Origin of the sequence: Actinoplanes sp. TFC3 (assembly GCF_001553785.1) — a bacterium.
In the GTDB taxonomy this organism is placed as follows: Bacteria; Actinomycetota; Actinomycetes; order Mycobacteriales; family Micromonosporaceae; genus Actinoplanes.
This window is the reverse complement of sequence record NZ_LOJP01000002.1, coordinates 135,171-190,166: the sequence shown is the minus strand read 5'-3', so window position 1 is coordinate 190,166 and position 54,996 is coordinate 135,171. Positions and strand designations below refer to the sequence as shown.

Annotated in this window: 55 protein-coding genes; 29 read left to right on the top strand and 26 right to left on the bottom strand. The window is 70.3% G+C overall.

Features of this window, described 5'->3' with window-relative positions; genetic code table 11:
* Positions 1–161 precede the first annotated feature (161 nt).
* Together TFC3_RS27880 and TFC3_RS27875 are read right to left on the bottom strand one after the other, a co-directional pair.
* Positions 162–1,190, bottom strand: coding sequence for a carbohydrate-binding protein (locus TFC3_RS27880; protein WP_067508065.1), 1,029 nt, complete (start codon positions 1,188–1,190; stop codon positions 162–164).
* Positions 1,191–1,319: 129 nt separating this feature from the next.
* Positions 1,320–1,697, bottom strand: a complete 378-nt coding sequence (locus TFC3_RS27875) for an ATP-binding protein (protein ID WP_236718488.1) — start codon at positions 1,695–1,697, stop codon at positions 1,320–1,322.
* Between the two features lie 80 nt (positions 1,698–1,777).
* On the opposite strand from TFC3_RS27875, the gene macS reads away from it, so the two are divergent.
* Both macS and TFC3_RS27865 read left to right on the top strand, forming a co-directional pair.
* Positions 1,778–2,875 carry a MacS family sensor histidine kinase gene (gene macS, locus TFC3_RS27870; protein WP_067508061.1) on the top strand — a complete coding sequence of 366 codons (1,098 nt, stop codon included), beginning with the start codon at positions 1,778–1,780 and terminating at the stop codon, positions 2,873–2,875.
* A gap of 23 nt (positions 2,876–2,898) precedes the next feature.
* Positions 2,899–3,531, top strand: a complete 633-nt coding sequence (locus TFC3_RS27865) for a response regulator transcription factor (protein ID WP_173745423.1) — start codon at positions 2,899–2,901, stop codon at positions 3,529–3,531.
* A 4-nt stretch (positions 3,532–3,535) separates the two neighbouring features.
* Here TFC3_RS27865 and TFC3_RS27860 read toward each other — a convergent pair whose 3' ends face one another.
* The 5 genes from TFC3_RS27860 to aroA all read right to left on the bottom strand — a co-directional run bounded on the left by TFC3_RS27860 (position 3,536) and on the right by aroA (position 8,305).
* Positions 3,536–4,093 carry a DUF5709 domain-containing protein gene (locus TFC3_RS27860; protein WP_067508057.1) on the bottom strand — a complete coding sequence of 186 codons (558 nt, stop codon included), beginning with the start codon at positions 4,091–4,093 and terminating at the stop codon, positions 3,536–3,538.
* Between the two features lie 10 nt (positions 4,094–4,103).
* Positions 4,104–4,877: an anti-anti-sigma factor gene (locus TFC3_RS27855; RefSeq protein ID WP_067508055.1), complete on the bottom strand. Its 774-nt coding sequence runs from the start codon at positions 4,875–4,877 to the stop codon at positions 4,104–4,106.
* Positions 4,878–5,090: 213 nt separating this feature from the next.
* A complete protein-coding gene (hisN, locus tag TFC3_RS27850; RefSeq protein ID WP_067508053.1) occupies positions 5,091–5,912 on the bottom strand; it encodes a histidinol-phosphatase in 822 nt (273 codons plus the stop codon).
* Between the two features lie 9 nt (positions 5,913–5,921).
* On the bottom strand, positions 5,922–6,977 hold the full coding sequence (rsgA, locus tag TFC3_RS27845; RefSeq protein ID WP_173745422.1) for a ribosome small subunit-dependent GTPase A: 1,056 nt from the start codon (positions 6,975–6,977) through the stop codon (positions 5,922–5,924).
* A 2-nt stretch (positions 6,978–6,979) separates the two neighbouring features.
* Positions 6,980–8,305 carry a 3-phosphoshikimate 1-carboxyvinyltransferase gene (gene aroA / locus TFC3_RS27840; protein ID WP_067508051.1) on the bottom strand — a complete coding sequence of 442 codons (1,326 nt, stop codon included), beginning with the start codon at positions 8,303–8,305 and terminating at the stop codon, positions 6,980–6,982.
* 92 nt (positions 8,306–8,397) lie between these two features.
* On the opposite strand from aroA, the gene TFC3_RS27835 reads away from it, so the two are divergent.
* From TFC3_RS27835 to rsrA, 5 genes are all read left to right on the top strand, one after another.
* Positions 8,398–9,141, top strand: a complete 744-nt coding sequence (locus TFC3_RS27835) for an SOS response-associated peptidase (protein ID WP_082772555.1) — start codon at positions 8,398–8,400, stop codon at positions 9,139–9,141.
* A gap of 275 nt (positions 9,142–9,416) precedes the next feature.
* Entirely contained in the window at positions 9,417–9,812 is a 396-nt protein-coding gene (locus TFC3_RS27830) for a WhiB family transcriptional regulator (protein ID WP_067508049.1), read from the top strand.
* Positions 9,813–9,881: 69 nt separating this feature from the next.
* Positions 9,882–10,502 (top strand): alpha/beta family hydrolase, encoded by a 621-nt coding sequence (locus TFC3_RS27825; RefSeq protein WP_067508046.1) that lies wholly within the window; start codon positions 9,882–9,884, stop codon positions 10,500–10,502.
* Between the two features lie 43 nt (positions 10,503–10,545).
* Positions 10,546–11,382, top strand: coding sequence for a sigma-70 family RNA polymerase sigma factor (locus tag TFC3_RS27820; protein ID WP_067509738.1), 837 nt, complete (start codon positions 10,546–10,548; stop codon positions 11,380–11,382).
* A 5-nt stretch (positions 11,383–11,387) separates the two neighbouring features.
* Positions 11,388–11,666 (top strand): mycothiol system anti-sigma-R factor, encoded by a 279-nt coding sequence (gene rsrA / locus TFC3_RS27815; RefSeq protein ID WP_067509737.1) that lies wholly within the window; start codon positions 11,388–11,390, stop codon positions 11,664–11,666.
* 46 nt (positions 11,667–11,712) lie between these two features.
* Here rsrA and TFC3_RS40565 read toward each other — a convergent pair whose 3' ends face one another.
* A complete protein-coding gene (locus TFC3_RS40565) occupies positions 11,713–11,787 on the bottom strand; it encodes a 50S ribosomal protein bL37 (RefSeq protein WP_369700219.1) in 75 nt (24 codons plus the stop codon).
* Positions 11,788–11,888: 101 nt separating this feature from the next.
* Between TFC3_RS40565 and TFC3_RS27810 the strand changes: the two genes are divergently transcribed.
* Positions 11,889–12,104, top strand: coding sequence for a biotin/lipoyl-binding carrier protein (locus tag TFC3_RS27810; RefSeq protein ID WP_067508044.1), 216 nt, complete (start codon positions 11,889–11,891; stop codon positions 12,102–12,104).
* A 4-nt stretch (positions 12,105–12,108) separates the two neighbouring features.
* On the opposite strand, the gene TFC3_RS27805 is transcribed toward TFC3_RS27810, so the two are convergent.
* Positions 12,109–13,731, bottom strand: a complete 1,623-nt coding sequence (locus tag TFC3_RS27805) for a tetratricopeptide repeat protein (protein ID WP_067508042.1) — start codon at positions 13,729–13,731, stop codon at positions 12,109–12,111.
* 245 nt (positions 13,732–13,976) lie between these two features.
* Between TFC3_RS27805 and TFC3_RS27800 the strand changes: the two genes are divergently transcribed.
* Entirely contained in the window at positions 13,977–15,011 is a 1,035-nt protein-coding gene (locus tag TFC3_RS27800; RefSeq protein ID WP_067508040.1) for an SIS domain-containing protein, read from the top strand.
* A 23-nt stretch (positions 15,012–15,034) separates the two neighbouring features.
* Positions 15,035–16,585, top strand: a complete 1,551-nt coding sequence (locus tag TFC3_RS27795) for a sensor histidine kinase (protein WP_067508039.1) — start codon at positions 15,035–15,037, stop codon at positions 16,583–16,585.
* Here the strand turns inward: TFC3_RS27795 and TFC3_RS27790 are convergent, their stop codons facing one another.
* The 3 genes from TFC3_RS27790 to TFC3_RS27780 form a co-directional block, all read right to left on the bottom strand.
* On the bottom strand, positions 16,586–17,221 hold the full coding sequence (locus TFC3_RS27790) for a class F sortase (protein WP_153040511.1): 636 nt from the start codon (positions 17,219–17,221) through the stop codon (positions 16,586–16,588).
* Positions 17,218–17,871, bottom strand: a complete 654-nt coding sequence (locus TFC3_RS27785; protein ID WP_067508034.1) for a DUF4142 domain-containing protein — start codon at positions 17,869–17,871, stop codon at positions 17,218–17,220. Before TFC3_RS27785 ends, TFC3_RS27790 begins: the two co-directional genes overlap by 4 nt.
* A gap of 68 nt (positions 17,872–17,939) precedes the next feature.
* Entirely contained in the window at positions 17,940–19,430 is a 1,491-nt protein-coding gene (locus tag TFC3_RS27780; RefSeq protein WP_067508031.1) for a glycosyltransferase family 39 protein, read from the bottom strand.
* A 368-nt stretch (positions 19,431–19,798) separates the two neighbouring features.
* Between TFC3_RS27780 and TFC3_RS27775 the strand changes: the two genes are divergently transcribed.
* The 4 genes from TFC3_RS27775 to TFC3_RS27765 are packed head-to-tail and all read left to right on the top strand — an operon-like array spanning position 19,799 to position 23,137.
* Positions 19,799–21,490 (top strand): nitrite/sulfite reductase, encoded by a 1,692-nt coding sequence (locus TFC3_RS27775; protein WP_067508030.1) that lies wholly within the window; start codon positions 19,799–19,801, stop codon positions 21,488–21,490.
* The gene (locus tag TFC3_RS38245; RefSeq protein WP_161952687.1) at positions 21,487–21,645 is read left to right on the top strand and encodes an IS1 family transposase; all 159 of its coding nucleotides are present in this window, start codon (positions 21,487–21,489) and stop codon (positions 21,643–21,645) included. The genes TFC3_RS27775 and TFC3_RS38245 overlap by 4 nt, the downstream gene beginning before the upstream one ends.
* Positions 21,642–22,403 carry a phosphoadenylyl-sulfate reductase gene (locus TFC3_RS27770; protein ID WP_067508028.1) on the top strand — a complete coding sequence of 254 codons (762 nt, stop codon included), beginning with the start codon at positions 21,642–21,644 and terminating at the stop codon, positions 22,401–22,403. Before TFC3_RS38245 ends, TFC3_RS27770 begins: the two co-directional genes overlap by 4 nt.
* Complete coding sequence (locus TFC3_RS27765; RefSeq protein WP_067508026.1) at positions 22,385–23,137, top strand: sirohydrochlorin chelatase; 753 nt, start codon at positions 22,385–22,387, stop codon at positions 23,135–23,137. Before TFC3_RS27770 ends, TFC3_RS27765 begins: the two co-directional genes overlap by 19 nt.
* Positions 23,138–23,697: 560 nt before the next feature.
* On the opposite strand, the gene TFC3_RS27760 is transcribed toward TFC3_RS27765, so the two are convergent.
* Both TFC3_RS27760 and TFC3_RS27755 read right to left on the bottom strand, forming a co-directional pair.
* Positions 23,698–23,952, bottom strand: coding sequence for a WhiB family transcriptional regulator (locus tag TFC3_RS27760; protein ID WP_067508024.1), 255 nt, complete (start codon positions 23,950–23,952; stop codon positions 23,698–23,700).
* A 447-nt stretch (positions 23,953–24,399) separates the two neighbouring features.
* On the bottom strand, positions 24,400–25,353 hold the full coding sequence (locus tag TFC3_RS27755; protein WP_067508022.1) for a diacylglycerol kinase family protein: 954 nt from the start codon (positions 25,351–25,353) through the stop codon (positions 24,400–24,402).
* Positions 25,354–25,406: 53 nt separating this feature from the next.
* Here TFC3_RS27755 and TFC3_RS27750 point away from each other — a divergent pair, with 53 nt between their 5' ends.
* Positions 25,407–25,817, top strand: coding sequence for a hypothetical protein (locus tag TFC3_RS27750; protein WP_067508020.1), 411 nt, complete (start codon positions 25,407–25,409; stop codon positions 25,815–25,817).
* Between the two features lie 41 nt (positions 25,818–25,858).
* Entirely contained in the window at positions 25,859–26,554 is a 696-nt protein-coding gene (locus TFC3_RS27745) for a FadR/GntR family transcriptional regulator (RefSeq protein WP_067508018.1), read from the top strand.
* Between the two features lie 5 nt (positions 26,555–26,559).
* Here the strand turns inward: TFC3_RS27745 and TFC3_RS27740 are convergent, their stop codons facing one another.
* Together TFC3_RS27740 and sodN are read right to left on the bottom strand one after the other, a co-directional pair.
* Positions 26,560–26,973 (bottom strand): ATP-binding protein, encoded by a 414-nt coding sequence (locus TFC3_RS27740; RefSeq protein WP_067508016.1) that lies wholly within the window; start codon positions 26,971–26,973, stop codon positions 26,560–26,562.
* Between the two features lie 219 nt (positions 26,974–27,192).
* Complete coding sequence (gene sodN / locus TFC3_RS27735) at positions 27,193–27,597, bottom strand: superoxide dismutase, Ni (RefSeq protein ID WP_067508014.1); 405 nt, start codon at positions 27,595–27,597, stop codon at positions 27,193–27,195.
* A gap of 83 nt (positions 27,598–27,680) precedes the next feature.
* Between sodN and TFC3_RS27730 the strand changes: the two genes are divergently transcribed.
* The 3 genes from TFC3_RS27730 (at position 27,681) to TFC3_RS27720 (ending at position 30,331) form a co-directional block, all read left to right on the top strand.
* Positions 27,681–27,989, top strand: coding sequence for a S26 family signal peptidase (locus TFC3_RS27730; RefSeq protein ID WP_067508012.1), 309 nt, complete (start codon positions 27,681–27,683; stop codon positions 27,987–27,989).
* 216 nt (positions 27,990–28,205) lie between these two features.
* The gene (locus tag TFC3_RS27725) at positions 28,206–29,366 is read left to right on the top strand and encodes an NADP-dependent malic enzyme (protein WP_236718593.1); all 1,161 of its coding nucleotides are present in this window, start codon (positions 28,206–28,208) and stop codon (positions 29,364–29,366) included.
* Positions 29,367–29,380: 14 nt separating this feature from the next.
* Positions 29,381–30,331 (top strand): zinc-binding dehydrogenase, encoded by a 951-nt coding sequence (locus TFC3_RS27720; RefSeq protein WP_067508008.1) that lies wholly within the window; start codon positions 29,381–29,383, stop codon positions 30,329–30,331.
* Here TFC3_RS27720 and TFC3_RS27715 read toward each other — a convergent pair.
* Complete coding sequence (locus TFC3_RS27715) at positions 30,282–30,887, bottom strand: nucleotidyltransferase domain-containing protein (RefSeq protein ID WP_067508006.1); 606 nt, start codon at positions 30,885–30,887, stop codon at positions 30,282–30,284. The two genes, TFC3_RS27720 and TFC3_RS27715, sit on opposite strands and share 50 nt — an antisense overlap.
* On the opposite strand from TFC3_RS27715, the gene TFC3_RS38590 reads away from it, so the two are divergent.
* The gene (locus TFC3_RS38590) at positions 30,873–31,040 is read left to right on the top strand and encodes a hypothetical protein (RefSeq protein ID WP_173745406.1); all 168 of its coding nucleotides are present in this window, start codon (positions 30,873–30,875) and stop codon (positions 31,038–31,040) included. The two genes, TFC3_RS27715 and TFC3_RS38590, sit on opposite strands and share 15 nt — an antisense overlap.
* Here the strand turns inward: TFC3_RS38590 and TFC3_RS27710 are convergent.
* The 9 genes from TFC3_RS27710 to TFC3_RS27670 form a co-directional block, all read right to left on the bottom strand.
* Entirely contained in the window at positions 31,015–32,136 is a 1,122-nt protein-coding gene (locus TFC3_RS27710; RefSeq protein ID WP_067508004.1) for an acetate/propionate family kinase, read from the bottom strand. The genes TFC3_RS38590 and TFC3_RS27710 overlap by 26 nt on opposite strands.
* Positions 32,133–34,196 carry a phosphate acetyltransferase gene (gene pta / locus TFC3_RS27705; protein WP_067508002.1) on the bottom strand — a complete coding sequence of 688 codons (2,064 nt, stop codon included), beginning with the start codon at positions 34,194–34,196 and terminating at the stop codon, positions 32,133–32,135. The genes TFC3_RS27710 and pta overlap by 4 nt, the downstream gene beginning before the upstream one ends.
* Positions 34,197–34,224: 28 nt before the next feature.
* A complete protein-coding gene (locus TFC3_RS40225; protein WP_067507999.1) occupies positions 34,225–36,015 on the bottom strand; it encodes an ABC transporter ATP-binding protein in 1,791 nt (596 codons plus the stop codon).
* Positions 36,008–37,921 (bottom strand): ABC transporter ATP-binding protein, encoded by a 1,914-nt coding sequence (locus TFC3_RS27695; protein WP_082772552.1) that lies wholly within the window; start codon positions 37,919–37,921, stop codon positions 36,008–36,010. The genes TFC3_RS40225 and TFC3_RS27695 overlap by 8 nt, the downstream gene beginning before the upstream one ends.
* A gap of 56 nt (positions 37,922–37,977) precedes the next feature.
* A complete protein-coding gene (locus tag TFC3_RS27690) occupies positions 37,978–38,475 on the bottom strand; it encodes a hypothetical protein (RefSeq protein ID WP_153040510.1) in 498 nt (165 codons plus the stop codon).
* Between the two features lie 25 nt (positions 38,476–38,500).
* The gene (locus TFC3_RS27685) at positions 38,501–38,680 is read right to left on the bottom strand and encodes a DUF6104 family protein (protein ID WP_067507995.1); all 180 of its coding nucleotides are present in this window, start codon (positions 38,678–38,680) and stop codon (positions 38,501–38,503) included.
* A gap of 60 nt (positions 38,681–38,740) precedes the next feature.
* Positions 38,741–42,481, bottom strand: a complete 3,741-nt coding sequence (locus TFC3_RS27680; RefSeq protein WP_067509731.1) for a multifunctional oxoglutarate decarboxylase/oxoglutarate dehydrogenase thiamine pyrophosphate-binding subunit/dihydrolipoyllysine-residue succinyltransferase subunit — start codon at positions 42,479–42,481, stop codon at positions 38,741–38,743.
* Positions 42,482–42,623: 142 nt separating this feature from the next.
* Positions 42,624–43,442, bottom strand: a complete 819-nt coding sequence (locus TFC3_RS27675; protein ID WP_067507993.1) for an ABC transporter permease — start codon at positions 43,440–43,442, stop codon at positions 42,624–42,626.
* The gene (locus tag TFC3_RS27670; protein WP_153040509.1) at positions 43,439–44,347 is read right to left on the bottom strand and encodes an ABC transporter ATP-binding protein; all 909 of its coding nucleotides are present in this window, start codon (positions 44,345–44,347) and stop codon (positions 43,439–43,441) included. The genes TFC3_RS27675 and TFC3_RS27670 overlap by 4 nt, the downstream gene beginning before the upstream one ends.
* Positions 44,348–44,492: 145 nt before the next feature.
* On the opposite strand from TFC3_RS27670, the gene TFC3_RS27665 reads away from it, so the two are divergent.
* From TFC3_RS27665 to TFC3_RS27625, 9 genes are all read left to right on the top strand, one after another.
* The gene (locus tag TFC3_RS27665; protein ID WP_067507989.1) at positions 44,493–45,257 is read left to right on the top strand and encodes a GNAT family N-acetyltransferase; all 765 of its coding nucleotides are present in this window, start codon (positions 44,493–44,495) and stop codon (positions 45,255–45,257) included.
* Positions 45,254–46,033, top strand: coding sequence for a 1-acyl-sn-glycerol-3-phosphate acyltransferase (locus TFC3_RS27660; protein ID WP_067507987.1), 780 nt, complete (start codon positions 45,254–45,256; stop codon positions 46,031–46,033). Before TFC3_RS27665 ends, TFC3_RS27660 begins: the two co-directional genes overlap by 4 nt.
* A 67-nt stretch (positions 46,034–46,100) precedes the next feature.
* Positions 46,101–46,814, top strand: coding sequence for a response regulator transcription factor (locus tag TFC3_RS27655; RefSeq protein WP_067507985.1), 714 nt, complete (start codon positions 46,101–46,103; stop codon positions 46,812–46,814).
* 7 nt (positions 46,815–46,821) lie between these two features.
* Entirely contained in the window at positions 46,822–48,384 is a 1,563-nt protein-coding gene (locus TFC3_RS27650) for a cell wall metabolism sensor histidine kinase WalK (protein WP_067507982.1), read from the top strand.
* An 82-nt stretch (positions 48,385–48,466) separates the two neighbouring features.
* On the top strand, positions 48,467–50,143 hold the full coding sequence (locus TFC3_RS27645) for a S1C family serine protease (RefSeq protein ID WP_067507980.1): 1,677 nt from the start codon (positions 48,467–48,469) through the stop codon (positions 50,141–50,143).
* A 211-nt stretch (positions 50,144–50,354) separates the two neighbouring features.
* Entirely contained in the window at positions 50,355–53,504 is a 3,150-nt protein-coding gene (locus TFC3_RS27640; protein ID WP_067507978.1) for a cyclic nucleotide-binding protein, read from the top strand.
* 38 nt (positions 53,505–53,542) lie between these two features.
* Complete coding sequence (locus TFC3_RS27635) at positions 53,543–54,418, top strand: ABC transporter ATP-binding protein (RefSeq protein WP_067507976.1); 876 nt, start codon at positions 53,543–53,545, stop codon at positions 54,416–54,418.
* Between the two features lie 13 nt (positions 54,419–54,431).
* Entirely contained in the window at positions 54,432–54,662 is a 231-nt protein-coding gene (locus tag TFC3_RS27630; protein WP_067507973.1) for a TOBE domain-containing protein, read from the top strand.
* Positions 54,663–54,715: 53 nt separating this feature from the next.
* Positions 54,716–54,996, top strand: a 281-nt coding sequence (locus tag TFC3_RS27625; protein WP_369819701.1) for a carbohydrate-binding protein, incomplete at its 3' end; no start/stop codon positions are given.

Sequence of the window (54,996 nt, the reverse complement as noted above, 5' to 3'; positions counted from 1 at the left end):
GGGCTTGGTGGGGAAGCGCTTCCGGCTGCAAGCGATTTTCAGGGGGCCTTCGAAGTCGTGCGACCCCGGAGCCGGGCGGCATTGAGGCCGTTACCCGGGCCCGCTTGACTCTTGAGCCGCCCTGGCAGCCGCGCGGCCTTGAGGCCGCGCGGCTGGTGCGATCAGAGCTTCTTGAACAGCGAGGGCAGAGCGGTCGGCTCCCAGCCCGGCAGCGAGGTGTGGGCCTCCAGCACCTCGTACTTCGCGCCCTGGAAGCTGACCACATCGCCAGCCTTGTAGTCGGTGAACGCCGCCCAGGCCGCTACCGCCGGCGTGGTGGGCGTAGCCGACGGGGTCGGCGAAGCCGAAGCGGGGGCTGAAGGCGAAGGCGACGAGGGCGCGGCCGGCGGCTCGGTCGTCGCGCTCGGTGCCGGCTCCGGGGAAGCGGTCTCCGAGGGCGCCGGGGCCGGGTTCTCGTCGTCGCCGGCCGCCGTGACGCGGATGAAGTCGACGACCATGCGGGCCGGCAGGTCGGCTCGGTCGCTCGCACCCAGGCTCAGGGCCATCCCGAACGGCTGGTCGGTTTCCACGCCCGAGGCCGGGAACTGCTGGCGGTCCTCGCCGTCCACCGAGAAGGTGATGGTCTCGGGCGTCCAGGTCACCGCGTACGTGTGGAAGTCACCCGGCTCTGCGCGCTTCAGCAGGTTGATCGTGCCCAGGTCGGGACGGCCGCCGCCGGTCAGCTCCAGGGCCGGCTCCAAGCCCTCGCCCTCGGGCACCTGCACGCGGGCCTCGATGCGGCCCGATTCGCGCTGGAAGATGTCCTTGGTGGTCAGGCGGGCCGAGGTGCGGCCGCGGCCGTCGCGCGCCGTGACCAGCAGGTTGCCGTCGCCGTCGAGGCGGGCGTTGCGGGTGCTCATGGTGAACTCGAGACCCTCGTCCGTGCGGCTGGTGCTGAACGCCCACTTCGCCGGGTCGACCGTGCTGCCCGCGCCGCCGTCGAACTGGTCCTCGAAGGCATCGTTCGGCGTGCGTTCGCGGCCGCGCTGGAAGTCGGCAGCCTCGTTGCGGCGGCGCTCCGAGGCGTCCGCGGTGGCGTTGCGCATCGGCAGCCAGACTGCGGCGCCCAGCCCGGTGAGCGCGACGGCCAGCGTGACGACTAGCCGGGGTCGTACGCGGGACGGCCGTTGCGGGGTGCTGTGTCGGGGCACGGGAAAACCTCCGGGGGCGGTGAGGCCATCGAGTGCGAAGCACTGGTGAGTTGGCGCTGATGCGTCAGGGAAGACCTAAGAAGATCGAGGCACAAACGTCAAGGGGAACCGGTCAACTTAAAAAAAGATTCAGGTTTCCCCGGAGGGGCCGGTGGTGGTCCGGCTCGAAATGCGTACCGATGTGCCTTCCGGCCCGGTGGTGATGTCGAGCGTGTCGGTGAGCTTGCCGACCAGGTAGAGACCCCAGCCGCCGGGCTGGTCGGGGGCCGGGCGCTGCGGCTGGAGCGTGCCCAGCCCGGCGCCGTGATCGCTGACCTCGCACACCACTGCCTCGCCGGCGCTCCACACCGCCACCCGGCCGTTGCCGCCGCCGTGGCGTACCGCATTGGTCAGCAGCTCGTTCACGGCCACCACGAAGTCGTCCAGGCGGTCCCCGCCCAGACCGGAGGCACCGGCGGAGGCAGCCACGGCGTGCCGCAGCGCCGTCACCTGGCCGGCGTCGAACACCTCGGAGATGAGAAGTTGCGTACTGATCCTTCGACGTTAAGCCACGATCGATCAGAGCGCCCTCTGAGTATGGTCAGCTCATGGCGGAATCACTGTGGCGAGCCATCGCCGTCTACCGCATCGCCGCTCTGATCTACGTGGCGATCCTGGTGATCCGCAACGTCGGCGACTACGCCCACCCCGCGCTGGCCTGGCCGGTGCTCGCGCTCACCGCGGGCTGGACCGCCATCACCACCTATGCGTACGCCGAGCCGGCCCGCCGCCGTCCGCCGCTGCTGGCTGCCGACCTGCTGATCACCATGGCGGTGATGGCCTCCAGCGCCTTCATCGTGGGGGCGCACGCGCTCAAGAACGGCAGCCCGACGCTCGCCGTGGCCTGGCACGTGGCGCCGGTCATCGCATGGGCGGTCGCGGGCGGGCGCCGGGGCGGCATCACCGCCGCGCTGGCCATGGGCATCACCGACCTGGTCACTCGCAACCACTACGACCAGGCCGCGTACACCGGGACCGTGCTGATGCTGCTGGCCGCCCTGGCGGTCGGTTACCTGGTGGGCGTGGCCGAGCAGGCCCAGCAGCGCCTCGAACGGGCGATTCAGCTCGAGGCGGCGACCCGCGAGCGCGAACGGCTGGCCCGCGACATCCACGACTCCGTGCTGCAGGTGCTGGCGTTGGTCAAGCGGCGTGGCAGCGGGCTGGATGGGGAGGCCGGCGAGCTGGCCCGGCTCGCGGGGGAACAGGAGGCGGCGTTGCGCACCCTGATGACCGGGCGCTCGGCCGAGCCGGTGGACGATGCCGAAACGGACCTGATGACGCTGCTGGATCCGTACGCGTCGGAATCTGTTTCGGTGGCTGCCCCGGCCGCAGCGGTCCGACTGCCCGCAACCACCGCCCGTGAAATCGCGGCCGCGGTGGCCGCCGCCCTGGACAACGTCAACCGGCACTGCGCGCCCGGCACGAAGGTATGGGTGCTGGTCGAGGATGAGCCCGCGGCCGTCACGATCAGCGTGCGCGACGACGGCTGCGGCATTGCCCCGGACCGGCTCGCCGAGGCCGAGACGCAGGGCCGGCTGGGCGTCGCGCAGTCCATCCGGGGGCGGATCGCCGACCTGAACGGCACCGTGCGCATCACCTCCACACCCGGAGACGGCACCGAGGTCGAGATGTCAGTGCCTCGATAGGGTGGGGCGTGGCAATCAGGGTGATGGTGGTCGACGACCACCCGATGTGGCGCGACGGGGTGGCGCGGGATCTGACCGCTGCCGGCTATGACGTCGTGGCGACCACGGGCGAGGGACAGCAGGCGGTACGCATCGCCGGCGCGGCCCGGCCCGACGTCGTGGTGCTCGACCTCCAGCTACCGGACGTCTCCGGGGTGGAGGTCATCACCGGGCTGCTGGGAGCGTTGCCGGATGTGCGGGTGCTGATGCTCTCGGCCAGCGGCGAGCAGCAGAGCGTGCTGGACGCGGTGAAGGCGGGCGCGTCGGGCTATCTGCTCAAGTCGGCCGGTCAGGCGGAATTCCTGGACGCGGTCGGGCGCACGGCGGCCGGCGACACCGTGTTCACCCCCGGTCTGGCCGGGCTGGTGCTCGGCGAATACCGGCGGCTCGCGGTGGAGCCGGCCGGTGGTGACGAGGACGCCGCGCCGAAGCTGACCGAGCGGGAGACCGAGGTGCTGCGTCTGGTGGCCAAGGGCTTGTCGTACCGCCAGATCGCGGAACGCCTGGTCCTCAGCCACCGGACGGTGCAGAACCACGTACAGAACACGCTCGGCAAGCTTCAGCTGCACAACCGCGTCGAGCTGACCCGCTACGCGATCGAGAAGGGGCTCGACTGAGCCGTCAGCGGTAGCGCGGGGCGTTGGTCTCGTGCATGGCGGCCTCCTCGGCGCTGGCCCCACCACCGGCCGCACCGGCGTCGTAGGCCACGCTGTCGGGCTCGTCGTCGTAGCCGTAGCCCTCATCCGTCTCGACCAAGCGGCCGACCGGCTGCGGGGCGGCATCATCGAGCTGGCCGTCGTCGTACATCGACACCGCGGAGTTCGGGTCCGAGGTCGGGCTCTCGCCCCAGACATCCGCGTCCAGTTGGCGCTGCTCGGGGCTGTCGACGGTCTCGTCGTACGGGTCGCGGCGCGGCGGCAGCGGGTCCTCGGCGCCGACGTCGGGCTCCTCCTGGCTGAGCCGGTAGTCCAGGGACTCGCCCTCGCGCTGCTCCTCCGCGGTGTCGCCGAAGCGGTTGGAACCGCCGGGGCCCACGCCGGGCAGTGCTGCGGGGTCCGGCCCGTCGGCCTGACGACCGCTGTTCACCTCGTCGTACGCGGTCGAGTCGTCGTCGGCCGTGCCGGGCAGGCCGGACGCCTCCGGGTCGGAGACCTCGGTCGGGTAGTCGTCGTCTCGCATGGTGTCGTGTCTACCCAACCGTGGGGTGGGCCATGCCTGCTTCGCGCGTATTGCCAGCCACCTCGGGTTCACCTTCCAGTGCGGCCCACACGATCTTGCCGCCGGGAAGCGGCATGCTGCCCCAGCGCCGGGCGACAGAATCGATCAAGAGCAGACCGCGGCCGCCGTACGACGTGACGGGCACCGGACTGCCGGTGAACACCGGAATGGTGGTCGAGAGATCGCGCACCGCCACCGTCATGGCCTCGCCGTGCAGCCCGAGCAGCACCGTCATCTCGGTGCGGGCGTGCGCCACCACGTTGTTGACCATCTCGGTGATCACGATGCAGGCAGGCCCGGCCAACTCGGCCAGCTCCCACCGGGCGCAGGCCTCGGTGACCAGCTCCCGGGAGCGCCGGGCAGCCCCGATCACCGGGTCTAGCATCTCGCTCATGAAGTGCCCAGGGCGGGGCCGGCCGAGCGCGGCGAAGGCGTCCTGCGGGGTCGGCCAGATCGCCAGGCCGGGCAGCCGCCAGTCCTGGGCGTCACCGGTGGCGCACAGGGCCAGCCGGGCGCAGGGCCACTCGGCGGCCTCCCCGGCGAGATCGGCGAGCACCTCGGCCGCCTTGGGCTCCTCGGAGATCAGCTCGCGCACGTCCACCACGACCGCCTCGGGCTGGTCGGCGAGCACGCCGCGCACCGCCGAGCGCACCAGGGGGGCTGAGGCGGCGTCGAGCACCCCGGCGAACCGGACGACCGGATAGGCCTGCCCGCGGTCGACCACGTGCCGGACGCCGCTCACCATGATCGCTCCATTGTGCCTAACGTGGAAGGTTTTCGCATTCCCGGGGAACGCGGACCGTAGGAGAAAAGTACTATTCACGACATTTGCGAGTCAGACCTACGGGCCAGGAAGTACCCCATCGGCCGCGACGTATGCATGAACCCCGGTGCGCGGGCTCAACGGACAGCAGGCGGCAGGCGGTCCGGCTCGATCCTGCGGTGCAGCCCGCGGACATCACCCGGCGAGGATGGACCAGTTCTTCCCGCCGCTGAGCCGTTCCAAGATCTCCTCGTGCAGGTGACCGTTGGTAGCGATGGCGCTGCCGTCCCCGGGGGCACGGTGCCCGGCCAGGTCGGTGAACTTGCCCCCGGCCTCGGTGATGATCGGGATCAGCGCGGCCACGTCCCACAGCGACAGTTCGGGCTCGACCATGACCTCCAGCGCGCCCTCGGCGAGCAGCATGTAGCCGTAGAAGTCGCCGAACGCCCGGCTGCGCCACGCGTCGCGCATGATGCCCAGCATCGGCTGCAGCCGGCCCGCGTCCTCCCAGCCGGTGAGGCTGGAGTAGCAGAAGCTGGCGTCGCCGATCTTGCGGACCGCTGACACGGTGAGCTTGGTCGCGGCCCGCTGGTGCTTGCCCGCGTACGCCCCGAGCCCGCGGGCACCCCACCAGCGGCGGCCCAGGGCGGGCGCGGACACCAGCCCGGCGACCGGCTGCTCACCTTCCATGAGCGCGATGAGCGTGCCCCACACCGGCACGCCGCGGATGAAGTTCTTGGTGCCGTCGATCGGGTCGATCACCCAGTGCCGGTTGCCCTGCCCGGCCGGAGCGGTGGAGTTGCCGAACTCCTCGCCGATCACCCCGTCGCGCGGCCGGGCCCGGGCCAGCGTCGCGCGGATCGCCTGCTCGACAGCGGTGTCGGCGTCCGAGACCGGGGTCAGGTCGGGCTTGGACTCCACGCGCAGGTCGAGCGCGCGGAACCGGGCCATCGAGATCGAGTCCGCGGTGTCGGCGAGCAGGTGGGCCAGGGCGAGGTCGTCGGCGTACGAAGACATGGGCGGAGGTTACTCGGTCTCCGGTTCGCGCACGTCCAGCTCACCGGCCCGGCTGCTCAGCAGCCTGCGGTACGAGGCCAGCCGGCGCGCGTCAGCCTTGCCCGAAGCCACCCACGCGTCCAGCGTGCAGTCGACGTCGGCTGCGGTGTGACCACAGTTCGGCGGGCAGTCGGCAGTGCCCTCGACCAGGTCGGGGAACCCGTGCAGCAGGCTGTCGGCGCTGACATGGGCCAGCCCGAAGCTGCGGATGCCCGGCGTGTCGATGATCCAGCCCGGGTCACCCTTCCTCTTGACCCGGGGCAGACGCAATGCCACCGCGCTGGTCGAGGTGTGCCGGCCCTTGCCCACCGCGCTGACCACCCCGACGGCTCGCAGCGCGTCCGGAACCAGCCGGTTGACCAGCGTGGACTTGCCGACGCCGGAGTGCCCGACCAGCACCGAGATGCGGTCGGCCAGGTGCTCGCGCAGCTCGGCGAGGTCGCTGTCCGGCTGGACCAGCACGTACGGCAGGTCCAGCTCGGCGTAGTAGTCGAGCACCTCGGCCGGCCCGGCCAGGTCGGCCTTGGTCAGGCACAGCAGCGGGTCGATGCCGGCGTCGTACGCGGCGACCAGGCAGCGGTCGATGAACCCGGTGCGCGGCTGCGGGTCGGCCAGCGCGCTGACGATGACCAACTGGTCAGCGTTGGCCACGACCACGCGTTCCAGCCGGCCCTCGGGGGTGGTGTCGTCGTCGTCCGCGGTGCGCCGCAGCACCGAGGTGCGCTCGGCGATGCGGACGATCCGGGCCAGCGCGCCGGGCTCGCCGGACACGTCACCGACCAGGGCCACCCGGTCACCCACCACCACGGACTTGCGGCCCAGCTCGCGGGCCCGCATGGCGGTGACGATGTCGGCCTCGGGGTCCGCGTCCTCGCGCACACAGCCGTAGCGGCCGCGGTCGACGGTAATGACCAGCGCGTCGACCGCGTCCTCATGCTTGGGCCGGGACTTGGTACGCGGCCGCGACGATCGGCCCGGGCGGACCCGGACGTCGTCCTCGTCGTACTCCCGTTTACGCGCCGGCAGAGTCAGCTCCCTGTCACGAGTCCGGCCCAGAGCTCGGGGAACTCGGGCAGGGTCTTCGACGTACACGCTACGTCGCTCAGCTCGACGCCCGGCACGGCCAGGCCGATCACGGCCGCCGCGTGCGCCATCCGGTGGTCGGCGTAGGTCTCGAAGGTCGCCGCCTTGAGCGGTCCCGGGGTGATCTCCAGGCCGTCGGGGTGCTCGACGATGCCCGCGCCGACCTTGCTCAGCTCGGTGGCGAGCGCGGCGATCCGGTCGGTCTCGTGCCCGCGGATGTGCGCGACGCCGGTCAGGGTCGACGGCGAGCCGGCCAGCGCGGCCAGCGCGGAGATCACCGGGGTGAGCTCGCTGACCTCGGACAGGTCGGCGTCGATCCCGTGCAGCTCGCCGGTGCCGCGCACGGTCAGCCCGGCGTCGTCCTGGGTCACCTCGGCGCCCATCCGGGTCAGCAACTCGATCACGGTCGCCACCGGCTGCCAGCTCTCCCTGGGCCAGCCGGCCAGCGTGACGGAACCGCCGGTGACCATCGCGGCCGCGAAGAAGGGCACCGCGCCGGACAGATCAGGTTCGATTTTCCAGGTACGTCCACGCAGCGCCCCCGGCTCGACGCTCCACACGTCCGGCACGCTCTCGTCGACGACCGCCCCGGCCGCGCGCAGCATGTGCGTGGTCATCCGCAGGTGCGGCGCCGACGGGACGGGCGGCCCCTCGTGGCGCAGCACCAGCCCCTTGGTGAAGCGGGGAGCGGAGAGCAGCAGGCCGGACACGAACTGGCTGGATCCCGAGGCGTCGATCACGGACTCACCGCCCGCGACCATGCCGGTGCCGCGCACCACCAGCGGCAGGCCGCCCTCGGGGGAGGAATCGAGCACCACCCCGAGCGAACGCAGCGCCTCCACGATCGGGCGCAGCGGGCGGTTGCGGGCGTGCGGGTCGCCGTCGAAGGTGACTGTGCCCTCGGCCAGCGCGGCCACCGGCGGCGCGAAGCGCATGATCGTGCCGGCCAGCCCGACGTCCACGGTGGCCGGCCCGCGCAGCGGCCCCGGCTCGACGGTCCAGATGGCTGCGGTGCCGGCGTTGCCGGGCACGTCGCCCGCTGCCCCGCCGGCGCTGCCGGTGTCGATCGCCGCGCCCAGCGATCGCAGGGCGGCGGCCATCAGCGTGGTGTCGCGGGCCCGCAGCGGGCGCTCGATGCGCGACGGACCCTCGGCCAGCGCACTGAGCACCAGCGCCCGGGCGGTCATCGACTTGGAGCCGGGCAGGCTGACGGAAGACGCGACGGGTCCGGTCGCAAGGGGGGCGGTCCAGGGCCGCGCTGCTGCAGTCACCCCTTCATTCTGCCGGGCGCATGTGACAGGAATTCGACCGGTCTGGCTCGGCGGGTCAGCAAGCAGGCGGTGCGCGGCGTACTGTCTGCCGCATGTGCGGGAGGTATGCGACGACGAGGAGCGAGGCCGACCTGAGCCGGCTCTTCGACGCTGCTCCCGTGGCCGAGTCGCTGGCCCCGAGCTGGAACGTTGCGCCCACCGAACCGGTGCCGCTGATCCGGGTTTCCGAACGCCATGCGGGCTTGGTCGTCGACACCGCCCGTTGGGGGCTGCTGCCGCCGTGGGCCAAGGATCTGCGCGCCGGCTCCCGCATGATCAACGCCCGCGCGGAGACGGTCGCCGGGAGCCCGGCCTTCGCCTCCTCCTTCGAGAAGCGCCGCTGTCTGATCCCCGCCGACGGCTGGTACGAGTGGGTGCGCACCGGCAAGCAACGCCAGGCCTATTACATGACCCCGCTCGACGGCTCGGTGCTGGCATTTGCCGGGATCTGGACGATGTGGCGTGGCGAGACGATGAGTTGCAGCGTGCTGACCACTGCCGCGCTGGGTGGGCTGGCCGCGGTGCACGACCGGATGCCGCTGGTCCTCCCGCAGCAGCGCTGGGCCGGCTGGTTGGCCGGTGGCGGGGTCGCCGAGGAGTTGCTGCAGCCGATGTCCCCGGCCGAGCTGTCGGTGATCGAGGTGCGGGCCGTGGGCGCCGCCGTCGGAAACGTGCGCAACAACGGTCCCGAGCTGACCGCGCCCCTGGCTGGCTCGACGGCTTCCGGGGCCACTTCGACCGCGACCCCGGCGGCTTCGGCCGCTCCCGTTCAGGTTCGGGAAGGGACGCTCTTCTGAATTCAGCAGTCGGCAGCACCCATCGCTGATCTCGTTCCCAGCACCGGCGACGAGATCACCTTCTGCATGTCTGAATTGCCGGATCAACAAGCTCCGTGCGGCGATTGATGGGTATATGCGGGTATTCAAAATAGCCAAGTTTGTTGCGAGATAGATAAGCCCCTTGTTCTGATCTCCCTTCGTGCGATAGAAACCAGCGCCGGTTGTGATGCGGGGGCGCACGGTGCGCACCCCGTGGTCATGGCTGTACCGGCACCCACGGGGGAGGTGGGCTGATGACACGCGCACGAATGCCGCGTCCACATGAAGTTGCCATCGCACGGCGTGACCCGAGGCTGCTCGCAGCGATCGAGGAGCGCCGCTCGGACGAAGCCTGGCGCACCCGCGGCGCCTGCCGCAGCGTCGATCCGGAGACGTTCTTCCCGGCACCCAACGAGCCGACCGAGAGCGCTGTGGCGCTCTGCGGGTCGTGCGACGTGCAGGGGCCGTGCCTGGCCTGGGCTTTGCAGGTCGGGGACTGCCACGGGGTCTGGGGCGGCACCACGCCGCGCGAACGCCGGGCCATGCTGATCGCATGGCGCGAACGGGTCGACCCGAACGGTGAGCCGGTGGACGACGGTCCCGATGAGGCCGATCGCCAGTTGCTCACGCTGGAGCCGGCCGCGAGCTGACGCATGATCTTCGCAGGCGGGCGGCCCGGCGCGGGCCGGACCGCCCGGTCCTGCCGGTAGACATGATTCGTGCAGAGCTTTGAGATCACCACGCCGCGCGGGCCGGCCGGGGTGCGCGTCACCGAACCGGCCGGGCGGCCGGTCTCGCTGCTGGTCCTCGGTCACGGTGCGGGCGGCGGCGTCGATGCCCCCGACCTGCAGGCCGTGCAGGATGCCGCGGTGGGCGCCGGGGTGCGGGTAGCCCTGGTCACCCAGCCCTACCGGATGGCCGGGCGCCGGGCTCCGGCTCCGGCTGGGCATCTCGACGAGGCGTGGACGGTGGTGGTGGAGCGGTTGCGCGAGACGGGACTGCCGCTGATCGTGGGCGGTCGCTCCAGCGGGGCCAGGGTTGCCTGCCGTACGGCCACGGCGCTGTCGGCCACCGCGGTGCTGGCCCTCGCCTTCCCGATGCACCCACCGGGCAAACCGGACAGGAGTCGGACCGGTGAGCTACCCGGCTCCCTGCCGACCCTGGTCATCAACGGCGACCGGGATCCGTTCGGCGTGCCCGTGGCCACCGGCAATGTCGAGGTCGCGGTGCGCGCTGGGGCCGTACACGATCTTCGCAAGGACCTGGCCGGAACCGCCTCGATCGCCATCGGCTGGCTGGTCCGCAACGGGTGGGCGCAAGCCGGAATGCGCGGGGCCTGACCGCGGTTGCACCACCTGCGAAGGCTGTACGTCGGAAGGGGTAATTGAGGTGCATGCCACAAGCGACGGCCTGCAGGCCCGCAGAGTGCAGGAGTTGTTGCAATCCCCGGAGTGGCCGGCTGTTTCTCCCGCTCCTGTCACGCCATTGGTGAGTGTCAGCACACCGTCGGTTTTCGAACCGGTAGGTGGGGCACTACCCGTATCCTCGGCGGGGCAGTCGAGGGGAGAGGTGCGGGTGCCGACAGAGCGGACCAGTAAGACCGAACGCAGCGAGCGTTCCAGCAGGGTGCGGACCGAGCAGGCCCGGGCCCGGTTCGAGCGTGACGCGCTGCCCTTCGTGGACCAGCTGTATGCCGCTGGCCTGCGGATGACGCGTAACCCGGCCGATGCCGAGGACCTGGTGCAGGAGACGTTCCTGAAGGCGTTCTCCGCGTTCCACCAGTTCGAAGAGGGCACCAACCTCAAGGCGTGGCTGTACCGGATCCTTACCAACACCTACATCAACTCCTACCGGCGCAAGCAGCGCCAGCCCGTGCAGGCGCCCACCGAGGAGATCTCGGACTGGCAGCTTGCCTCCAGCGAGTCGCACACCTCAAGCGGTCTGCGCTCGGCCGAGACTGAGGCGCTGGACCGGCTGCCGGACAGCGACATCAAGGATGCGCTGCAGTCGCTGCCCGAGGAGTTCCGGCTGGCCGTCTACCTCGCCGATGTCGAGGGTTTCTCGTACAAGGAGATCGCCGACATCATGGGCACGCCCATCGGAACGGTCATGTCCCGCCTGCACCGCGGCCGGCGCAACCTGCGCAAGCTGCTGGAGCAGTATGCGACGGACCGCGGCATCACCCGTAGCTCCGGCGCGACCGCCGCTCAGGAGGCGTGAGCGACGTGAGCGACGACGATAAGAAGACCGATTGCAGCGTCGTGATCAGCGAGGTTTATCTCTACCTCGATCTGGAGTGCAGCGACGAGCGCCGCAGCCTGATTCAGACGCACCTGGACGAGTGCTCGAGCTGCCTGCGCGAATATGGCATCGAGCATGAGGTGAAGGCGCTGGTCGCCCGCTGCTGCGGCGACGAGACGGCGCCCAAGGAGCTGCGCGAGCGGCTCAAGGTCAAGCTCAGCGAGTACGTCATCGAGACCGAGACCCGCGAGTTCCTGCCCTGACCCCGGCCTGAAGAAGGCCCGCAGCGTCACGCTGCGGGCCTTGCTTTCAGCTGTTGGGACGCTTGCCGTGGTTCGCGCCGCTCTTCTTACGGGCCTTCTTCTTGCGAGCCTTCTTCGCCATATCGATCTCCTCATCGCTTGGCAGCCAACCCGACGATCGTAGACGGCCGCCTCGTGGCAGGATGACGTCACCTGCACAGCGCCGAGTGGGAGGACTGCCGCATGGCCGAGGAAATCCGTGCCGAGATGGTGGCTAACGTCTGGAAGGTCGTGGCCGCGCCCGGTGCCGAGGTGGCCGAGGGCGACACGCTGGTGATCCTGGAGTCCATGAAAATGGAGATTCCGGTGCTGGCCGAGTCGGCCGGCCTGCTCAAGGAACTGGCCGTCAACGAGGGTGACGTGGTGCAGGAGGGCGACCTGATCGCGGTCGTCGAATAACAGCTCAGCCGCCGGAGAACCAGCGCCGCAGCCGCGCGCCGCGGCCGGTGCGTTGCCGGGGGATGAGCGAGATGGCGTAAATCTCCTCGGCTCGGGCGACCTCGGCCGCGCGCTGGCGGATCTCCGGGCGCACGTCCGGGGTGGCGAGCACGAGGTGCGCGACCGACCAGGCAAGCCCGGGGGTGCCGGCGGCATCCTCGAGCCGGCTGGCCAGCAGGGCAGCCACGTCGGGGCGCGCCTGCGGGTCCACCCAGGCATAGGTGACCAGCGCGGACAGGGCGGCTTCGGCGATCCGGTCGAGCCCGTCGGTGGCCAGGCTGACCAGCAACCGGCGGCGCTTGGAGCCGGCCCAGGGCTCGTCCGCGCCGTGGTGCAGCAGCCCGAGGCAGGCCCACACCCGCGCGCACTGGGCCCAGAGGGCGGGACTGTGGGTGGCCAGCGCCCGGCCGGTCTCGTCGTCGGGGGCGTCGGGCGGCCGGACGATCAGCGCCAGCAGGTCCCTGGGCTCGACGAGCATCAGGCTCAGCGCGGCGTCGTACGCGGCTGGCGGGTGCGGCCACAGCGGATGGGCAACCCGGTGCAGCCGCTCGACGGACTCGGCGCTGGGCGTCAGCGCGGCCGGGAACGGAGTGCGGGCCGGGTCCAGCGGCAGCTCGGGCGCCGAGGGCACACGGCTGAGCCACGGCTGGTCGGCGCAGCAGTCCGCGAGATCGGTGTGCTCATGGGTGTCGTCGGGGTGGTCGCGCTGGAAGTCGGCGAGCCGCACCAGGTGGGCCAGGTCGCCGTCGGCGTGGTAGCGCAGCCGGTGTCCGGTGTGCACGGCGCACTCGAACGCCGGGTCCTTGCTCAGCGCCCGGTCGATCCAGTTGAGCGCGTCTTCGAGGCGGTCGGCGTCGGCGAGCGTGCCCGCGATGTCGGCGTACAGCGACAGGTCGTCCGGGTCGTACATCACCGCGCGGCGCAGGGCGGCCAGACATTCGGGGATGCGCCCGGCGCTGCGGTAGGCGTAGCCCAGCCAGATCTCGGCCAGCTTCGAGGGCCGCAACCGGGCGCCGCGCAGCGCCCAGTCGACGGCCTGCGCGGGTTCCTCCAGCCGGCGGGCCAGCGCGGAGGCGGCACCGAGCAGCATGGCGTGCTCGGCGTGCGCGTCGACCGCGTGCCGGACCAGCGTCAGATAGGGCTGCAGGGCCGCCCGCCCGGACTCCGGTGCCGGGTCGCCGATCGCCGTGCACAGCTGCATCACGATGTGCGCCAGCAGCCCCGGCTCGACCCGGGCCGCCAGCTCGGGGTCGCGCACCCAGGGCACCCCGGCCCACTCCACGTCCGGAGTGTGCCCGCTGGCCGCGACCAGCAGTGGCAACCCGTCCTCGGGGCGCCCGGCCGCGGCGAGCAGGTGCGCGCGGGCGACGACCGTGCCGACGAACGCGTGCTGCTCGATCGGGAACAGCTCCAGCGCGCCGCCGGTGCGCTCGGCAAGGCGGCCCAGTAACTCGTGGGTTGCCGGGTCGGTGGGCGCGTGCGCGATCGCGCCGGCCAGATGGTCGGCGGCCTGGTGCATCTCGCCGCGTTCGAGCGCCTCGCGCGCCTGTTCCAGGTCGCGCTCGGCGGAGCGCCGGGCTTCGTCCATGGCCGTGCCTTCCTTGCCGCGCGTGTCGGAGTCGCCGCCACAACAACGCCGCGCTGCACAGGGGTCAGTGGCCCCGGTAGGCCACCGACGCGAGCCTAGGGGATGTGCAGCAATCTGTCAGGCCCGTCTTGGCTGCGTGCTGCTGCTCAAAACGTTGCGTTTAAGCAGGCAAAAGTGCAAGACTGCGCATCGTACGAGCGTGTCGTGCGCATAAAGGAGGAACAGTGACGCAGCGAGGCCAGGGTATGGCGGCCGACATCGCGGAGCAGCCGGCAGGCTACGCGCGGTTGCTGGAAGGTGAACCCGCGCGGCAACTGGCCGAGGTCGCCGCGAAGGTGGCCGAGCAGCGCCCCAAGCACGTCGTGTTCGTCGGGCGCGGCACGTCGGACCACGCGGCGCTCTACGGTGCCTATCTCACCGAGATCCGGCTGGGCATCCCGGTCGCGTCGGCCTCCCCGAGCGCCATCACCCTGTACGGAGCCCGCCCCGATTTCGCCGGCGCCCTGGTCATCGGGGTCAGCCAGAGCGGCGGCTCGCCCGACCTGACCGAGGTGCTCAAGGTCGCCCGGGAGAATGGCGCGCTGACCCTGGCGGTCACCAACAACCCGGGTTCCACGCTGGCCACCACCGCCGAGCTGTCCGTCGACGTCGCTGCCGGTCACGAGCGAGCCGTCGCGGCCACCAAGACCTACACCGCTGAGCTGCTCGCGCTGCTGCTGCTCATCGAGGGCATCCGCAACGGCGACGGCACCCTGCCGGACGACGAGCGGGCCGCGCTGGCCAAGCTGCCCGAGTTGGCCGAGCAGACGCTGAGCGCCAACGGCGCCGACGAGCTGGCCCAGCGCTACCGGTTCGCGTCGCGGATGGTCACCACCGGCCGCGGGTATGCCTACCCGACCGCCCGGGAGACCGCGCTGAAGCTGATGGAGACCTCGTACCTGCCCGCGCTCGCGTTCTCCGGCGCCGACCTGCTGCACGGCCCGCTCGCCATGACCGACCCGGACGTGCCGGTGCTCGCGGTGGTCGGCAGCGGCCCCGGCGGTGAGTCGATGAGCGAGGTGGTGACCCGCCTCGGCGAGCGTCGCGCAGACGTGGTCACGATCGGCGCACACGACATCGCGGGGGCGGCCGGCCGGCTGGCCGTACCGGAGGTGGACGAGCGGTATGCGCCGCTGCTGGACATTCTGCCGCTGCAGAAGCTGGCCCTGGCGCTCGCGCTGGCCCGCGGCGAGGACCCGGACGCGCCGCGCGGGCTCAAAAAGGTAACCGCCACGCTGTAACAGCGGCATGGCAGGCTTGGTACGTGTCCACCCTGCGCGATCTTGCCGAAGAGCACACCGGCCTCGGCCTTACCGGCATCGACCACCTGACCCGGCTCGCCGGCGAATGGCAGTTGCTGTCCGACCTGTCGTTCGCCGATCTGCTGCTCTGGGTGCCGGTACGCGGAGAGCCAGGCCAGCCACGCGCCTACCTCTGCGTTGCCCAGGTGCGCCCCACCACCGCCGCGACCGCCTACCAGGACGACCAGGTGGGCAAGATCGTCAGCGGTCCGGAGGTGGCGCACCTGGACATCGCGTACGCCCAGGGCCGCATCTGGCGCGAGGGTGACCCGGTCTGGTACGGCAACACCCCGGCTCGCCACGAAGCCATCCCGGTGCGGGTGCGCGACGCCGACGAGAACGTCGAGATCATCGCCGTCATCGGGCGCGACACCAACTTGTCCACCGCCCGCACGCCCAGCCAGCTCGAACTCAACTACCTGACCACCGCCGACGACCTGGCGCAGATGGTCTCCGACGGCACGTTCCCGCCCGCGCACTACCCCGGCGAGACCACGTCGGCGCCGCGCGTCGGGGACGGGCTGGTCCGGCTGGATGCCTCCGGCAAGATCACCTATGCCAGCCCGAACGCGCAGTCGGCGTATCGGCGGCTGGGTTTCAACGCCCACCTGGTCGGCGAGGATCTGTCGGTGCTGTCCAGCCGGCTGGCCGGCGACCCGTTGGAGGGCACCGACGCGGCCGAGCGCATCCTGACCTCGTTGCGGGGTGAGGCGCCCCCGCGCAAGGAGATCGAGGCGCGGGGGGCGACCGTGCTGATGCGGGCGCTGCCGTTGATGCCGGCCGGGGTGCCGATCGGTGCGCTGGTGCTGGTCCGCGACGTGACCGAGGTGCGCCGCCGGGACCGCGCGTTGATGACCAAGGACGCGACGATCCGCGAGATCCACCACCGGGTCAAGAACAACCTGCAGACGGTGGCGGCGCTGCTGCGCCTGCAGGCCCGGCGGGTCAACATCCCCGAAGCTCGGATGGCCCTGCAGGAATCGGTACGGCGGGTCGCCTCGATCGCGCTGGTGCACGAAACCCTGTCGATGTCCGCCGACGCCGACGAGGTGGTGGAGTTCGACGGCATCGTGGACCGGGTCGCGACCGCCGCCACCGAGGTCGCCGCCACCGAGATCACCGTCCGGATGCGCCGCGAGGGCACCTTCGGCGTGCTCCCCGCCGAGATCGCCACCTCGCTGGTCATGGTCCTCAACGAGCTGCTGATCAACGCGGTCGAGCACGGCTTCCCGGCCGCCGCCGAGGACAACGACACCCCGCTCTCGATGGTTCCGCCCGAGCCGACCGGCGAGGTGGTCGTCTCGGCGCACCGCTTCCGCAAGCAGCTGCATGTCACCGTGGCCGACAACGGTCAGGGACTGCCGCCGGAGTTCGCGGCTGAGGCCAGCGGGCGGCTGGGCCTGCAGATCGTGCGTGCGCTGGCCACCGGCGAGCTGCGCGGCAGCATCGAGCTGCGCAACCGCGCCGGTGGGGGCACCGAGGCCGTGCTGGTGGTGCCGCTGGCCAAGCGCTGATCACCGGAGCGGTTCGGCGTAGACGACGACGTTGTCCGAGTAGGCGCCGTCGTGGAAGGAGCCGCCGCAAGTGATCAGCACCAGCCGGGGTGTGCCCCCGGCCCGGAACAGGTCGGCGGGCAGCCGGCGCTTGACGTAGCTGCGCCGGGCGGTGACGCGGTAGTCCTGCGCCCGGCCGCCGGTTCGTACCTGGACGCGGGAACCCATCGGCAACGACTCGAGGCGGAACAGCACTCCCGGGCCGTCGGCCGCGGTGTCGACATGCCCGGCCAGCAGAACTGTGCCCTGCGCTGCGCCGGGCCGGGCCGATCCGATCCACCAGCCCACCCGCGCGGGATCCGCGGGAATGCCGAGCTCGCCGTTACGGCTCACCCCGGACGGGTCGACGGGCGCATCGACTTCGAGCGCCGGAACTACCAGGCGTACGGGCATGGTCGCCGGAGCCGGTGGCAGCCGCGGGACCCGCGAAGCGGGCGGTACCGACGGAACCGCGGGCGAAGCCGGAGAAGTGGCGGCCGGGAGAACCCCCGCGTCGGCGGGAGCCCTCCCGGGAGCGTGCAGGGTGGTGATGCCGGCGACGACCGAGCAGAGCCCGGCAACCAGCGACATCACCCCCAGCGCAGCGCGCTTGGTCACGCGCGCGCGGACCGGCGGCGGAGAAGGACCGCGGCGGACATGATCAGCAGGGCGCCGAGCGCGAGCAGGCTGAGAGCGCTGGTGCTGATCGCACCGCGGCCGGCCTGACCACCGGTGCCGGAGTTGACGCCGGTCGGTACACCCAGGTCGCGCGCGGCCGCGTCCAGGGCGTCATGGTGTGACTGGATCACCGGAGCGGCGTCCTGGGCGGCCTGCTTGGCCTGGGCGTCGCTGCCCCGGGCGACCTCGGTGCGGCCCAGCGTCAGGGCTGTCATGTGCGCATCCATCTGAGTGGAGACGAACAGGGCATCGAAGTCGTCGCCCGAAGCCGACTGGTAGCGGGTGGCCAGCGCCTGCTGCTGTGCGTTCGGAGCGTCGGGCAGGTCGACTCCCAAGGCCGAGGCGGTCTGCTGCAAGGCGTTGTCGAGCCGGGTGTGGTCGGTAACGAATCGTCCGCCCAGATCCTTGACCTGCTGGTCGGTGCCCTTGCTCTGGGCGAGCCGGCCACCCGCGATCTCGGCGAGGTTGGACTGGTGGGCTGCCTTCAGGTACGTGCTGTCCTGGCCGGACGGCGCAGCCGAGGCCGGCGTTCCGGGCAGGAAGAGCAGGCCGGCCACGGCAGTGCAGACGGCGAGGCGTCGCATCAACATTTTGCATCCTCTCGTGATGGGGTGGCCCGCATGCCCCAGCAAACGATGGCTATGCATGAATCGACGAGTTAATCGATGCAACAAGCGGTTTGGGTCGGACCGGGGCCCCAGTGCCGGTACGCCGGGCTGGGCTCCTGCGGGTCCGGCTCGGCGGGACGCCGGGCAAACAGCCCGATCGTGAAACCCTCCACCCGGCTCTGCATCAGCTGATCGAACGAGCTCGTCAGGATCGCCCGCACCGGCGGGCTCAGCTGATCCGTCACCCCGGCCCGCCGCCCGGTTTCCAGGCTGTCGGCGCTGAGCGTCCACACCCGGTCCACCGTCGCGAAGCACAACGCGGTGTCCGGGCACTCCGTCGCCCACAGCGACTCGGTGCGCAGCTCATCAGCCTGCAGCAGCACGTCGCGCGGCAGGTTGGAGCCGGCGTAGTAGGTCATCGCGAGGTCGGTGAACTGCCAGCCGTCGCGGGGTGCGTAGACGATCGCGTCGCCGAGCTGCTGGGTGTGCTGGATCAGGTCGGCGGCGGCCCGGTAGTCGAACGCCGAGTGCGTCCGGCGGATCGTGGCCTGCAGCGGCAACCCGATCAGGGCCAGCACGACGACCACGGTGAGTCCGAGCGGCAGACGCAGCAGAGCCAGCCCGCGACCGGCCAGCGCACAGAGCAGCGGGACCACGAAAATGAGGTAGCGGCCGACGAACATCGGAGTAATGAGCTGGTCGATCGCGTACAGGGCGAACACCGGCAGCACCGCGGTGAGGACCATCAGCACGCCCCACCACTCGCGGTTGCGCAGCGCCAGGGCGGCCAGCGCGCAGACTGCCCCGCCGAGCACCCCGGAGAGGAAGATGGTCCCGGCGATCTCGGCCAGATCCGCCGGGTTCGCGGCCGACAGCCAGTCCAGCTGGGCGCCGCGCTGACCCAGCCCGAGCCGCGCGAACGGGACCACCGCGGCCACCCCGAGCAGCACCGACGGCCCCCACCAGAGCAGCCGCCGCCAGCTCGTCGCCACCACTGTCACCAGGTGCCCGAGCAGCAGGAGCAACGCGATCTGATGCGACAGACCGAGCAGGATCAGGCTTGTCGCGTACGAGACCCAGCGCGCCCATCGCGACCACTCCAGCGCCCGGACCAGCAACAACGTCGACAGCACCGCGAACAGCGCAGCGAACGCGTAGCCGCGGGCCTCCTGGGCGTACCGGGAGATCACCGGCAGCACCGCCACGATCAGCCCGGCCAGCAAGGCCGGACGCACGCCCCACAGCCGCCGGGCCAGCAGCGCGGTCACCGCCGCGGTAGCGGTCATCGCCGCCATGGAGGGGATGCGCAGCGCCAGCATCGAGTTCCCGAACACCGCCATCGACCAGTGCGCGAGCAAGTAGTACGGCACGGTGACGCCGTCGATGTGCTGCCCCATGGCCAGGATCTCGCCGGCCGAGCGTCGCGCCGCGCTCCACGTGGCGATTTCGTCACGCCACGGCTCCGGCACCGCCGCCTGGTACGCCACCACGAACCCGGTGAGCACTGCCGGGACCAGCCAGCACAGGACGCGGGCCAGCATTCGCACGTCGCGCAGTATGTCACCCGGATCCCAGCCCGCACCGCCGGCAAGTCGATCTGCACGGACCAGGTGTCGATCTTCACGGATAGGGGGTGGTCCCCGACACACTCCCGAAATCTGGACCGCACTGGCCCAGAATGGCCGTACGTGAGAGGCTTACCGGCATGACCGCTGCAGTTGACCGCCGCTTCGTGGCACGTCGCCACGTGGATTACGGGCGTGTCCGCAGCGCGATGTGTCCGGCTTCCTGACGCCGCCCGACTAGCTATCGGGCGCGCGAGACGCGCCGGCTTCCTCCAGACACTGATGTCGCGAGCCCTGGCCGTGAGCGTCTTGTCGTGCCCACAAGTCTCCGGAGGATCGCCGACATGGCGCCCAGCAACACCCCTGCAGCACCCGCCGCCCGCCCCCGCAAGGCGCGCGGCGAGGGACAGTGGGCGCTCGGACACCGCGAGCCGCTGAACCCGAACGAGCGGATCAAGAAGGACGACAACCCGCTCAACGTCCGGGCCCGCATCGAGAACATCTACGCCCACACCGGGTTCGCCGGCATCGACCCGCAGGACCTGCGCGGCCGGTTCCGCTGGTGGGGCCTCTACACCCAGCGCAAAGCGGGCATCGACGGCGGCCGTACGGCCGTGCTCGAGCCGCACGAGCTGGAAGACGAATACTTCATGCTGCGCGTCCGCATCGACGGCGGCGCGCTCACCGTCGCGCAACTGCGCACCATCGCGGAGATCTCCACCGAGTTCGGCCGCGACACCGCCGACATCACCGACCGGCAGAACATCCAGCTGCACTGGATCCGGGTCGAGGACATGCCCGAGATCTGGCGCCGGCTCGAAGCGGTCGGCCTGGAGACCACCGAGGCCTGCGGCGACTGCCCGCGCGTGGTGCTCGGCAGCCCGGTGGCCGGCGTTTCGCCCGACGAGGTGGTTGACCCGCAGCCGGCCATCGACACGATCGTCGAGCGCTACGTGGGCGACCCGCGCTACTCCAACCTGCCGCGCAAGTTCAAGACCTCGATCTCCTGGCTGGCCGACACCCCGCACGAGACCAACGACATCGCGCTGGTCGGCGTGGTGCACCCCCAGCACGGCCCCGGCTTCGACCTGTGGGTCGGCGGCGGGCTGTCCACCAATCCGCGGCTGGCCGAACGGCTGGGCGTGTGGGTGCCGCTGGAGGACATCCCGGACGTCTGGGAGGGCGTGGTCGGAATCTTCCGCGACTACGGCTACCGCCGGCTGCGCAACCGGGCCCGGCTGAAGTTCCTGCTCGCCGACTGGGGTGTGGCCCGGTTCCGCGAGGTGCTGGAGAAGGAATACCTGGGCCGGGCGCTGATCGACGGACCCGCCTGCGACCTTCCGGCCAAGCCCATCGACCACATCGGCGTGCACAAGCAGAACGACGGCCGCAACTACGTGGGTGCCGCGCCGATCGTGGGCCGTTCCTCCGGCAAGCAGCTCAGCCTGCTGGCCGACCTGGTGGCGGCGCACGGCTCGGACCGGGTGCGGCTGACGCCGTACCAGAAGCTGCTCGTTCTTGATATTGCCGACGAGCAGGTCGAACCGTTCGTCGAGGGGCTGCGCGCGATCGGGCTGGAGGCCCGGCCCTCGGCCTGGCGGCGCGGCACGATGGCCTGCACCGGCATCGAATACTGCAAGCTGGCCATCGTCGAGACCAAGGCGCGCGGCGAGGAGCTGGTGGCCCGGCTCGAGGAGCGCATCAAGGACTTCGACGCCGACATCTCGATCCACATCAACGGCTGCCCCAACGCCTGCGCCCGCACCCAGGTCGCCGACATCGGGCTCAAGGGCCAGCTGGTGCTCAACGCCCACGGCGAGCAGGTCGAGGGTTTCCAGGTCCACCTCGGTGGCGGCTTGGGCATGGCGCAGGGTCAGACGGCCGGTTTCGGTCGCAAGCTGCGGGGCCTCAAGGCCACCGCGGAGGAGCTTCCCGAGTACGTCGAGAGGCTCGCCCGTCACTACCTGGAGGGGCGCACAGCCGGTGAGAGCTTTGCCGACTGGGTCGTCCGGGCTGACGAGGCGCTACTCAAATGAGTGACGCCAGAAGTACCCCGCTGTACTGCCCCTACTGCGGCGAAGAGGACCTCTATCCCAACGAGGCCTCGCATGGGGCGTGGGAGTGCCACGCGTGCACCCGCGTCTTCACCGTCAAGTTCAACGGGTTGCTGTCCAAGGGAGTGAACCGATGACTGTGGTGGCCGCATCCAATCTCGGCTTGGTGAACCTGGGGTTCTCCCAGCCGGCTCAGACGGGCCGTCGCTCGCGCGCCGAACTCGAAGCCCTCGCCGCCGGGGGCGCAGCCCTGCTCAAGGACGCGCCGGCCGAGGAGATAGCCCGCTGGGCTGCGACGACGTTCGGCGAGCGGTTCTGTGTGACCAGCTCGATGGCCGACGCCGTGGTCGCCCACGTCTTCTCGCGGGTGGCGCCCGGGGTGGACGTCGTGTTCCTCGACACCGGCCTGCACTTCCCGGAGACGCTGCGGGTCCGCGACATCGTCGCCCAGACCATGAACGTCAACGTCCGCTCCATCCGCCCGCGCAAGACCGTCGGCCAGCAGGACGGCGAGTTCGGCCCGCGGCTGTTCGCCCGCAGCCCCGACGAGTGCTGCTTCCTGCGCAAGGTCGAGCCGCTGGAGCGAGCGCTGTCCGACTACGACTCCTGGGCCACCGGTCTGCGCCGCGACGAGTCGCCGACCCGGGCCAACACCCCGGTCGTGGCCTTCGATCCGAAGAAGGGCAAGGTCAAGGTCAACCCGATCGCGGCCTGGACGCAGAGCGACGTGGACAGCTACATCGCCCGGTGGAACGTGCCGGTGAACGAGCTGTTCAAGAAGGGCTACGGCTCGATTGGCTGCTGGCCGTGCACCCGGCGCACCAAGGCCGGCGAGGACCCCCGCGCCGGGCGCTGGGCGATGTTCGAGAAGACCGAATGCGGCCTGCACGTTTAGGGGTGGTGCTCGTCGCCCACGGCAGCCGTGATCCACGGGCGGCCCGGGCGACCGAGGCGCTGGCCCGCGCGGTAGCGGCGGAAAACCCGAGCTGGGATGTTCGCGCGTCCTATCTCGATCACAGCGTGCCGAGGCCGCGGGAGGTGCTCGCTTCGTTCGCGGAGGACGGGCACCGCAGGGCCATCATGGTGCCGCTGCTGCTGACCTCGGCCTACCACGGACGAGTGGATGTGCCGGGGGAGATCAGCGCGGCGCGGGCTGCGGGCGTACCGCTGGATGTGGAACTTGCTGATGTCCTCGGCCCGGTAAACGGCGAGGTTCCGGCTCTGCTGCTGGACGGGCTGCTGGCTCGGCTTGGGGATGTCTCAGGGCTGGACGCGCTGGTGCTGGCGGCCGCCGGGACCCGGGATGCGGCCGCGCGCCAGACCGTGGCCGAGACCGCGGCGGCGCTGGGGGCGCGGGTTGGTCTGCCGTGCCGGGTGGCTTATGCGTCGGCGGCGCCGCCACTTTCGGGTGACGCCGTGCGCGAGCTGCAGGCGGCCGGGCACTCGCGGATCGGGCTCGTGTCGTACTTCTTGGCGCCCGGGCTGTTGTGGGACGCGACGCTCGCGTCGGCGCAGGAGGCCGGTGTGCAGCTGGTTGGCCAACCCCTCACCGACACTCCCGCTGTGGCCGCGCTGGTCGGCGCACGCGTCACTACGGCCGTTCGCCGGACCCCGGTGTACGCAGCCTGACCTCTATCCGCGCGGACAGCTCGCGGGGCGCTATCACCCAGCCGCCCTGCGCAGCCAGCGTGCCGGGGCCGCGTTCGACACGCGCATGCGGCGGGGTGGCCGCCGCTGGCGATCGTGGAACCCCTCAGCGGGCCGGCGAACAGAAACCGGTGGCTGTCTTCGACTGTGCCGGGCGGCCGCGCAGGACCGTGCCGTCGAAGACGACGTAAGTGCCGTTCACGGTGGACAACGTTGCGGCGGGCTTGTCGTTGTAGAAGAAGCAGGATCGTGTGCTTTATCGGGCAAAGGCTGCGCTTGGGGCGGCCTTAGTGCATGATTGCGAGTTGCACTTTGAGTGCTTCTTTCTGTCCACAACGGAGAGTGGGCAGATGGATGCTAATGGTGTCAACGTTTGCGATGATTTCGAGATCATTTCGCGAAGATCTGCGATCTCTTTTGACCGGCTCGTTATTTACCATTGCGGACCGTGGTCACCGGTTAACGCTTTTGGCTCTGGACAGCACGACGCCCCGGCGCCGACATGGGCCCGGGGCGTGAATGCTGGGGAGGGAAGAAACGGTTCAGACGGTGGAAGCGGTGATCCGGAGACCGCCGCGGCGCTTGACCGCGCGACGCTCGTCCTCGCTCATACCGCCCCATACGCCGGCGTCCTGACCGGACTCGAGTGCCCACTGCAGGCAGGACTCGGTCACGGGGCACCGCCGGCACACGGCCTTGGCCTGCTCGACCTGCAGGAGCGCGGGGCCGGACGTCCCGATCGGGAAGAACAGCTCCGGGTCCTCGTCGCGGCAGATCGCATCGTGGCGCCAGTCCATGGCGGCAACACTCCTTGTTCGAATGAGATGAACGAAATGGTGCTGACTTACTGCTTACCTACTACTTACTTACTTCTATCTGCATCCGCACAGTGGCCCGCCGAGCTGCCTACGAGGCGCATTGGCTGGATCACCGGTGCGTGAGCAAGCTTTTTCTGTGATGCCGTTCATTTGCTTCTGGATAATGAACGCAAGCGAGTGGCATCCGGTTACTTCATATCGCTTGTGAATGCTTTCACGAACTCCCGCGATGTCAAGGGTAGCGCTCGGACTTTCTCCGAGCGGGTGAGCTAGCTCACGAACCCTTTGTCCGGTTTCGGGGGTAGTTCCCGGGACCGGCGGATGAACGCTCCCATCAATGTAGTACGGTACTGGCCGTTCTGCCGAGCTTTTGCCCGTGTTTCTGTAACGGATCGTGAGGACGCATCCGTTCGGCGTACCCAGTGCTCAGCAGATCACACGTAGAGCTTCGGGGACGGACAGAAAGTGCACCTTCTGCCGTTCACCCAGGTAGTCCCCGTCGAGTTGGAACGCCTGCGGACGCGCGGCCACGACGGTGAACTCGTCCTGATCTTGCAGGCGCAGCACGTTGCGCCCATGTGGATCGGCGTTGCGAAGGCTCATCTGCGTCACTGTCCGTGTTGTGGTAGCCACGCCTAGGCTTCGGACCGCCAGGACGTCAAGTCCCCTGTCGAACGAGGCCTGCGGGTTGGGGTTGATCGGCCGCTCTCCGACATAGGTCCACGGGGCAGTGTTTTGAATGATGACGGTGCCCAAACCGCTTTCCGGTTCTTCGCCCGGCCTTTCAATCGATAACGGTGGCGCTTTGCGATCCTCACCGGAAAGAACCTGCCCGATGAGCGAGCGCATGTAGAGCGCCGGCGTCGACGTGTGGCCCCGCAACCGCGCCTGCTCGACCCGGCGGGTCACGGCGGCGTCGAGCCCCAGCCCCGCGGTGAAGGTGAAGTAGCGGTCGTCGGCCCGGCCCAGGCCGATCACCCGGTGCCGCCCCGACCGCAGGCCGTCCAGGATCACGCCGGTGCCCTCCACCCAGTCGCGGGGCAGGCCCAGCGCGCGGGCGAAGACATTCGTCGAACCGCCGGGGACCACCGCGAGCGCGGGCAGCCGGAACGCGGGCGAGATGCCGGGTGTCGCCAGGCCCTGCTCGGCAGCGGTCATCAACCCGTTGACGACCTCGTTGACCGTGCCGTCACCGCCCAGCGAGACGACCACGTCGACCCCGCTTTCGGCGGCCTCACCGGCGAGCGTCGCGGCATGACCGCGCTTGCGGGTGTACTCCACCTGCAGATCCATCTGGCTGCCCAAGGCCCGGACGAGGACGTCCCGGCTCCGCTCGGTCGTCGTGGTGGCCTTGGGATTCACCACCAGAAGCGCTCGCATGAGCGGCACTGTACCTGGCAGGTGCCGCTGAAGCGGGCCGGTATCGTACAGCGGTGACCCCTGCGGATTGTGCTACTCCCTGGACTTTGCTATGGGCGGTACGCCTGTTGTACGTGCAGGCTGCGGCGCTGGCCGCGCTCACGACGTACCTGATAGTCCTCGATCTGACCGACGCCCACGATCTCGGCGTTGCGATCTCGCTCACGGTTCTGGCCCTGCTCGGGTGTCTGGCAATTTTCTTCGTGGCCCGGGTCCTCGGGCGTCACTCCGCCCGAGCTCGTGGGCCGGCCGTGGTCATCCAGCTGTTCCTCATCGCCACCGGCGGGTTCCTGCTCAGCGTGGGACCGCGGTGGCTGGGTGGGCTGATGATGGCTGTCGCTGCGGGGACCGCGTTGCTCTGTTTGCTGCCGGCCACTACTCGTGCTCTGGGTCTGTCCACCGACAGCCCTTCCCAGCAGCGGTGAAGGGCCTACCCTGAGGGGCGGATCACAAGGGGGTGAGAGTAGTGACCGGATCGACGGTTCGTCCGCCGGCTTACCAACTACTCGCGGACGAGCTTCGCGCCGAAATCACATCAGGCCGGTTGCAGCCGGGGGAACGGCTGCCACCCGAACCGGAGCTTTGCGTTCGCACCGGAGTCAGCCGCAGCACGGTACGCGAGGCGCTGCGCCTGCTCGCCAGCCAGCACCTGATCGTCACAACCCGGGGCGTCACCGGCGGCAGCTTCGTCGCCCATCCCGACGCCGAGCAGCTTTCCGAGGCGCTGTCCACCGGCTTGACGCTGCTCACCAACTCGGCCGAGGTCGGGTTCGCCGATCTGCTGCAACTGCGCCGGGCGCTGGAGGTGCCAGCCGCCGGGCTGGCCGCCGAACACCGCTCCGACAGCCATCTCATCGAGCTGCGGGGAGCGCTGTTCGACCCGCATCTGGACGAGCTGTCCACGATGATGCACGCGCACGCCGCGTTCCACTCGATCATGGCGTCGGCCACCGGCAACCCGCTGTTCGAGCTGGTCACGCGGCCGCTCTACACGGTGACGTACGGCGAGGAGGTGGTCGAGGCGCTGCCGGCCGGCTATTGGACGCGCATCGACGCCGACCACCGCGAGATGCTGACCTGCATCCGTAACCGCGATGCCGAGCAGGCGCTGGTGGCAAGCCGCCGGCACCTGGACTACATCGCGTCTGCGAACGCGGTGTAGGTGTCCTAGAACTCGGTGCGCCGGGTCAGCAGCCTGATCGTCGCGTAACGACCGGTCGCCTCCGCCTCGGCGGAGGTGGTCAGCGCGGTGAGCACCTTCCACGCGAACGACGACTCGGACGGCAGCTTGGCGCCCTTGACGGTCGACACGGTCACCTCGACGGTGAGCGCGTCCTCGGTGACCGTGAACCGGCACTCCAGCTCGGCGTCGCGGGTGGCGATCGCGAGCAGCATCGCGCACGCCTCGTCGACGGCGATCCGAAGATCCTCGATCTCGTCCAGCGCGAAATGCAACCGCGCGGCAAGGCCCGCGGTTGCGGTGCGGAGCACGCCGAGATAGCCACCGTCGGCGGGCACCGTGAGCAGCACGACGTCGTCACCGAACGCCGGCTCCGGATGCGTTGTCTCCAGCTGAGTCACGACCCCACCCTCCCGATGGCCGAAACTCTATCGTCTGACCGGTGAACTCCGCTCGCCGAGTCGGCCGATAGCGAAAGCGGTCAGCCGATAGAGCCGCCCGCCAGCCCGTCCCCGCCGCTGCGGGCCGTCTTTGCGACCCGGTCTCCGTGGCCCCGGCTGCCGGCACGCAGAGCAACGGCCGGTACGCCGAGGGGGCGTACCGGCCGGATGCGGGGTGGGTCAGGCCTGCTTGGTCTCCCAGAAGATCTTGGAGATCTCCTCGATCTTGCCGAGCAACTGGTCGCCGACGGCCGGGTCCATCGAACCCTTGGCGCCGGACGCCCCGGCCAGCTTGGTGGCCTCGTTGAAGAGCTGGTTGAGCTGCGGGTACTTCTCGAAGTGCGGAGCCTTGAAGTAGTCCGTCCAGAGCACCCACAGGTGGTGCTTGACCAGCTCGGCGCGCTGTTCCTTGATCAGGATGGCGCGGGTGCGGAACTCGGGGTCGGTGTTCGCCTGGAACTTCTCGGCGATGGCCTTCACCGACTCCGCCTCGATGCGGGCCTGCGCCGGGTCGTAAACCCCGCACGGCAGGTCGCAGTGCGCGCTGACCACAGTGCGCGGCGTGAAGATACGCGGAAGTCGCATCAGGACCCCTCCATGAGTAGCGATGATCCGACAACGACACTACCCCTTACATCTGTACGCACACGCACGCCGGGATTGATGCCATGAGGTTGCAACTACCGCTGTTCGCGGTTCTGGTGCAGGGGCCGTCCATGGCGCCTGCCCTTCGTACCGGAGATGCCCTGGTCGTGTGGCGGACCCGGCACATCCGGGAGGGGGACGTCGTGGTCGCCGCCTTCCGTTCCCGGCCCGATCTGCTGGTTGTGAAACGCGCGATACGCGCCCAGGACAACGGCTGGTGGGTGCAAGGGGACAACGAGTTCGTCACCGACGACTCCCGGGCCTTCGGGGTGGCCGACATCCTCGGACGTGTGGTGTTTCGTTACTGGCCCCGCCCCGGGCGGCTGGGTTAGGGTCCGAGGACCGCAGCACACCGAAGTCTTGCGGTTGATGTCCCGGGTGACCCCCGCATCGCACGCCGTCCGTCCCGCGCAGACTCGCGCACCAGGGTCCGGCTGGCACACCGAATGGTCCGATGCGTGTCTGGAGTCCCCGTGTCCTTCTTCAGTTTTGAGCTCGACCCCGCCCTGGCCGCCGACCCGGTGTTCGAGCGGCACCAGCGCGGCAAGATGGCGATCGTCCCGACCGTGCCGCTGGCCAGCCGCGATGACCTGTCGCTGGCGTACACGCCCGGCGTCGCCCGGGTCTGCACCGCGATCGCCGAAGCGCCCGGCCTGGCCCATGACTACACCTGGACCGGCAACGCCGTGGCGGTGGTCACCGACGGCTCGGCCGTGCTCGGTCTGGGCAACATCGGCCCCCGGGCGGCGATGCCGGTGATGGAGGGCAAGGCGGTGCTGTTCAAGCAGTTCGGGGGCGTTGACGCGGTGCCGATCTGCCTGGACACCCAGGATGTCGAGGGCATCATCGCGGTGGTCAAGGCGCTCGGACCGTCGTTCGGCGGCATCAACTTGGAGGACATCAGCGCGCCGCGGTGCTTCGAGATCGAACGCCGGCTCGACGACGCCCTGGACATCCCGGTCTTCCACGACGATCAACACGGTACGGCCATCGTGGTGCTCGCTGCCCTGCGCAACGCGGTGACCCTGCTCGACCGCCGGTTCGCCGATCTGCGCGTGGTGGTCAGCGGGGCGGGGGCGGCCGGCGTGGCGATCACCGAGACGCTGATCGCCGCCGGGGTGCACGGGGCCAACATCATCGTCTGTGACTCCCAGGGCATCATCGCGGCCGAGCGGCCCGGGTTGAGCCCGGTGAAGGCGGCGCTGGCGGCGCAGACCAACTACTCCGGTCGTACCGGAAAGATCCAAGAGGCCTTGATCGGCGCGGACGTGCTCATCGGGGTCTCCGGCGGCACGGTCGCCGAGAGCGCGCTGGCCGGCATGGCCCCGCACGCGGTGATTTTCGCGCTTGCCAACCCGACCCCTGAGGTGGACCCGGCGATCGCGCACAAATATGCCGACATCGTGGCCACCGGGCGCAGCGACTTTCCCAACCAGATCAACAACGTGCTCGCCTTCCCGGGCATCTTCCGCGGTGCCCTGGACGCGCGAGCCACCACGATCACCGGCCGGATGAAAGTGGCCGCGGCCGAGGCCATCGCCGACATCGTGGCCGGCGAGCTGCGCCCTGACCTGATCGTGCCATCGGCGCTGGACCCGCGGGTGGCCCCGGCGGTGGCGGCCGCGGTGGCCCGCACCGCCGAACGCGACGGGGTCGCCCGGGTTCTCCACAGGTCCCCGGCTTTGGGTGGCGTCGCCGTGGGTGGGTGACTAGCGTCGGGACCATGCGCGCCGCCTATGCCAGTGCCACCAAACCGGATGAGCCGCTCGCTGCTCTCACCGTGGGGGAGCAGCCCGAGCCCAGCCCCGCCGAGGGCTGGGTGACTGTTGACGTGCGGGCCAGCTCGCTCAACCACCATGAGCTCTGGTCCCTGCGCGGCGTCGGCCTGCCCGCCGAGCGGCTGCCGATGATCCTCGGCTGCGACGCGTCCGGAGTGGACTCCGAGGGCAACGAGGTGGTCATCCACGCGGTGATCGAGGACCAGCAGGACCCGCGCGGCTTCTCCCTGCTGTCCGAGCGTTGGCCCGGCACGCTGGCCGAGCGCGTGGCCGTACCGGCGGCCAATCTCCTTCCCAAACCGGCCGGCATCTCGTTTCTGGATGCGGCCTGCCTGCCGACCGCTTGGCTGACCGCCTACCGCATGCTGACCACGCAGGGCCGCGTCTCGGAAGCCGACGCGGTCCTGGTGCAAGGTGCAGGCGGCGGCGTGGCAACAGCGGCGGTGGTGCTGGCCGTGGCGATGGGCAAGAGGGTGTACGCAACCAGCCGCGACCCGCAGAAACGCGACCGGATCGCCGCGCTGGGAGCCACCGCCGTCGAACCGGGGGCGCGCCTGCCCGAACGCGTGGGCGTGGTGATCGAGTCGGTCGGCGCGCCTACGTTCGAGCACTCACTGAAGTGCGCGGCCCCGAACGCACGGATCGTGGTCTGCGGAGCTACGGGCGGCCCGTTCCCCAAGGTTGACCTGCGCCGCGTCTTCATGATGCAACTGCACATTCTGGGAAGCACGATGGGTACGGCCGCAGAGCTGGCCGCGCTGCTCGACTTCTGCGTGGAGCACGAGGTACGCCCGGTGATCGACTCGACGTACGGGTTCTCGGCGGTGGCGGATGCCTTTGCGCGGCTCAACTCGGGTGAGGTGTTCGGGAAGGTGGCTGTGGACCACCTGCACTGAGTTCGCTCAGCCGGTGATTCAGGCGGGCTATGTCCTCGGCGTCTTTCGGGCGGCGGCGCAGGCCCGGAACCCACACCGGCATCATCTGCTTGATCTCGATCTGGGCTCGCGGCGCCACGATCGGGCAGACCACGTCGCCGATCTGCCCGGTGCCGCCGTCCAGCAGGTCGGCGGGCCAGCGTTCGCCCGCGAAGGCACCGCCGGCCACCGTGGGGCAGCCATCCGCAGCCCAGCTGAGCAGCGCGAAGCTAACCTCTGAGCCGTTCGGCGCGGTCAGGTCGCGCTGCTGCTCCGGCGGCGGGCCGGGGTCATCGCGGAAGCCCTGCTCGTGCAGTAGAACGACCAGCCGGTCCGCGTCCTCGGCCCGGCAGAAGAAGTCGATGTCGAGGTGCTCCCGGGTAACCTCACCGAGAAAGAAGTCCAGGGCCCAGCCGCCGCGCAGCCAAACATCCACACCGGCGGCAGCGCTCAGCCGTACCGTCTGCTGGATCACAGAAAGCTGGCTGGTAGCGGTGTGCGGGCCTTCGCTATGGTCGTGCCCATGTCTGACAATCATGTCGATCCCAGCGGCAACACCGAGGCTTTCCGCGCCTTCACCCACAACGCCCCCGAGGAGCCGGCCGCGCCCTCGAAGACCCCGCTGATCATTGGAGTCGCCGCCGTCGCCATCGTGCTGATCGCGGTCATTGCTTGGCTGGCTCTGGGCTGAGCCGCGCCTCAACCTGCCGAGCGATCTCGGCCTCCTCATCGGTGGCGACGACGCAAACCGTAACTGCCGACCCCTCCGCGGAGATGATCCGCTCCCCGCGGGCGTTGCGGTCCGGGTCAACAACGATGCCCAGTCCGGCCAGTCCATCCAAAGCCGCGGCCCGGACCGCAGGCACGTTCTCCCCCACCCCGGCGGTGAAGGTGATGGCGTCCGCGCCGCCCAGAACCGCCAGGTACGTCCCCACGTACTCCTTGAGCCGACGGCAATAGACATCAAACGCCAGCGTAGCGGCCTCGTCACCCTCGTCGCGGCGGCGTTGGATCGTGCGCATGTCGTTGTCGCCGGTCAGGCCCTGCAGACCGGCGTTTCGGGTCAAGGAGTGCTCGATCTCGTCGAGGGACAGGCCCGCCACCCGGTGCAGGTGGAAGATCACTGTCGGGTCCAGGTCGCCGCTGCGGGTGCCCATGACCAGGCCGGCCAGCGGGGACATGCCCATGGACGTGGCCACGCTGCGACTTCCGTCCACCGCGCAGGCGCTGGCGCCGTTGCCCAGGTGCAGGGTGATCACCTTGGTGTCTTCGACGGGCCGGCCCAGCAGCGCCGCGGTCTCCCGGGCCACGTAGGCGTGCGAGGTGCCGTGGAAGCCGTACCGCCGGATCTGCCAGCGGGACGCGAGGTCGGCGTCGATCGCGTAGGCCACGCCGTCGGCCGGGATGCTCTGGTGGAACGCGGTGTCGAACACGGCTACCTGCGGCACCTCGGGCAGCAGCTTGCGGGCCACCGCGATGCCGCTGAGCGCCGGGGGGTTGTGCAGCGGCGCCAGCGGCACCAGGTCCTCGACGGACTGGACCACCTCGTCGTCGATCACGGTGGCCGAGCCGAACTTGCTGCCGCCGTGCACCACGCGATGACCGACCGCCCCGAGCCCGTTCAGGTCGACCGATTCCATCACCCGTTGCAGGGCCTCGGTGTGGTCGCTGGCGTCGCCGCCGGGTTCGCCGATGCGCTCGATCAAGCCCTTGGCCTCGGTATCTGTGCCGTCGAAAAGCCGGTACTTCACCGATGACGAGCCGGTGTTGAGCACGAGGATCTTCATGAGCGCGCCTGGATAGCCGTGATAGCCACTGTGTTGACGATGTCCTTCACTGTCGCGCCGCGGGACAGGTCGTTCACCGGTCTCCGCAAACCCTGCATGACCGGGCCGACCGCCACGGCGTTGGCCGAGCGCTGGACCGCCTTGTACGTGTTGTTGCCGGTGTTCAGGTCGGGGAAGACGAACACGGTCGCCTTGCCCGCCACGTCGCTGTCCGGCAGCTTGGTCGCCGCCACGGCCGGGTCGATCGCGGCGTCGTACTGGATGGGACCCTCCACCGGCAGGTCGGGGCGGCGTTCGCGGACCAGGGCGGTGGCCGCGGCGACCTTCTCCACGTCGGCGCCGGCGCCCGAGCTGCCGGTCGAGTAGGACAGCATGGCCACCCGGGGCTCGATGCCGAAGGCGGCGGCGGTGCGCGCAGAGGAGAGGGCGATGTCGGCAAGCTGCTCGGCATTGGGGTCGGGGTTGACCGCGCAGTCGCCGTATACCAGAACCCGATCGGCCAGCAGCATGAAGAAGACGCTGGAGGCGACCGAGACGTCCGGGACCGTCTTGATGATCTCGAAGGCCGGGCGGATCGTGGCGGCGGTGGTGTGCGTGGCGCCGGAGACCATGCCATCGGCCAGGCCGGCAGCCACCATCATGGTGCCGAAGTAGTTGACGTCGCGGACCACGTCGTAGGCCAAGTCCAGGGTTACCGCTTTGTGCTTGCGCAGGGTCGCGTACTGCTCGGCGAAGTCGTCGCGCCAACTGCTGGTGGCCGGGTCGACCAGCCGGGCGTCGCCGAGGTCCACGCCCAGCTCACGGGCCCTGCGGGTGATCTCCTCGGGGTTGCCGAGCAGGGTCAGCTCAGCCACGCCGCGGCGCAGCAGTGTCTCGGTGGCGCGCAGGATGCGTTCCTCGGTGCCCTCGGGCAGCACCAGATGGCGGCGGTCGGCGCGGGCCCGGTCGACCAGGTCGTTCTCGAACATCAGCGGCGTGACCCGTGCCGAGCGGGTGACGTCGAGCAGGCGGGTCAGCTCGGCGGTGTCGACATGCTGCTCGAAGGCGCCCAGCGCGGCCTCGATCTTGCGCGGGGTGCGGGTGCTCAGCCGGGCCTGGATGCGTCCGGCCGCGTTGATCGTGTCGAAGCTGTCGGTCTGCACCACCAGCATCGCCAGCCCGGTGTTCAACCGCTCGATGACCTGCACAGCGCGCGGGTCGGGGAACTCGCCGATGGTCAGCACCAGCCCGGCCAGCGTCACATTGCCCGCGGTGTGCGCGGCGCTCGCGGCGACCAGCAGGTCGGCCCGGTCACCCGGCGTGATCAGCAGCGCGCCCTCTTTGAGGTGTTCGAGCACTGCGGGCACGTGACCGGCCCCGACGACGTAGTCGAGCACGTCGCGGTCGAGCGCGGCGTCACCCCCGGTGATCACGTTCGCGTCGAGGGCGGCGGCCACCTCGGCGACGGTCGGTGCGGCCACCGCTGGCACCTCGGGAATCACCCAGACCGGCACCGGCAGGCCCTCCGGCGCCGCCACCCCGCCGGGAACCCGGTTGGCGATCACGGCCAGCACTGTGGCATTCAGATCAACCAGGGAGTGGTACGCCGACCGCACCGCCCCGCTGATGTCCCCGCGTCCCTGGCCGCCGACCACGGGCAGCACCACGCTGCCGAACTCGGTGGCGAGTCGCGCGTTGAACCCGAGTTCGCGCGGGATCCCGTCCTCGCCGCTCGGCTGGGCGCCGGCGAAGTCGCTGCCGATCACCACCACCGAGGAGCACCGGTGCTCCACGTCGCGGTAGCGCTCGACGATCCGGGAGATCAGCTCCTCCCACTTGCCGTCGGCGATCAGCGCGGCCGCCTCGGTGGTGGTGACCCCGTAGGACTCCTCGTAACCGGCGACCAGGGGGTAGCGCTCGGTCAGCAGGGTGAGCACCGGATCCGCGCCCGACCCCGGCACGAGCGGGCGGAACACGCCGATCCGCGCGACCTGCCGGGACAGGAGTTCGATCAGGCCGAGGGCGACCGTGCCCTTACCGACGCCCGGTCCGAGCCCGGCGATGTAGACGCTGCTTGCCACGTGCTCAACCTACCCGCCAGGGGGTCCTTCAGCGGTACGCGGCCGCCTGCAGCCCGTACATCTCGGCATACCGCCCGCCGAGCGCCATCAGCTGCTGATGGGTGCCGGACTCGGCGATCCGGCCGTCGGCCACCACCAGGATCAGATCAGCCATCCGTACCGTCGAAAAGCGGTGCGACACCAGCACCGTGATGCCCCCGGTGCGCGCGCCCACCTCCCGGGCCGAGGCCGCGTAGCGCTCGAACAGGGCGTGCTCGGTGAGCGGGTCGAGGGCCGCAGTGGGCTCGTCGAGCAGGAGCAGCAGCGGCTCGGGACGCATCATCGCCCGGCTCAGCGCCACCCGCTGCCACTGACCGCCGGACAACTCCGTCCCGTCCTCGTACGCCTTGCCGAGGTGGGTGTCCAGGCCGTCGGAGAGCCGCTCGACCACCGTCTCGGCGTCCGCGCGCCGCACGGCTGCGGGCACCGCGTCCGGCTCGATGCCGAGGCGGGGCAGGGCACCCACGCCGATGCTCTCGCGGGCCGGCGCCTCCAGCTTGACGAAGTCCTGGAAGCCCGCGGCTATCCGCTCGCGCCACCGGGGTGCCGCGATCCGGCGCAGGTCGACGCCGTCGACGGTGATCGTCCCGCTGACCGGGCGGTAGAAGCGGGCCAGCAGCTTGACCAGTGTGGACTTGCCGGCCCCGTTGTCACCGACCACGGCCACCGTGGCGCCCGCCGGAAGGTGCAGAGTCACGTCGCTGAGCACGTCGGTGTCCGTACCGGGATAGCGGAACGCCACCCGGTCGAAGCGCACGCCGTCGCTCAGCATCTCCGGCGCCGGACGGTCGGCCACCACCGGATCGGCGGCCCGCACCGACTCCTCACCCAGCCAGTGCACCCAGCCCATGGCCCGTACGGCTCGCTGCAACTGCCCGGCCACCGCGACGACCCCGGCGGCCTGCGCATTTGTCTGCACGGCCAGGGTGATCACCAGCACCACGTCGCCGACGGAGCGCTGCCCCGCGATGGCCGAGCGCACCGCCACCACCACCGCGGCGACGTACCCGATCGCGAAGACGAGCTGGCCGCCGAGGCGCAGCAGCATCCCGGTCAGCTCGGCCCGGCGCAGCGCCACCTCCTCGCGGCGCCGGGCGGCCCGCTGCCGCTCCCGCAGCACCTGCGGCAGCCCGAACAGGCGGATCTCCTTGGCCGCTGCCGAGCTGACCGCCAGCTCCAGCAGGTGCCAGCCGAGCCGCCGGGACTCCGCCGAGGCCAGCTCCGCGCGCTCGCGCCGGCGTTCGGCGAACCGACCGGCCACCAGCGGCGGCACGGCGAACAGGGGCAGCATCAGCAACCACGGCTCGACCCCGGCCAGCAGCACCGCGGTCAGCAGCACCTGCACCGACAGCGTGATCGCGGTCAGCACGGTCTGCACGCTCGCGGCCAGTTCCCAGCCTTCCTTGCGTAGCAACTCCATCCGGTCGGCGTAGTCCTGGCGCTCCAGGTGGTCGAGGCCGTCCGCGCCCTGCGACAGGTCCCCGAGCCGGCGTTCCACCCGCAGCATGTGCAGGTCGGCCAGCTCGAAGAAGAAGATGTGCGCGAAGTGTTCCATGGTGAGGCTGAGCAGCGCGACCAGCGCCACCGCGGCGGCGGACTGCACGGCGGTGCCGGTGTCGCGGCGCAGCGCGGCGTCGGTGGCGACCGCCAGGAACACCGCGATCAGGGGCGTGCTGACGTTGCCGAGCAGCATCAACGCCGCCGAGATCAGCAGGCGGCTCGGGCTGGCCCGCCACGAGGAGACCAGAACCGCTGTGGTGCCGCGCCAGAACTCACGCATCGGCGGGCTCCTCCTCGATGAACCGGGCTGCTTGCAGATGGAAGAGCTGCGCGTAGCGGCCGTCTGCGGCCAGCAACTCGGTGTGCGTGCCGGATTCGAGGACCCGGCCGTGTTCCAGTACCGCGATCCGGTCGGCGCGGCGCACGGTGGAGAAGCGGTGCGAGATGACCAGGCTGGTCACACCGCGGGTGAGGTCGAGAAAACGCTCGAAGAAGGCCACCTCGGCGCGGGCGTCGAGGGCGGCCGTCGGCTCGTCCAGCACCAGCACGCGGGCGCCGCCGTCAACCGCGGACAGCGCGCGGGCGGTGGCGATGCGCTGCCACTGACCGCCGGACAACTCGATGCCGTCGGTGTACTGCCGGGACAGGGGAGTGTCGAGGCCGAGCGGTAAAGCCTCCACCATGTCGAGGGCTCCGGCGCGCTGCAATGCCTCGGTCACTGCCGCGTCGCTGGCAGTTCCGGAGGCGCCGAAGCCGACGTTGTCGCGTACCGGAAGCTCGAAGTGAATGAAGTCCTGAAAGATCGCGGCGATCTTGCGCTGCCAGGCCAGCCCGGCGAAGGTCCGGATGTCCACCCCGTCGGCGGTGATCCGCCCGGACTCCGGCTCGTAGAGGCGGGCCAGCAGCTTGACCAGCGTGGTCTTGCCGGCGCCGTTGAGCCCCACGATCGCCAGCGAGGCACCGGCCGGAATCGTCAGGTCGAGCCCGTCCAGCACCGCGGGAGTGCCGGGTGCATAGCGGAAGGTGACGCTTTCGAAGCGGATCTCGCGGATCGGCGCGTCCTCGGGCACCGGCGCGCTTCCCGTCTCCGCAGCCGCCGCCTCCGCGGTCAGCTCACCCAGGCGCCGCAGCGAGGTCACCCCGTTCATGCCGTACTCGGTTTGCACATCGGACTCGGCGATGAACCCGCCGATGCGCACCGAGGCCAGCGCCGCCTGCATCACGATCATGAACAGCCCGATCGTCAGCGTCCCCCGCGCCGTAGCTCCCGCCACCGCCCCGAACGTCGTGGTCAACAACAAGAAGGCGACCAGCGTGTAGATCACGTACGGCCCGTAGAAGATGCGCCGGCGTTGGCGCCACACGGGAGTGGAGCCAGCCAGGAACGCATCGGCGTAGCGTGCTCCGATCCACTCGCGCAGCTCGAAAACCCGGATCTCCTTGGCCGCCGCCGGGGTGAACAACAGATCGCGGTAGTAGCGGCTGCGCCGGCGCTCGCGCTGCAAGGACACGTAGACGCGGCCGAACACCGACAGCCCGACCCGGTAGCCGAAGCGGATCGTCAGCCCGGCCACCAGCACCGCCGCGCCGGCCCACCAGACGTATTCCACCGCGATGATCACCGCGGCTCCGACCGTCTGCAGGTAGCGGGAGAGCAGGGCGACGAACCCGGAACATGCGGCACCCGGGGTCCAGGCGGCCATGCGCAGGTTGTTGAGCCCGTCAGCGGCCTGGTCGAGCAGCTCGGGATCCTCCAGCACGGCGATGCCCGACCCGCGGAAGGAGTCGACCATGAGCTGGTCCCGGACGCCGTCGTCGATGCGCCACCGCAGCACCTCGCCCAGGAAGGTCTGCACGGGCAGCAACAGCTGGGTGGCGAAGAACAGACAAGCGGCAGCGATCAGATGGGTACGCAGGTCCAGCCACGCTTGCGAACCAAGCCCACCGGCGACCGCGTCCGGCACCCCGGCCACCACCGCCGCGGTGGCGATCACGAACCCGACTGGCAGCAGCCCGGCGACAATCTGAGCCAGCACTGCAGCGCCGACAACCGCGGAGCCGCCCTGGGGCAGCAGCCGCAGTATGATCCGGCGCTGCTTCCAGCGGCTTCGCATGCCGCCGGTGAACTCCTGCCACACCGAGCGTTGTGCAGCATCCTCGTCGACCATCGCCACCCCCGCAGCCATCGAAGGTGATGACCTTAGCGGGAGAACGGCCGGCGGGCATGTGGTTATCCACAGCCTCAGGGGGCGGCGAACTCGGTGAGCTCGCGGCGCAGGGATTGCAGGAAGTCCTGCAGGCTCACGGCAACCTCGGTGGCGTGTTCCGCCTCGTAATCCGCGTCCGGGAAAACACCGCCGGCCAGGCGCAGGACCACCTCGCCGGACAGGGCAAACATCGCCCCGCCGCCGTCGCTGCCGAACACCACAACGGTACGTCCGTCGCTCAGCAACCGCGGATGACCCGGATCCTCACCCGGTAGTGGCGGCCGGTGAATCCAATAGCCGTTGCTGACGTCCGGCAGCCGCACCTCGGCGACGACCCGGTAGAACGCCAGCAGGGCGGCCGGCACCGCATCGCCGTGCAGCTCGACCAGCCCGGCGAGCTCGGCTGCGGTGGCCGGGCCACTGACCTCGTGCTCGCCGGGCGCAAAGCCGAACCGGGATTCGAAGGTGGCGAGCATTGTCGCTATGCCCGCTCGTACGTCACCGCGCCACTGCTCGATCCAAACCTGATCCACGCGGCCGATCATGGCTCGGCGGGTCTTATTCCTCGTCGTCCTCGTCGGCGCGGGCCAGCCAGGTGGCGAAGCGCTCGATCGGGGTTTCGAACTCCGGGTTGTTGTCGACGAACGTGCGTAGCTGCTCCGCCACCCACTCCAGCGTCACGGACTCCTCGCCGCGCCGCTCCACCAGCTCTTCAATGCCACGATCGGTGAAGTACATGTGGTGAGCCTAAAGAGCAGCGCCCCACGGGAAATCCGCGGGGCGCTGCACAGGCCTGACTCAGGCGCGCGGCAGGGCGGCCTCGATCAGCGCCGCCTGCTCGGCCTCGTGCATCTTGGCCGAACCGACTGCCGGCGCGGCCGCGGCTGGGCGGGAAATGCGGCGCAGTCGGACACCTTCGAGGTGCTCAAGCAGGTTGAGCGCCACAAACGACCAGGCGCCCTGGTTGGCCGGCTCCTCCTGCACCCAGGCGAAGTCCTCGGCGTTGGGGTACTGGTTGAGCACCGCCTTGAGCTCCTCGACGGGCAGCGGGTAGATCTGCTCCATCCGGATGATCGCGGTGTCGGCGTTGCCGCGCTCGGCCCGGGCCTGGAACAGGTCGTAGTAGACCTTGCCCGAGCAGAGCAGGACCCGCTTGACCGACGAGGCGTCCAGCGGGTTTCCGTTGATGCCCGCGTCACCCAGCACCGGCTGGAACGTGCCGGTGGTGAAGTCGTTCACCGAGGACACCGCGAGGCGGTGGCGCAGCAGCGACTTCGGCGAGAAGACCACCAGCGGCTTGCGCTTGCTGGACAGGGCCTGGCGGCGCAGCAGGTGGAAGTAGTTCGCCGGGGTGGTCGGGTTGGCCACGCGCATGTTGTCCTGCGCGCACAGCTGCAGGAAACGCTCGGGGCGACCGGAGGAGTGGTCCGGGCCCTGGCCTTCCATACCGTGCGGCAGCAGCAGCACCAGCGACGTGCGCTGGCCCCACTTGGCCTCGCCGGAGGACAGGAACTCGTCGACGATCGACTGGGCGCCGTTGACGAAGTCACCGAACTGGGCCTCCCACAGCACCAGCGCGTCCGGGTTCTCCACCGAGTAGCCGTACTCGAAGCCCATCGCCGCGTACTCGCTGAGCAACGAGTCGTGCACGAAGAACCGGGCGTTGCCGGTGGCCAGCGTGGACATCGGCAGGAAGTCGTCGCCGGTCTTGGCGTCGATGATCGCCGCGTGCCGCGAGGTGAACGTGCCGCGGCGCGAGTCCTGCCCGGCCAGGCGCACGGTGACGCCCTGGTTGAGCAGCGAGCCGAAGGCGATCAGCTCACCGAAGCCCCAGTCGATGCCACCCTCGGTGGACATCTTGGCGCGCCGCTCCAGCAACTGCTGGACCCGCTTGTGCGGGGTGAAGCCCTCGGGCAGCTCGATGTGGGCCTGGCCGACCGACTTGACCACACCGGCTTCGACGGCGGTGTCGACCTGCGGCTCCGGCTCCTCGGCCAGACCCGGGCGCACCCGCGGCGGGGAGCCGGCGGTGTCGCGGGTGGCCTTGAAGACCTGCTCCAGCTGCGACTGGTAGTCGCGTAGCTGCTCCTGAGCGCCGTCCACGGTGATGTCACCGCGGCCGATCAGCTCCTCGGTGTAGAGCTTACGGACCGAGCGCTTGGTGTCGATGATCTCGTACATCCGCGGGTTGGTCATCGACGGGTCGTCGCCCTCGTTGTGCCCGCGGCGGCGGTAGCAGACCAGGTCGATGACGACGTCCTTGTTGAACGCCTGGCGGTATTCGAAGGCCAGCTTGGCCACGCGCACCACGGCCTCGGGGTCGTCGCCGTTGACATGGAAGATCGGCGCCTGGATCATCCGGGCCACGTCGGTGGAGTACAGCGACGAGCGGCTGTATTCCGGGGCGGTGGTGAAGCCGACCTGGTTGTTGACCACGACGTGCACCGTGCCGCCGGTGCGGTAGCCGCGTAGCTGCGAGAGGTTGAGCGTCTCGGCCACCACGCCTTGACCGGCGAACGCGGCGTCGCCGTGCACCAGCACCGGCAGCACCGTGTAGCCGTGCAGGCCCAGGTCGAGGCGGTCCTGCTTGGCCCGCACGATGCCCTCGAGCACCGGGTCGACCGCCTCGAGGTGCGACGGGTTGGCGACCACGCTGACCGTGGTGGCGTTCTCGCCGTCCGGCGTCGTGTACTTGCCGGTCTGTCCGAGGTGGTATTTCACGTCGCCCGAGCCGTGCGCCGAGCGGGGGTCCATCTGCCCCTCGAACTCGTTGAAGATCTTCTCGTACGGCTTGCCGACGATGTTGGCCAGCACGTTGAGCCGCCCGCGGTGGGCCATGCCGATGACCATCTCGTCCAGCCCGGCGTCGGCCGAGGACTGCAGCACCGCGTCGAGCAGCGGGATCAGCGACTCGCCGCCCTCCAGTGAGAACCGCTTCTGCCCGACGTACTTGGTCTGCAGGAAGGTCTCGAAGGCCTCGGCCGCGTTGAGCCGGTTGAGGATGTGCTTCTGCTCCTCCGGCTCCGGCTTGGTGTACTTGATCTCGATCCGGTCCTGGATCCAGCGCCGCTCCTCGGGGCCCTGGATGTGCATGTACTCGATGCCGACCCGGCGGCAATAGGTGTCGCGCAGCACGCCGAGCACGTCGCGCAGCTTCATCTTCTGCTTGGCCGCGAAGCCGCCGACCGGGAAGGTGCGGTCGAGGTCCCACAGGGTCAGGCCGTGCTGCAGCACGTCCAGGTCGGGGTGTCGGCGGATCTCAAACTCGAGCGGGTCGGTGTCGGCCATCAGGTGCCCGCGGACCCGGTAGGCGTGGATCAGCTCGACGACCCGGGCGGCCTTGTCGATCTGGCCCTCGGAGGTGCGGGCGACGTCGCGCACCCAGCGCACCGGCTCGTACGGGATCCGCAGCGAGGTGAAGATGTCGTCGTAGAACGAGTGCTCGCCGAGCAGGAACTCGTGCATCGCCTTGAGGAACTCGCCGGACTGCGCGCCCTGGATGACCCGGTGGTCGTACGTGCTGGTCAGGGTCGTGACCTTGCTGACGCCGTGCTCGGTGAGGGTCTCGTCGGACATGCCGGACCACGGTGCCGGGTATTCCATCGCGCCCACGCCGATGATGGCGCTCTGCCCGCTCATCAGCCGCGGGATGGAGTGCACGGTGCCGATGCCGCCGGGGTTGGTCAGTGAGATCGTCGTGCCCGCGTAGTCGTCCATGGTCAGCTCGTTGCGGCGGGCGCGCCGGACGATGTCCTCGTACGCCTGCCAGAACTGCCGGAAGTCCATCTGCTCACAGTTCTTGATGGACGGCACGACCAACGAGCGCGAGCCGTCCTTCTTGGCCAGGTCGATCGCGATGCCGAGGTTGATGTGCTCGGGCGCGACCATCGCCGGCTTGCCATCCACCTGGGCGAACGAGTTGTTCATCTCGGGGTGGGCGATAACCGAGCGGACGAGCGCCCAGCCGATCAGGTGGGTGAAGCTGACCTTGCCACCGCGCCCGCGGGAGAGGTGGTTGTTGATCACGATGCGGTTGTCGACCATCAGCTTCGCCGGGATCGTGCGCACCGAGGTCGCGGTGGGCACCTCCAGCGAGGCGTCCATGTTCTGCACGATGCGGGCGGCGACGCCGCGCAACGTGGTCACCTTGGCGCCCGCCGGGGCGGTGCCGTTGGCCGGCGCGGCGGGCTTGGCCGCGGCCGGCGCGGGGGCCGGAGCCGGCTTGGCCGCCGCGGGAGCGGGAGCGGGCTTGGCCGGCGCGGCCGGGACGGTCGGCTTCACCGGCGCGACTGTGGTGGCGGCCGGGGCGTCCGTGCCGGCCTTCTCAGCGGTGGCCTTCGCGTTCGCGGCGGTGGCCTCGTCGGGCGTCACGATGGACCCCTTGGCCATGGCCGGCTTGTAGTCGGCGAAGAAGTCGTGCCATGCCGGGTCGACGCTTGTGGGGTCGGCCAGGTAGCGCTGGTACATCTCGTCGACGATCCACTCGTTCGGACCGAAGTCCGCGAGTGGGTTTTCCTGCGAAGTCTGCTGGGTCGACACTTCCGTGTTCGCCTCTTTCACCTGTTATCAGCACGCGACGTTCGTCACACAGGGACGAAGGATTTCGGCGTCAAGGCTACGCCGTGAAGTCGGCGTAGCCATGCGCACGTCCCGTCTGTGACCAAGTCCGGTGCCGGAAACGTCAGGTGATGTCGCGTTTCTTGGTGATCAGCGTGCCGACCGTGCCCGCGACCACGGCGTAGACGATCAGCACGACGGCCCCCACCCAGCGCGGCGGGTTACCGGGCAGCTCGGTGCCCGACACCATCAGCTGCGAGGCCAGCGACGGCACGATGACCTGCAGCTTCTCGAACCAGTCGCCGAACTTGGGAGCGAGCAGGCCGAAGAACAGGGCGGCCCCGAAGTAGCCGAGGACGTACAGCAGGCTCAGGGTGATCGTGGCACCGAGCTGGCTGCGGATCAGAATGCCGGCACCCACGCCCAGCACCGCCCACAGCGCGTACGCGAGCCCGTTCAACGCGATCGCCCGCCAGATCGCCCCCTCGCCCAGTTGGGTGCCCAGGTCGAGCGAGCTCAGGATCAGCGGGGCGAAGATCAGGTTGAGCACGGTGGTGAGCAGCCAGATCAGCAGCCCGTAGGCCACGCCCGCGCCGAGCTTGGCCAGCACCACGTTTTCCCGGCGCGGCGTGATCAGGAACGTGGTCGTTGCCGTCTGGTGGAAGAACTCGCTGGTCGACAGGATCGCGGCGAGCAGCATCACGATCAGCAGCCCGAAGAACTGACCGCTGGTGAACAGGTTGCTGGCGATGTTCACCGGCTCCAGCGAGGCCCGCACCTGCTCGGCCTGATCGGCGTCGAGCCCGGTGGTGTCGGCCTGGGTGTTGGCGACCAGCCAGTTGACGCCCAGCGAGAGCGCCCACAGCACCAGCGCGATGAGGCCGAAGATCCACCAGGTGCTGGTGGTGCGGACCTTGAGCAGTTCGGCACGCAGCAGTTTCATCGGATTCCCGCCTTTCCTGCCGTCAGCTGCAGGAAGACCTGTTCCAGGTCGGCCTTCTCGGCGGACAGCTCATGCAACTCGATCCCGGCGGTGAACGCGAGGTGCCCGACCTGGGCGCCATCGAGGCCCGTCACCGTGAAGGCGCCATCGGGCAGGGCATTGACGGTGGCCGAGGTCTCCGACAAAGCGGCGGCCAGGCGGTCCGGATGAGGACTGCGCACCCGTACGACCGCAGCCCCGCTCATCGACCCCAGCACCTCACCCACGGGTCCCTGCCGCACCAGCCGGCCGGCCGCAATGATCACCACGTCGTCGGCCAGTTGCTGCATCTCGGCGAGCAGATGGCTGGACACCAGCACGGTGCGGCCCTGGGCGGCCAGCGACTTGAGCAGGTCACGCATCCACCGGATGCCCTCGGGGTCGAGCCCGTTGGCCGGCTCGTCGAGGATCAGCACCTGCGGGTTGCCCAGCAGCGCAGCCGCGATCCCGAGCCGCTGCTTCATGCCCAGCGAGTAGCCCTTGAACTTGCGCTTGGCCGCCGGGGTCAGCCCCACGCTGGCCAGCGCGTCGTCGGCCGCCTGCTGGGGCAGCCCGGCCGCCGCGGCGATGATCCGCAGGTGGTTGCGGCCGCTGCGGCCCCGGTGCGCGCTGGAGGCCTCGAGCAGCGCGCCGACCTGGCGGATCGGCTCGTCGAGATCGTTGTAGCGGGTGCCCGAGAACGTGGCAGTGCCCGAGGTCGGCTGTACCAGGCCGAGCATCATGCGCAGGGTGGTGGTCTTGCCGGCACCGTTGGGGCCGAGGAACCCGGTGACCCGGCCCGGTTGCACGGTGAACGACAGGTCGTCCACCGCCCTCAGCTGGCGGTAGTGCTTCGTCAGATGGGAGACGACGATCTCTCCGGACACCAAGTTCCTCCCCGTTTCGGCTGGTCGGAACAAGGTACCGGGCCGGGGCCACCCGGGGCGCCCCGCGACATGCGTTCATTCAGCTGTCATGTGAGGCCACCTGGCCCGACACACCGTCGGCAATCGCGAGCGTTACACAGGTCACATGACGGTACTCATGACCGCCGCCGCACCCATCGGGACCAGCGGCTACTCCCTCCTGATCGCCGACGATGCGGATCAGGTGGCGGCCGCCCAGCGGCTGCGCCACGAGGTCTTCGCCGGGGAGCTCGGTGCCACGCTGCGCACCGCCACCGCCGACGGCCGGGACGTGGACGAGTTCGACAACTTCTGTGACCACCTCATCGTCCGCGACGACGCCACCGGGGCCGTCGTCGGTACGTACCGGATGATGACCCCCAAGGGTGCCGAGCGGGCCGGCCGGCGCTACGGCGACGGCGAGTTCAACCTCAGCGGCCTGCGCCCGCTGCGCGACCAACTGGTCGAGACCGGACGCTCCTGCGTGCACCCGGACCACCGCTCCGGCGCCGTGGTCAACCTGATGTGGGCCGGCATCGCCCGCTACCTGCACCTGAACAACCTGCGCTGGCTCGGCGGGTGCGCGTCGGTACCGCTCGACGACGGCGGTCACACCGCGGCCGGGGTATGGGCGCGCGTGCAGAGCAAGCACATGTCGCCCCCGGCGCTGCGGGTCGAGCCGCGGCGCAACTGGCTCGCCGAGACGTCGCTGGTCGGGGACCCCAAGTTGCAAGCTCCGCCGCTGCTCAAGGGCTATCTGCGGCTGGGTAGCTGGGTCTGCGGGCAGCCCGCGTACGACCCGGATTTCCAGAGCGCGGACTTCTACGTGCTGTTCTCCATGGACCGGATGGACCCGCGCTACCGCCGCCACTTCCTGGGGGCGACGCGATGACCACCTCCAGCCTGTGGCGGCCGGTGTCCGGGTGCGGCATGCACTGCGTGCCCGGCGGGGATACGACAGCGCGCAAGCTCACCACATTGGTGCGCATGACCGGCGCTGCGGGCGTACTGCTGGCAGGGGTTCTGCTGGTGCCACTGCTGCGTGGCACCGGCGTGCGGACCTTGGCCCGGCTCCTGCTCGCGGCTCTGGGGGTGCGGTTGCGGTGGCGGGGGCCCGCGGTCAAACCCGGGAGCCTGCTGGTGGCCAACCATGTGTCCTGGCTCGACGTGCTGGCGCTGCTCGCGGTCGCACCGGTGCGGCTGGTGGCCAAGCACGAGGTCGGCGCCTGGCCGCTGGTCGGCGCGGTGGCCAAGGCGAGCGGGGCGATCTTCCTCAACCGGGAACGCCCGAGGCAGCTACCCGACGCCGTCGCTGACGTGGCAGCAGCCCTACGGAGCGGACGCTCGGTCGCAGTGTTTCCCGAGGGGACGACGTTCTGCGGTGCCGAGCGCGGCCGCTTCCGGCCCGCGGTGTTCCAGGCCGCGATCGACGCGCAGGCTCCGGTTGTGCCGATCACCATCAGGTACGACACCCCGGCCGCCGCGTTCATCGGCGACGACACGCTATGGTCCTCCGTGCGCCGGGTGGTGGCCCTGCGCGGGCTGACGGTGACCCTGGTGGGCTCGCCGGCCCTACGCCCCGAAGCGGGTGCCGATCGCCGGGTTCTGGCCCGCGCCGCCCAAGCTTCCTCCGGGTTGCCGGCCTCGTCGTTCAGTCTCGCCGCTTAGCCCGCTCACAGAAAACTTTCAGCGCGCGTGCAGCAACAGCGCAGCGGCCTGCGTGAAGATGGGTCCTATGGCTACACAGACCCAGGGCAAGCAGAGCGAGGCCAAGCTGCTCGTCGTCGAGGACGACGCGAACATTCTCGAGCTGCTCTCGGCCAGCCTGCGCTTCGCCGGGTTCGACGTCAGCACCGCGACCAGCGGCAGCGCCGCCGTCACGGCGGCCAAGAACGCCGCCCCCGACCTCGTGGTGCTCGACGTCATGCTGCCCGACCTCGACGGTTTCGAGGTCATCCGGTTGATGCGCGAGGGTGGAACGCGCACCCCCGTGGTCTTCCTCACCGCTCGCGACGGCACCGACGACAAGATCCGCGGTCTCACCCTCGGCGGTGATGACTATGTGACCAAGCCGTTCAGCCTGGAGGAGCTCACCGCGCGGATCCGGGCGGTGCTGCGCCGCACCACGGCCGGCGAGGAGGAACCCTCGCGCCTGGTCTTCGCCGACCTCGAACTCGACGAGGAAACCCACGAGGTTTACCGGGCAGGCCAGCGGGTCCAGCTCTCGCCGACCGAGTTCAAGCTGCTGCGCTACCTGATGCTCAACGCCAACCGGGTGCTCTCCAAGGCGCAGATCCTCGACCACGTGTGGAAATACGACTTCCGCGGTGACGACAACATCGTCGAGTCGTACATCTCCTATCTGCGCCGCAAGGTGGACAACGTGCAGCCCCGACTGATCCACACGCTCCGCGGCGTGGGTTACGTGCTGCGCAAACCCGCCGTCTGAGCCTGGAATGCAACTCGCCGAACGGGTTCGCAGCCACGTCCCGATGCAGACCGGGCTGCGCCGGGTACCGCTGCTCACCAAGCTCGTCGCCTCGGTGCTGGCGCTGGTCTTCGCCGCGCTCACGCTGATCAGTGCGGCCAGTACGTACGCGCTGCACAACTACATGATCGGGCGGCTCGACGCGCAGCTGCGGCAGTTCACCTCGACTGTCGAAAGCCTCGGCCCGTACGACAAAGTGATCCTGCCGACCGACTACTACGTCAACGTCACGACCGTCGACGGCATCTTCAACCCGACATCGGAGAAGTACGACACCCGGGTGTACGGCGCCTCCCAGTTGCCGCCGATTCTCAAGGGTGTCGACCAGGTCAACAAGCACGCCGGCAAGCCGTACACGGTCAACTCGCCGGACGGCGGCGTGCACTGGCGGATGCTGGTCACGTACACGTCGGCGGGGTCGGTGCTGCATGTGGCGCAGCGGCTGGTGGGCATCGACAACGCGATCAGCCGGCTCGTCTGGGTCGACATCCTGGTGGGGGCGGGGGTGCTGTTCGCGCTGGCGGCGGTGGGGGCTGCGATCGTACGGCAGAGCCTGATCCCGCTGGTGCAGATCGAACGCACGGCGGCGGCCATCGCAGCCGGCGACCTCACCCAGCGTGTGCCCGATCCCGAGCCCGACGAGGGCGAACCGCAGACCGAACTGGGCCGGCTGTCCCGCGCGCTCAACGCGATGCTCGCGCAGATCGAAGCCGCGTTCACCGCCCGGGCGCACTCCGAGACCGCGGCCCGCGCCGCCGAGTCACAGGCCCGCGACGCCGCCGAGGCCGCCCAGGCCTCCGAGGCCCGCGCGGTCCGCTCGGAGGGCAAGATGCGGCAGTTCGTCGCCGACGCCTCGCACGAGCTGCGCACGCCGCTGACCTCGATCCGCGGCTTCGCCGAGCTCTACCGCCAAGGTGCGGTGGCAAACCCGGAAGACGTCGCCAAACTGGTACGGCGGATCGAGGACGAGGCCTCGCGGATGGGCTTGCTCGTTGAGGACCTGCTGCTGCTGGCCCGGCTCGACCGGGAGCGACCGGTGACGCTGGCGCCGGTGGAGCTTCCTGTGCTCGCGCTGGACGCGGTGCACGCCGCGCAGGCAACCGCGCCCGAGCGCACCATCGAACTCAAGATCCGCGACGAACCCGAAAACCTTGTCGCGTTCGGCGACGACGCCCGGCTGCGTCAGGTGATCGGCAACCTGATGACCAATGCGCTGGTGCACACCCCGCCGGAGGCCTCGGTGACCCTGGCGCTGTCCACCGTACCGGGCAACCGGGCGGTCGTGGAGATCTCCGACACCGGTCCGGGACTCAGTCTTGAGCAGCGCGAACACGTCTTCGAGCGGTTCTACCGGGCGGACGAGGCGCGCACCCGGCGCACCGATCGCCAGGCCACCGGTACGGGTCTGGGGCTGGCCATCGTGGCAGCCATTGTGCGGGCCCATCACGGCACCGTGGAGGTCATCAGCGAACCCGGTCAGGGGGCCACTTTCCGGGTCACGTTGCCGGCTCTCGTACCGGATGAATCCTGACCTTCCGGGTGAGGCGCCATTCACAGAAAACCTTCAGGGTCAACACAGGTCAGTCGGAGCGGTCGGGGGCAATGTTGTTCCCATGAACGACGACGAGACCAACCCGCAGCGGCACGAGAACTCCTCGCCCGAGGAGCAGTCGCACCGGCCCGCGGACGCCTCCCTCGAAGGCAGCAGCCCGGAGCGGGGAACGTCCGACGTCACGGCGCAGCAGGCGGCCTACACCGCCCCGCCACCGTCCGCCCCCCAGAGCCCCCAGCCCGGTCAGACCCAGCCCGGTCAGACCCAGCCCGGTCAGACCCAGCCCGGTCAGACCCAGCCCGGTCAGACCCAGCAGCCCAGCCAGTGGGCGGGCTCGCCGTGGCAGCAGGGCGGCCAGCAGCCCGCCGCCGGTCAGTCCGGTTACGGCGCCTACGGCCAGCCCGGCTACGGCCAGCAGCAGTGGGCCGGCTACCCCGGTCAGCAGCCGCAATACGCGCCGGCCGCGGCTCAGCCCGCCGTCGACGGTGGCCAGTACGGCAGCGGCCAGTACCACGCTGGTCAGTACAGCACCGGCCAGTACCCCAACGGTCAGTACAACGCCGCTTCCGCAGACGCCCCGATCTGGGCCACCTCGGTCGGCACCGAACAGCAGAGTGACCCGGCCAAGAAGGCCCGCAGCCGGCGCATCCTGGTCACCGGCGCGGTAGCCGTGCTGATCGCGCTCGGCGCCGGTGGTGTCGGGGCGGCCACCGCGCTCGCCTTCGACGACAACCGCGGCTCCTCGACCGTGCAGATCGCCGACCCCTCGGTCAACAGCGTGGTGGACCGTTCGTCGCTGGCCCAGATCGTTGCGGTGGTCAAGGACAGCGTCGTGTCGATCACCACCGAGAGCGGTGAGGGCTCCGGCGTGGTGCTCAACACCGACGGCTACATCGTCACCAACAACCACGTGGTGGCCACCGCGCAGGGCAAGACCGTGACGGTCATTTTCGCCGACGGCAAGAAGGTGCAGGGCACGATCACCGGCACCGACCCGCGCACCGACCTCGCGGTCGTCAAGGTCGACGGCGGCGCTGACCTGAAGCCGGCCAAGTTCGGCTCCAGCGCCAACATGCAGGTTGGGGACACCGTGCTCGCGCTGGGCAGCCCGCTGGGCCTGGAGGGCTCGGTCACCGAGGGCATCATCAGCGCCAAGGACCGCACCATCCAGTCCGGCGGCGAGGACCAGCAGCAGACCCCGCAGAACCCGTTCGGCGGCCAGCAGCAACAGCAACAGCAACAGCAACAGCAGTCCGGCGGCACGACGTCGATGTCCGGCCTGCTGCAGACCGACGCCCCGATCAACCCCGGTAACTCCGGCGGCGCCCTGGTCAACACCAACGGCGAGGTCATCGGCATCAACTCGGCGATCGCCACCTCCGGCGACAGCTCGGGCAACATCGGCCTGGGCTTCGCCATCCCCAGCGACAAGGTCACCCAGGTGGTCCAGTCGCTGATGAAGGGCGAGAAGGTCAGCCACCCGGCGCTGGGCGTCAGCGTGGCCGAGGCCGAGGGCGGCGGCGCCCAGGTCAGCTCGGTCACCGCGAACAGCGCGGCGGCCAAGGCGGGCCTGGAGCAGGGCGACGTCATCAAGAGCGTGAACGGCAAGGCGATCAACGACTCCGACGACCTCGTGGCGATCATCCAGGCCGCCAAGGTGGGTGACAAGGTGACGGTGGTCTTCACCCGCAACGGTGACGAGCAGACCGTCAGCGCCACGCTCGCCGAGGCGTCCTAGAACTTCATCCCGTGCCGCCCGGGCCATCAGGCGGCACACCTCCCCGGGTGCGGTGAGTGGGCAGACCAAGGGGGTTGGTCTGGTCACTCACCGCACCTTTATGTCCACTCTGCGCCAGAAACACCTCGCGGGCGTCGAAACAGGGGCTCGCCTAAACGCCGTGCTACCGCCTACTCTCCATTCGCCATAGCGGAGCGGAAGGCCAACCCGAGTGACCTACGTCGATACCCGGATGAGCGTCTGGGAAGCCCTCGCGGGACGGGCACCGGGCGAGCCGCTCGGTCCCGCCGACCCGGAGATCTGGGGAGCGGTCGTCGACCGGCTCAACCCGGCCCGGGCACGCCCGGTGCTGCGCGCCGGCATCGAGGCCGTCGGGCTCACCAGCGCCCGCGGATCGTCGTACGTGATGCTGCGCTCGCCCGATGACGCCGGGCCGGCCAGCTATCTGCGGCTGACCCCCGAGGAGTGGCAGCTCGCGCTGCTGATGGACGGCAGTCACACGGTGGCCCGGCTGGTCGCCGAGTTCGCCCGGCTGGCCGGCCGGCTCTCCCCGGACCAGGTACGCCGGGTGGTCGCCGACCTCGCCGCCAACCGGATGCTCGACGACCTGCCGGTGGAGGCGTTCCGCCCGGCGCACGACCAGAACCGGGGTGCGCTGCCCGCGCGGGCCGGGCACACCGTGCTCGCCGCCGCCGGTGGTCGCCGCATGCTCGTCTTCACCGTCGACCGGCTGATCACCGCGCTGCACCGCGCGGGGGGACGCTTGCTGTTCGGCAAGGCGGCCGCGATCGTCATGGCGGTCTTCGCGCTGGCCGGCGTGGCCCTGTTCGGGGCGACGTGGTGGCGCGGCAGCCAGGCGGTGTTCCTGACGAACGGGTCGTACCTGCTCGGCGCGATCGTGTTGCTGCTGCTCAACCTGGTGGCGCTGGCCTGTCACGAACTCGGTCACGCGATGGCGGCCAAGCATGCCGGGCGGGAAGTGCCGAAGGCGGGGGTGTCCCTCTCGTACGGCATCCCGTCGGTTTTCGTTGACACCACCGACGCGTGGATGGCCGGCCGGCGGGCCCGGCTGCTCGTAGCCGCCTCGGGTCCGGCCACCTCGCTCGTGCTTGCGGGCACGGTCCAGCTGATCGGTCTCGCGGTGCCCGCGCTCGGCCCGCTGGCCTTCAAGCTGGCCTTCCTCTGGTATCTCAACGTGCTGTTCAACGCCAACCCGTTCCTCGCCCTCGACGGCAGCTATCTGCTGATGGACTGGCTCGAGATCCCCGGGCTGCGGGGCCGCGCGTTGGCCTGGCTGTCGGCCAAGCTGCGCGGCCGAGGCCCGGCGTGGCGCAGCCTCGACCGGGAAGGCAAGATCGTCGCCCTGTACGGCGTGCTGGGCGTGCTGTGGATCGTTGCCGCGCTCGAAGTGGTGTACCGGCTCTGGGCCGACCGGATCGCCGGGCTGACCACCGGGCTGTGGCACGACGGCATCGGCGGCAAGCTCCTGCTGCTGCTCGTGGTGCTGGCGTTCGCCGCGCCGCTGATCTACCTGGGCAGCGCGCGGATCGTCCGGTGGACGCGGCGGGCCCGGATGCGCGCCGCGGAGAAAAACCGCGAAGAGGACGCACCCCGCCGGCTTGCCGCCCTGCGCAACTCCGACCTGGGCGGGCTCGGGGAGCATGCGCTCGCCGACATCGCCGCCCGGGCCCGCTGGATCCGCCCGGGCACCGGCACCCAGATGATCGCCGCGGGCACCACCCAGCAGGCCGTTTACGTGGTGGTCGACGGCGCGATGCAGGCCCGCAAGCCCGGCGACCCGGGCGGGACGATCCGCCACCACGTCGGCGCGGGCGGGGTCGTCGGCCTGGCGAACGCGCTGACCGGCCGCTCGGCCGCGCTGGACTGGCACACCGCCGGCACGACGCTGCTGGCCGTACCGACCGCCACCGTCGCCACCGTGATCGGGCCGCTGCCCGGACCGCCCCCGGGTGAGCGGGCCGAAGCCGAGGCCCTGTTCGCCGACACCCCGGCGCTCGCCGGGCTCGCCGGTGACGAGCGGCTGGCCCTGATCGCCTCGGCCCACCCCCTCGACCTCGAGCCGGGCGCGCCCGTCGACCTGCCCGGCCCGACCCACGCGGTGGTCGTCGAGTCCGGCGTGATCGCCATGCCCGACGGCGTGGAGCTGCGCCGGGGCACCCTGATCGGCCCGGTCGGCGACGGCAACCCCGGTACGGTCGCGCAGACCCGCACGCCGGCCCGGCTCTGGGTCATCCCGGATGCCTCCGACCTGCCGCCGCTGGTCGGCGACCCGAACCACGTGAGCGGGGGACCCGGCGCCGGTGGGGGTGCTGGGGGAGCGTACCCGCCGCTCGCCTCGCCGCCGGGGCCGCCGGACGGCACCGAGAACCACGACGCGGACCGCCGGTTCGAGCGGCGCATGTGGTGGCTGGTGCTGCTGGCCCTGCTCACCACGCTGGTCCTGGCCGTCGCCGCATTCCTGCCCGGCCCGGCCTGGGCCGAGATGCCTGCCGACCGCACGCTGCTCACCTCGGACGAGGGCCCGCTCACCGCCACCGTCGACGGCACCTCGGCCCGCCTCGCCGCGGGGGACCGGCGCTACCTCGACGAGGGTGCGAGCCTGGACATCCCGCAGGGTTCCACCGGCCGCCTCACTTTCCCGGGCGGCGCCGCGGTGCTGCTCTGCGGTGGCACCCAGGCCGACATCGGCGCGCTGTCCACCGACCCCGGTCGCAGCCGGACCCCACACGGCGCGCTGACCGTCCACGGCGGCCGCGTGCTCGCCGGCACCGCCAGCACCAGCGGCGCCTACGAGCCGCTCGTGCTCACCGTGACCCGCACCGCCGCCGACGCGGTTACCAACAACGGTGCCGCCTGGTACGCCGTCGACCCGGCGGCCGTCAGCGTCGCCGCCGGCCGTGTCTACGCCGCTGGCACCGTGGTGATGGCCGGCACCACCACCCTGAGCTGTGGCGACGGTGTTGCTGTGGAACCGCCCGCCGGTGCGCCCAGCCAGACGCCCTCGGAACTGCCCTCGGATGTCCCGTCGGCCCCGCCGCCGGCCTCGCCCTCGCAGACCCCGTCGGCCCCGGCGACCACTACCCCGGCCGAGCAGCCGCAGCCCGCGCGCACCACAACCCCGGCCACGCCAACCGCCAACCCGCGGGACACCGGCAGACCCGATTCGCCGCGGCCGACCACCGAACGCCCCACGTTCCGTCCGCCCGCCACCCGGCCGGTCCCGACGGTGCCGGTGCCGCCGTCGACCCGGCCGACCACCACGCCGCCGCCCCCGGCCGACCCGGACCCGTCCACTCCCGAGGGCACCGGATCGGCGGCGGCACCTTCACCCTCGAATTGACCTGGTATTGATCTTTTTCGACCCGCAGACTGGACGGCATGGTCGCTGTCACGGTCCGTGGGCTCACTAAGATCTTCGACGACCACAACGGACCCGCGAAGGCGGCCCTCAACGGGGTGGACCTGGACGTGGCGCCGGGGGAGTTCCTGGTGCTGCTGGGCCCTGCCGGCTGCGGCAAGTCGACGCTGCTGCGGCTGATCGCCGGGCTCGATGAGCCCACCGCCGGCGAGGTGCGCTACGACGGCGTGCCGGTCGGGTCACCGGAGTTGCCGCCGATCGCTCTGGTGACCCAGATGTATGCGCTCTACCCGCACCTGAGCGTGGCACAGAACATCGGGTTTCCACTGCGGGTGAGTTCGGCGCCGGCCGACCACATCGCCGAGCGGGTGGCCGGGACCGCCCGGGTGGTGGGTGTCGAGGATCTGCTCGGCCGCTATCCCGAGCATCTGTCCGGCGGTCAGCGCCAGCGGGTGGCCCTGGCCCGGGCGCTGGTGCGGCGTCCGCCGGTGCTGCTGCTCGACGAGCCGCTGTCGAACGTGGACGCCGTTTCGCGGGCGGTGCTGCGTGACGAGATCGTGGCGGTGGCCCGCAAGCTCGGCGTCACCACCATCTACGTCACGCACGACCGCGCCGAGGCGATGAGCATGGCCGACCGGGTGGCGATCCTGCACGATGGCGTGATCGAGCAGGCCGGGGCGCCCGCCGAGGTCACCGCCGATCCGGACACCGTGTTCGTGGCCGCGTTCCTGGGCGCGCCGTTCATCGGCCTGCTGGCCGGGGCGGTGCAGGTCACGCCGGGTCGGGTGGCGGTCGATCTGGGTGCGCAGATCCTGGCGCTGCCGCACGGACTGCAACTGCCTCTTGCCTACGACAACGCGCGCGTGACGGTCGCCCTCCGGACATCATTTTTTTGACGGTACGCACGCAATGTCGTTGACCGGCACCGTCGAGTCGGCCGAACGCCTCGGGGGCGAGGTCATCGTCCGGGTGGATGTGGGCGGGGTGCCGGCTTCCCCGCTGGCCGTCCGCGTTCCGGCTCGTGCCCCGGCCGCCCCGGGAACCCGGGTCACCGTGGGGATCCACGCGAATGACCTGCTGCTGTTCGACCGTGACGGCGATCGGATCAGATTCGACGCGGCTCTGGACAGAATAAGTTAACAGTCCTAATAATTGGCCAACTGTCGATGTACGACGTGAAAGGCCATTCCCCCATGCGCCGATCCCTGATCCTCGCGGCCGTGGCGGTCACTGCGACCGCCGCCGCCGTCATCCCCATGACCGCTTCCAACGCCGCTGTCGCCTGCGTCGGAGCCTGGAGTTCCAGCGCCGTCTACACCGGTGGCGCAACCGCCTCGCAGAACGGGCACAACTACTCCGCCAAGTGGTGGACCCAGAACGAGAGCCCGGCCACCCACAGTGGCCAGTGGGACGTCTGGGCCGACCAGGGCGCCTGCGGTGGCACCCCGCCGACCCCGCCGCCCACCACGACCAC

What these genes read in the sequence shown, in the direction of transcription:
- macS (WP_067508061.1), top strand. Translation starts at nt 1,778, where the DNA reads ATGGCGGAATCACTGTGGCGAGCCATCGCCGTCTACCGCATCGCCGCT.
- TFC3_RS27865 (WP_173745423.1), top strand. Translation starts at nt 2,899, where the DNA reads ATGGTGGTCGACGACCACCCGATGTGGCGCGACGGGGTGGCGCGGGAT.
- TFC3_RS27860 (WP_067508057.1), bottom strand. Translation starts at nt 4,093, where the DNA reads ATGCGAGACGACGACTACCCGACCGAGGTCTCCGACCCGGAGGCGTCC.
- TFC3_RS27855 (WP_067508055.1), bottom strand. Translation starts at nt 4,877, where the DNA reads ATGGTGAGCGGCGTCCGGCACGTGGTCGACCGCGGGCAGGCCTATCCG.
- hisN (WP_067508053.1), bottom strand. Translation starts at nt 5,912, where the DNA reads ATGTCTTCGTACGCCGACGACCTCGCCCTGGCCCACCTGCTCGCCGAC.
- TFC3_RS27835 (WP_082772555.1), top strand. Translation starts at nt 8,398, where the DNA reads ATGTGCGGGAGGTATGCGACGACGAGGAGCGAGGCCGACCTGAGCCGG.
- TFC3_RS27830 (WP_067508049.1), top strand. Translation starts at nt 9,417, where the DNA reads ATGACACGCGCACGAATGCCGCGTCCACATGAAGTTGCCATCGCACGG.
- TFC3_RS27810 (WP_067508044.1), top strand. Translation starts at nt 11,889, where the DNA reads ATGGCCGAGGAAATCCGTGCCGAGATGGTGGCTAACGTCTGGAAGGTC.
- TFC3_RS27805 (WP_067508042.1), bottom strand. Translation starts at nt 13,731, where the DNA reads ATGGACGAAGCCCGGCGCTCCGCCGAGCGCGACCTGGAACAGGCGCGC.
- TFC3_RS27800 (WP_067508040.1), top strand. Translation starts at nt 13,977, where the DNA reads ATGGCGGCCGACATCGCGGAGCAGCCGGCAGGCTACGCGCGGTTGCTG.
- TFC3_RS27785 (WP_067508034.1), bottom strand. Translation starts at nt 17,871, where the DNA reads ATGTTGATGCGACGCCTCGCCGTCTGCACTGCCGTGGCCGGCCTGCTC.
- TFC3_RS27780 (WP_067508031.1), bottom strand. Translation starts at nt 19,430, where the DNA reads ATGCTGGCCCGCGTCCTGTGCTGGCTGGTCCCGGCAGTGCTCACCGGG.
- TFC3_RS27775 (WP_067508030.1), top strand. Translation starts at nt 19,799, where the DNA reads ATGGCGCCCAGCAACACCCCTGCAGCACCCGCCGCCCGCCCCCGCAAG.
- TFC3_RS38245 (WP_161952687.1), top strand. Translation starts at nt 21,487, where the DNA reads ATGAGTGACGCCAGAAGTACCCCGCTGTACTGCCCCTACTGCGGCGAA.
- TFC3_RS27770 (WP_067508028.1), top strand. Translation starts at nt 21,642, where the DNA reads ATGACTGTGGTGGCCGCATCCAATCTCGGCTTGGTGAACCTGGGGTTC.
- TFC3_RS27765 (WP_067508026.1), top strand. Translation starts at nt 22,385, where the DNA reads ATGCGGCCTGCACGTTTAGGGGTGGTGCTCGTCGCCCACGGCAGCCGT.
- TFC3_RS27760 (WP_067508024.1), bottom strand. Translation starts at nt 23,952, where the DNA reads ATGGACTGGCGCCACGATGCGATCTGCCGCGACGAGGACCCGGAGCTG.
- TFC3_RS27755 (WP_067508022.1), bottom strand. Translation starts at nt 25,353, where the DNA reads ATGCGAGCGCTTCTGGTGGTGAATCCCAAGGCCACCACGACGACCGAG.
- sodN (WP_067508014.1), bottom strand. Translation starts at nt 27,597, where the DNA reads ATGCGACTTCCGCGTATCTTCACGCCGCGCACTGTGGTCAGCGCGCAC.
- TFC3_RS27730 (WP_067508012.1), top strand. Translation starts at nt 27,681, where the DNA reads ATGAGGTTGCAACTACCGCTGTTCGCGGTTCTGGTGCAGGGGCCGTCC.
- TFC3_RS27725 (WP_236718593.1), top strand. Translation starts at nt 28,206, where the DNA reads ATGGCGATCGTCCCGACCGTGCCGCTGGCCAGCCGCGATGACCTGTCG.
- TFC3_RS27720 (WP_067508008.1), top strand. Translation starts at nt 29,381, where the DNA reads ATGCGCGCCGCCTATGCCAGTGCCACCAAACCGGATGAGCCGCTCGCT.
- TFC3_RS38590 (WP_173745406.1), top strand. Translation starts at nt 30,873, where the DNA reads ATGTCTGACAATCATGTCGATCCCAGCGGCAACACCGAGGCTTTCCGC.
- TFC3_RS27715 (WP_067508006.1), bottom strand. Translation starts at nt 30,887, where the DNA reads ATGATTGTCAGACATGGGCACGACCATAGCGAAGGCCCGCACACCGCT.
- TFC3_RS27710 (WP_067508004.1), bottom strand. Translation starts at nt 32,136, where the DNA reads ATGAAGATCCTCGTGCTCAACACCGGCTCGTCATCGGTGAAGTACCGG.
- TFC3_RS40225 (WP_067507999.1), bottom strand. Translation starts at nt 36,015, where the DNA reads ATGCGTGAGTTCTGGCGCGGCACCACAGCGGTTCTGGTCTCCTCGTGG.
- TFC3_RS27695 (WP_082772552.1), bottom strand. Translation starts at nt 37,921, where the DNA reads ATGGCTGCGGGGGTGGCGATGGTCGACGAGGATGCTGCACAACGCTCG.
- TFC3_RS27685 (WP_067507995.1), bottom strand. Translation starts at nt 38,680, where the DNA reads ATGTACTTCACCGATCGTGGCATTGAAGAGCTGGTGGAGCGGCGCGGC.
- TFC3_RS27675 (WP_067507993.1), bottom strand. Translation starts at nt 43,442, where the DNA reads ATGAAACTGCTGCGTGCCGAACTGCTCAAGGTCCGCACCACCAGCACC.
- TFC3_RS27665 (WP_067507989.1), top strand. Translation starts at nt 44,493, where the DNA reads ATGACGGTACTCATGACCGCCGCCGCACCCATCGGGACCAGCGGCTAC.
- TFC3_RS27660 (WP_067507987.1), top strand. Translation starts at nt 45,254, where the DNA reads ATGACCACCTCCAGCCTGTGGCGGCCGGTGTCCGGGTGCGGCATGCAC.
- TFC3_RS27655 (WP_067507985.1), top strand. Translation starts at nt 46,101, where the DNA reads ATGGCTACACAGACCCAGGGCAAGCAGAGCGAGGCCAAGCTGCTCGTC.
- TFC3_RS27650 (WP_067507982.1), top strand. Translation starts at nt 46,822, where the DNA reads ATGCAACTCGCCGAACGGGTTCGCAGCCACGTCCCGATGCAGACCGGG.
- TFC3_RS27645 (WP_067507980.1), top strand. Translation starts at nt 48,467, where the DNA reads ATGAACGACGACGAGACCAACCCGCAGCGGCACGAGAACTCCTCGCCC.
- TFC3_RS27635 (WP_067507976.1), top strand. Translation starts at nt 53,543, where the DNA reads ATGGTCGCTGTCACGGTCCGTGGGCTCACTAAGATCTTCGACGACCAC.
- TFC3_RS27630 (WP_067507973.1), top strand. Translation starts at nt 54,432, where the DNA reads ATGTCGTTGACCGGCACCGTCGAGTCGGCCGAACGCCTCGGGGGCGAG.